Source organism: Nocardia sp. NPDC004123 (genome assembly GCF_053603795.1).
The window spans coordinates 283,716-334,683 of record NZ_JBSGGG010000006.1; the positions used below are offsets into that span (position 1 = coordinate 283,716).

At 68.0% G+C, this 50,968-nt stretch carries 43 protein-coding genes, 2 tRNA genes and 1 pseudogene (1 of these 46 running past the window's edge); 22 read left to right on the top strand and 24 right to left on the bottom strand.

Translation table 11 applies throughout. The annotated features are described in order from the left end of the window. A protein-coding gene (locus tag ACWEQQ_RS11230; protein WP_452348100.1) for a hypothetical protein crosses the window boundary here: on the top strand, positions 1–50 show its end. 175 nt of this gene lie to the left of the window's left edge; only the last 50 of its 225 coding nucleotides appear in the window; its start codon lies off the left edge, out of view; its stop codon occupies positions 48–50. A 171-nt stretch (positions 51–221) separates the two neighbouring features. Here ACWEQQ_RS11230 and ACWEQQ_RS11235 read toward each other — a convergent pair whose 3' ends face one another. Then, positions 222–644, bottom strand: a complete 423-nt coding sequence (locus tag ACWEQQ_RS11235) for a helix-turn-helix domain-containing protein (protein WP_452348101.1) — start codon at positions 642–644, stop codon at positions 222–224. A gap of 86 nt (positions 645–730) precedes the next feature. Between ACWEQQ_RS11235 and ACWEQQ_RS11240 the strand changes: the two genes are divergently transcribed. Beyond that, on the top strand, positions 731–1,564 hold the full coding sequence (locus ACWEQQ_RS11240; RefSeq protein WP_452348102.1) for a class I SAM-dependent methyltransferase: 834 nt from the start codon (positions 731–733) through the stop codon (positions 1,562–1,564). 51 nt (positions 1,565–1,615) lie between these two features. On the opposite strand, the gene ACWEQQ_RS11245 is transcribed toward ACWEQQ_RS11240, so the two are convergent. Further along, on the bottom strand, positions 1,616–2,320 hold the full coding sequence (locus ACWEQQ_RS11245) for a hypothetical protein (protein WP_452348103.1): 705 nt from the start codon (positions 2,318–2,320) through the stop codon (positions 1,616–1,618). Positions 2,321–2,431: 111 nt separating this feature from the next. On the opposite strand from ACWEQQ_RS11245, the gene ACWEQQ_RS11250 reads away from it, so the two are divergent. Together ACWEQQ_RS11250 and ACWEQQ_RS11255 are read left to right on the top strand one after the other, a co-directional pair. Continuing rightward, complete coding sequence (locus ACWEQQ_RS11250) at positions 2,432–3,079, top strand: cyclase family protein (RefSeq protein WP_452348104.1); 648 nt, start codon at positions 2,432–2,434, stop codon at positions 3,077–3,079. Positions 3,080–3,214: 135 nt separating this feature from the next. Next, positions 3,215–3,607 carry a hypothetical protein gene (locus tag ACWEQQ_RS11255; RefSeq protein ID WP_452348105.1) on the top strand — a complete coding sequence of 131 codons (393 nt, stop codon included), beginning with the start codon at positions 3,215–3,217 and terminating at the stop codon, positions 3,605–3,607. Positions 3,608–3,702: 95 nt separating this feature from the next. On the opposite strand, the gene ACWEQQ_RS11260 is transcribed toward ACWEQQ_RS11255, so the two are convergent. Further along, a complete protein-coding gene (locus ACWEQQ_RS11260; protein ID WP_452348106.1) occupies positions 3,703–4,905 on the bottom strand; it encodes a L,D-transpeptidase in 1,203 nt (400 codons plus the stop codon). Positions 4,906–5,227: 322 nt separating this feature from the next. Between ACWEQQ_RS11260 and ACWEQQ_RS11265 the strand changes: the two genes are divergently transcribed. Next, positions 5,228–5,303 (top strand) — tRNA-Lys (locus ACWEQQ_RS11265). A 167-nt stretch (positions 5,304–5,470) separates the two neighbouring features. On the opposite strand, the pseudogene ACWEQQ_RS11270 reads toward ACWEQQ_RS11265, so the two are convergent. After that, positions 5,471–6,514 (bottom strand): annotated as a pseudogene (locus ACWEQQ_RS11270) (RNA polymerase sigma factor); the annotation flags it as partial. Positions 6,515–6,903: 389 nt separating this feature from the next. Between ACWEQQ_RS11270 and ACWEQQ_RS11275 the strand changes: the two are divergent. Continuing rightward, positions 6,904–7,113, top strand: a complete 210-nt coding sequence (locus ACWEQQ_RS11275; protein ID WP_452344088.1) for a cold-shock protein — start codon at positions 6,904–6,906, stop codon at positions 7,111–7,113. Positions 7,114–7,456: 343 nt separating this feature from the next. Here the strand turns inward: ACWEQQ_RS11275 and ppgK are convergent, their stop codons facing one another. From ppgK to ACWEQQ_RS11295, 4 genes are all read right to left on the bottom strand, one after another. Next, entirely contained in the window at positions 7,457–8,305 is an 849-nt protein-coding gene (gene ppgK, locus ACWEQQ_RS11280) for a polyphosphate--glucose phosphotransferase (protein ID WP_452348107.1), read from the bottom strand. 330 nt (positions 8,306–8,635) lie between these two features. After that, positions 8,636–10,174, bottom strand: coding sequence for a flavin-containing monooxygenase (locus ACWEQQ_RS11285; protein ID WP_452348108.1), 1,539 nt, complete (start codon positions 10,172–10,174; stop codon positions 8,636–8,638). Between the two features lie 48 nt (positions 10,175–10,222). Then, on the bottom strand, positions 10,223–12,415 hold the full coding sequence (locus tag ACWEQQ_RS11290) for an MMPL family transporter (RefSeq protein ID WP_452348109.1): 2,193 nt from the start codon (positions 12,413–12,415) through the stop codon (positions 10,223–10,225). A 2-nt stretch (positions 12,416–12,417) separates the two neighbouring features. After that, positions 12,418–13,791: a cytochrome P450 gene (locus ACWEQQ_RS11295; RefSeq protein WP_452348110.1), complete on the bottom strand. Its 1,374-nt coding sequence runs from the start codon at positions 13,789–13,791 to the stop codon at positions 12,418–12,420. A gap of 392 nt (positions 13,792–14,183) precedes the next feature. Between ACWEQQ_RS11295 and ACWEQQ_RS11300 the strand changes: the two genes are divergently transcribed. From ACWEQQ_RS11300 to ACWEQQ_RS11315, 4 genes are read left to right on the top strand one after another with little or no spacing between them, the layout of a single operon-like run. Beyond that, complete coding sequence (locus tag ACWEQQ_RS11300) at positions 14,184–15,224, top strand: 3-oxoacyl-ACP synthase III family protein (RefSeq protein WP_452348111.1); 1,041 nt, start codon at positions 14,184–14,186, stop codon at positions 15,222–15,224. Next, the gene (locus tag ACWEQQ_RS11305) at positions 15,221–16,141 is read left to right on the top strand and encodes a hypothetical protein (RefSeq protein ID WP_452348112.1); all 921 of its coding nucleotides are present in this window, start codon (positions 15,221–15,223) and stop codon (positions 16,139–16,141) included. Before ACWEQQ_RS11300 ends, ACWEQQ_RS11305 begins: the two co-directional genes overlap by 4 nt. Next, complete coding sequence (locus tag ACWEQQ_RS11310; RefSeq protein WP_452348113.1) at positions 16,138–17,856, top strand: fatty acid CoA ligase family protein; 1,719 nt, start codon at positions 16,138–16,140, stop codon at positions 17,854–17,856. The genes ACWEQQ_RS11305 and ACWEQQ_RS11310 overlap by 4 nt, the downstream gene beginning before the upstream one ends. Further along, complete coding sequence (locus tag ACWEQQ_RS11315; protein ID WP_452348114.1) at positions 17,853–18,875, top strand: NAD-dependent epimerase/dehydratase family protein; 1,023 nt, start codon at positions 17,853–17,855, stop codon at positions 18,873–18,875. The genes ACWEQQ_RS11310 and ACWEQQ_RS11315 overlap by 4 nt, the downstream gene beginning before the upstream one ends. 84 nt (positions 18,876–18,959) lie before the next feature. On the opposite strand, the gene ACWEQQ_RS11320 is transcribed toward ACWEQQ_RS11315, so the two are convergent. Continuing rightward, positions 18,960–20,369: a wax ester/triacylglycerol synthase family O-acyltransferase gene (locus ACWEQQ_RS11320; protein ID WP_452348115.1), complete on the bottom strand. Its 1,410-nt coding sequence runs from the start codon at positions 20,367–20,369 to the stop codon at positions 18,960–18,962. Between the two features lie 24 nt (positions 20,370–20,393). After that, entirely contained in the window at positions 20,394–21,731 is a 1,338-nt protein-coding gene (locus tag ACWEQQ_RS11325) for a cytochrome P450 (protein WP_452348116.1), read from the bottom strand. Between the two features lie 263 nt (positions 21,732–21,994). Between ACWEQQ_RS11325 and ACWEQQ_RS11330 the strand changes: the two genes are divergently transcribed. Then, complete coding sequence (locus ACWEQQ_RS11330) at positions 21,995–23,260, top strand: PucR family transcriptional regulator (protein WP_452348117.1); 1,266 nt, start codon at positions 21,995–21,997, stop codon at positions 23,258–23,260. Between the two features lie 17 nt (positions 23,261–23,277). On the opposite strand, the gene ACWEQQ_RS11335 is transcribed toward ACWEQQ_RS11330, so the two are convergent. Both ACWEQQ_RS11335 and ACWEQQ_RS11340 read right to left on the bottom strand, forming a co-directional pair. After that, positions 23,278–24,111 carry an SAM-dependent methyltransferase gene (locus ACWEQQ_RS11335; protein WP_452348118.1) on the bottom strand — a complete coding sequence of 278 codons (834 nt, stop codon included), beginning with the start codon at positions 24,109–24,111 and terminating at the stop codon, positions 23,278–23,280. A gap of 171 nt (positions 24,112–24,282) precedes the next feature. After that, positions 24,283–25,155: an SGNH/GDSL hydrolase family protein gene (locus tag ACWEQQ_RS11340; RefSeq protein WP_452348119.1), complete on the bottom strand. Its 873-nt coding sequence runs from the start codon at positions 25,153–25,155 to the stop codon at positions 24,283–24,285. Between the two features lie 244 nt (positions 25,156–25,399). Here ACWEQQ_RS11340 and ACWEQQ_RS11345 point away from each other — a divergent pair, with 244 nt between their 5' ends. Both ACWEQQ_RS11345 and ACWEQQ_RS11350 read left to right on the top strand, forming a co-directional pair. Further along, on the top strand, positions 25,400–25,609 hold the full coding sequence (locus ACWEQQ_RS11345) for a cold-shock protein (RefSeq protein WP_452344102.1): 210 nt from the start codon (positions 25,400–25,402) through the stop codon (positions 25,607–25,609). A gap of 358 nt (positions 25,610–25,967) precedes the next feature. Then, positions 25,968–26,744, top strand: coding sequence for an EI24 domain-containing protein (locus tag ACWEQQ_RS11350; protein ID WP_452348120.1), 777 nt, complete (start codon positions 25,968–25,970; stop codon positions 26,742–26,744). A gap of 82 nt (positions 26,745–26,826) precedes the next feature. On the opposite strand, the gene ACWEQQ_RS11355 is transcribed toward ACWEQQ_RS11350, so the two are convergent. Next, positions 26,827–27,177 (bottom strand): DoxX family protein, encoded by a 351-nt coding sequence (locus ACWEQQ_RS11355; RefSeq protein WP_452344105.1) that lies wholly within the window; start codon positions 27,175–27,177, stop codon positions 26,827–26,829. A gap of 61 nt (positions 27,178–27,238) precedes the next feature. Between ACWEQQ_RS11355 and ACWEQQ_RS11360 the strand changes: the two genes are divergently transcribed. Beyond that, on the top strand, positions 27,239–28,150 hold the full coding sequence (locus ACWEQQ_RS11360) for a LysR family transcriptional regulator (protein ID WP_452344106.1): 912 nt from the start codon (positions 27,239–27,241) through the stop codon (positions 28,148–28,150). 274 nt (positions 28,151–28,424) lie between these two features. Here ACWEQQ_RS11360 and ACWEQQ_RS11365 read toward each other — a convergent pair whose 3' ends face one another. Together ACWEQQ_RS11365 and ACWEQQ_RS11370 are read right to left on the bottom strand one after the other, a co-directional pair. After that, a complete protein-coding gene (locus ACWEQQ_RS11365; protein ID WP_452344107.1) occupies positions 28,425–29,246 on the bottom strand; it encodes a thioesterase family protein in 822 nt (273 codons plus the stop codon). Positions 29,247–29,333: 87 nt separating this feature from the next. Beyond that, positions 29,334–29,708, bottom strand: coding sequence for a cupin domain-containing protein (locus ACWEQQ_RS11370; protein ID WP_452344108.1), 375 nt, complete (start codon positions 29,706–29,708; stop codon positions 29,334–29,336). A 78-nt stretch (positions 29,709–29,786) separates the two neighbouring features. Here ACWEQQ_RS11370 and ACWEQQ_RS11375 point away from each other — a divergent pair, with 78 nt between their 5' ends. Continuing rightward, positions 29,787–30,233, top strand: a complete 447-nt coding sequence (locus ACWEQQ_RS11375; RefSeq protein WP_452348121.1) for a MarR family winged helix-turn-helix transcriptional regulator — start codon at positions 29,787–29,789, stop codon at positions 30,231–30,233. Positions 30,234–30,249: 16 nt separating this feature from the next. Here the strand turns inward: ACWEQQ_RS11375 and ACWEQQ_RS11380 are convergent, their stop codons facing one another. Continuing rightward, complete coding sequence (locus tag ACWEQQ_RS11380) at positions 30,250–31,107, bottom strand: GNAT family N-acetyltransferase (protein ID WP_452348122.1); 858 nt, start codon at positions 31,105–31,107, stop codon at positions 30,250–30,252. Positions 31,108–31,230: 123 nt separating this feature from the next. On the opposite strand from ACWEQQ_RS11380, the gene ACWEQQ_RS11385 reads away from it, so the two are divergent. Both ACWEQQ_RS11385 and ACWEQQ_RS11390 read left to right on the top strand, forming a co-directional pair. Continuing rightward, positions 31,231–31,587, top strand: a complete 357-nt coding sequence (locus ACWEQQ_RS11385; RefSeq protein WP_452348123.1) for a hypothetical protein — start codon at positions 31,231–31,233, stop codon at positions 31,585–31,587. A gap of 52 nt (positions 31,588–31,639) precedes the next feature. Beyond that, positions 31,640–32,686: a crotonase/enoyl-CoA hydratase family protein gene (locus ACWEQQ_RS11390; RefSeq protein WP_452348124.1), complete on the top strand. Its 1,047-nt coding sequence runs from the start codon at positions 31,640–31,642 to the stop codon at positions 32,684–32,686. On the opposite strand, the gene ACWEQQ_RS11395 is transcribed toward ACWEQQ_RS11390, so the two are convergent. Next, positions 32,683–33,147, bottom strand: coding sequence for a MarR family winged helix-turn-helix transcriptional regulator (locus ACWEQQ_RS11395; protein ID WP_452344111.1), 465 nt, complete (start codon positions 33,145–33,147; stop codon positions 32,683–32,685). The two genes, ACWEQQ_RS11390 and ACWEQQ_RS11395, sit on opposite strands and share 4 nt — an antisense overlap. Positions 33,148–33,537: 390 nt before the next feature. Between ACWEQQ_RS11395 and ACWEQQ_RS11400 the strand changes: the two genes are divergently transcribed. Continuing rightward, complete coding sequence (locus tag ACWEQQ_RS11400) at positions 33,538–33,840, top strand: excalibur calcium-binding domain-containing protein (RefSeq protein WP_364621204.1); 303 nt, start codon at positions 33,538–33,540, stop codon at positions 33,838–33,840. A gap of 185 nt (positions 33,841–34,025) precedes the next feature. Here the strand turns inward: ACWEQQ_RS11400 and ACWEQQ_RS11405 are convergent, their stop codons facing one another. Next, positions 34,026–34,250: a DUF3618 domain-containing protein gene (locus ACWEQQ_RS11405; RefSeq protein ID WP_354834192.1), complete on the bottom strand. Its 225-nt coding sequence runs from the start codon at positions 34,248–34,250 to the stop codon at positions 34,026–34,028. A 140-nt stretch (positions 34,251–34,390) separates the two neighbouring features. Here ACWEQQ_RS11405 and bcp point away from each other — a divergent pair, with 140 nt between their 5' ends. Then, positions 34,391–34,864: a thioredoxin-dependent thiol peroxidase gene (gene bcp / locus ACWEQQ_RS11410; protein WP_452344112.1), complete on the top strand. Its 474-nt coding sequence runs from the start codon at positions 34,391–34,393 to the stop codon at positions 34,862–34,864. Between the two features lie 72 nt (positions 34,865–34,936). On the opposite strand, the gene ACWEQQ_RS11415 is transcribed toward bcp, so the two are convergent. Beyond that, positions 34,937–36,253, bottom strand: a complete 1,317-nt coding sequence (locus tag ACWEQQ_RS11415) for a hypothetical protein (RefSeq protein WP_452348125.1) — start codon at positions 36,251–36,253, stop codon at positions 34,937–34,939. 292 nt (positions 36,254–36,545) lie between these two features. Here ACWEQQ_RS11415 and ACWEQQ_RS11420 point away from each other — a divergent pair, with 292 nt between their 5' ends. Beyond that, on the top strand, positions 36,546–37,184 hold the full coding sequence (locus ACWEQQ_RS11420; protein ID WP_230329926.1) for a TetR/AcrR family transcriptional regulator: 639 nt from the start codon (positions 36,546–36,548) through the stop codon (positions 37,182–37,184). 21 nt (positions 37,185–37,205) lie between these two features. On the opposite strand, the gene acpS is transcribed toward ACWEQQ_RS11420, so the two are convergent. Beyond that, positions 37,206–37,628 carry a holo-ACP synthase AcpS gene (acpS, locus tag ACWEQQ_RS11425; RefSeq protein ID WP_354834180.1) on the bottom strand — a complete coding sequence of 141 codons (423 nt, stop codon included), beginning with the start codon at positions 37,626–37,628 and terminating at the stop codon, positions 37,206–37,208. A gap of 233 nt (positions 37,629–37,861) precedes the next feature. Continuing rightward, positions 37,862–47,191: a fatty acid synthase subunit beta domain-containing protein gene (locus ACWEQQ_RS11430; protein WP_452348126.1), complete on the bottom strand. Its 9,330-nt coding sequence runs from the start codon at positions 47,189–47,191 to the stop codon at positions 37,862–37,864. Between the two features lie 388 nt (positions 47,192–47,579). On the opposite strand from ACWEQQ_RS11430, the gene ACWEQQ_RS11435 reads away from it, so the two are divergent. Further along, a tRNA-Leu gene (locus ACWEQQ_RS11435) sits at positions 47,580–47,661 on the top strand. Positions 47,662–47,938: 277 nt separating this feature from the next. Here the strand turns inward: ACWEQQ_RS11435 and ACWEQQ_RS11440 are convergent. Continuing rightward, entirely contained in the window at positions 47,939–48,544 is a 606-nt protein-coding gene (locus ACWEQQ_RS11440) for a DUF6907 domain-containing protein (protein WP_452348127.1), read from the bottom strand. Between the two features lie 379 nt (positions 48,545–48,923). On the opposite strand from ACWEQQ_RS11440, the gene ACWEQQ_RS11445 reads away from it, so the two are divergent. Next, positions 48,924–49,763: an MmyB family transcriptional regulator gene (locus ACWEQQ_RS11445; RefSeq protein WP_452348128.1), complete on the top strand. Its 840-nt coding sequence runs from the start codon at positions 48,924–48,926 to the stop codon at positions 49,761–49,763. On the opposite strand, the gene ACWEQQ_RS11450 is transcribed toward ACWEQQ_RS11445, so the two are convergent. Then, positions 49,732–50,547: an alpha/beta fold hydrolase gene (locus ACWEQQ_RS11450; RefSeq protein WP_452348136.1), complete on the bottom strand. Its 816-nt coding sequence runs from the start codon at positions 50,545–50,547 to the stop codon at positions 49,732–49,734. The two genes, ACWEQQ_RS11445 and ACWEQQ_RS11450, sit on opposite strands and share 32 nt — an antisense overlap. A 109-nt stretch (positions 50,548–50,656) precedes the next feature. Next, positions 50,657–50,968: enoyl-CoA hydratase-related protein (locus ACWEQQ_RS11455; protein WP_452341946.1), on the bottom strand; the 312-nt coding region annotated here is incomplete at its 5' end.

Sequence of the window (50,968 nt, forward strand, 5' to 3'; positions counted from 1 at the left end):
GGCTGGATCAGCCCGGCGGCAATGGCCAGCGCGGCGGACAACACCAGTAGCAACGGGCCGACATCGATGAGCCCGGCATGCGCGGTGGTGTAGGCCTGTCCGGGCTGCTGGTTCGCCTGGCCGCCGACCATGGACTGGCCCCGGGCGTGCATCCGGGCTACCAGACGGAGTGACGCCCGCGTGCCGTGGGATCGCTCAGATGCGGTGCGGCACAGCGGTTGTCACGGAGTCAGCGCGTCGATGGCGGCGATCCGGCCCGCCATGACCTCGCGCAGCAGGTGCCGGAAGGTCGGGCATTCCGCGTGACTCGGGGCCGGGCAGGCGGCGGCGTGCCGCAGGCCGTCGCGCACGGCGGTCAATTGCGTGATGGTGCGGTCCAATTCGTCCGCCTTGCCGAGGAGCACGGCACGGTCCACGCGCAGGTCGCCCTGGGGACCGAAGGCGACGACAATGTCGTCGAGGGAGAAACCGGCGGTGCGGCCCAGCGCGATCAGGGCCAGCTGTTCCAGCACGGATTCGTCGAACTGACGGCGGAGCCCACGCCGGCCGCTCGAGGCGATCAGGCCCCGCTCTTCGTAGTAGCGCAGTGTCGAGGCCGGGACGCCCGATCGGCGAACGACCTCGGCGATATCCAGACTGCTCACGGGATCACCTCGGAGCTTGACCTCCAGCCGACTTGAATTGGGACAGTGTAGCTCTCCGGCCCGTCCACCGACGAAGGACAGCGACCATGACGACACCGCTCGACAATGACCAATCCGCACGCTGGAACGGCGCTTCCGGCAATGCCTGGGTCGACGCCCAGGACCTCATCGCCCAGGTGATGCAACCGCTCCAGGACATCCTGGTGACACTGGCGCGCGACACCGGAGCCCGGGACGTCCTCGACGTCGGCTGCGGCACCGGCGGCACCACCCTCGCCCTCGCGCGGGAAACCGGCGCGCACTGCACCGGCGTCGACATCGCCGAACCGATGATCGCAGCCGCCCGCGCCAACGCCGAGCGAGCAGGCCTGCCCGTCGACTTCATTCGCGCCGACGCCCAGACCCAGCCCTTCGAGGCCGCCGCCTACGACCTCATCACCTCCCGGTTCGGGGTGATGTTCTTCGCCGACCCGGTCGCCGCCTTCACCAACCTGCGCCGAGCCACCCGGCCCGGCGGCCGGCTCGGGTGCATCGTCTGGCGCGATCCGGAGGCGAATCCGTTCTTCACCGCGGCCGAACGCGCCGCGGCGCCGCTGCTGTCGAATCTCGAACCCCGAATCCCCGGTTCACCAGGCCAATTCGCCCTCGCCGACCACGATCACGTGGCCGGGATGCTGGCGGCGAGCGGCTGGGCCGATATCGACATCCGCCCGCTCGATGTCGACTGTGTCATGCCCGAACCTGCGCTCGTCGGTTACCTCTCGCGGCTGGGACCGGTCGGCCTGGCGCTGCTCGAGGTGGACGAAGCCACCCGGCAGCGGGTCATCGAGACCGTGCGGGCGGCCTTCGAACCCTTCGTGCACGGCGACGAGGCCCGCTTCACCGCCGCCTGCTGGCTGCTCGACGCCCGGGCTCGCTGACCGGCCGCGACAGCTCCCTGACGCGGCCGGACCTCCGGAAACTGCCGGATCTCATCGCACTTCGCTGAGCAGCCACTGGTCGCGGGGCGTGCGGCGGCGCTCGCGGCGGCTGCCGACCCGGGGCCGCTTGGTGTACTGCGCGGGCTTGCTCTCCGCGGTCAGCTGGTGCCAGCCACTGCCGCCATTGATGTCGAACACACCGATGTATCCGCCGGGCAGCAGCTGGAACGGCGCGGTGATGTGGTTGCCGTAGTCGAACCGGGTGCTGCCCGCCTTGCGGAAGTTCTCGAACCAGGCGGGAAACACGAAGTCCGACACCTGGATTCCATTGATCGCGTACCCGTACTGGTCCGCCTCACAGGCGTCGGCGACCTCGTAGGCGTAGATGCGTCCGGCAGTGGCGCTGGAGAACGCGTAGGCGGCCAGGTTGATATCGGGGTCACCGAGCATCTCCAGCAGCTCGTGGCTGGCCGTGACCGTCCACTGCAGGCCGGCATCGATGTCGCTGCGCGCGAACACCTTTCCCATCGGCAGACCCTCATTGGTGAGGTCGTGATAGCCGAGCGCCCCGGCCTGATCGGAGTCGTCGGAGACCACCAGCCACCAGGCGCCGGCCGGAGGCTGCGCGCCGGTCGCCACGAAACTCAGGTCGGCGTCACTCCCCCACGCCGGGGCCCAATCCCGGTGCACCTGCGTCTGCAATGCCGGGACCACGGCAGAAACCTGCGCGTCGGTCAGTACGGTACTGCGGTTCAACACGGCAATATGTATGGCAGACATAGCGATTCTCGAATTCCTCATCGGCGACTGTATTCGATCTTGCTGACTGTCATCATCGCGTGAAATCCACAGGGAGGCAGGCGGAAAGTGCGCATCATCGATCTTTCGGTACCGATTCGGTCCGGTATGCAGGTGTATCCCGGCGATCCGGAGGTCACCATCCGGCCCGCGCTCACCGTGACCGCCGACGGGGTGAACGTGCTGCACCTGGATCTCGGATCGCAGACGGGCACGCATGTGGACGCGCCGCGACATATCGACGACTCGCTGCCGACGCTGGACGAGCTGCCGCTGGACCGGTTCACCGGTCCGGGCCTGGTCATCGACGCGCGGGCGGCCGGGGCGGGCGGGGCGATCGGGCGCGAGTACTTCGTGGACCGGGTGGCGGCGGGGCAGATCGTGCTGATCGCCACCGGCTGGTCGCGACACTGGGGCACCCACGCGTATGTGAACCATCCGCATCTGACCGTAGCGGCGGCCGAGTATCTGATCGCGGCGGGCGTGCGGACGGTCGGGATCGACGCGCTCAGTGTCGACCCGACGCCCACCGAGGAGATCCCGGTGCACCGGATTCTGTGTGGGGCGAACGCGGTCATCGCCGAGAATCTGACCGGATTGAGCGAGGTGCTCGCGGCGCAGCAGTCCGGGCAGCGGGTCGAGGTGTCGATGTTCCCGCTCAATCTGCCCGGTGCGGACGGCGCTCCGGTGCGGGCTGTGGCGCTTCTGGGCGACTGACCCAGCGCGTCTCGGAGTGTGACAGAAACACCAGTGTGTCGCACTTTGCGGCGCGGGTCACGCGATCTCCGTACACTGCTCTGGACACCGGGGAGTCGAGGCCCCGATCCATGCTCGATCCGAAGGACTTCGCACGTGAACCGCTATGCCGTAACCACTCTGCTAGCCGTTGCGGCCATTCTGCCCGCCGCGCCCGCCGCGTCCGCGGAGATCGTTCTCACCGACGCCTCGCAGACCACGACCACGCCCGGCACCACGACGACCACCCCGGGCACCACCACGCCGGGCACCACCACCACTCCGGGCACGACGACCGACCCGACCGCGGACAGCAACCCGATGGAGTCGGATGTCAATTTCGGGTCCTCCGCCATCAAGCTCGGCGGTGCGAGCGGTTCGGCGACCACGGGTTCGTCGAAGAACGGCTGTACCGTCGCCGGCAGCGCCGCGGCGCTCGCGGGCTACGCGGGACTGGGCTGCGGCAACCTCAATGGTGGCGGCGGCATCGGGCCGGGGACCATCGGCTGACCCGCCACCCCCGAGATCGAGCGCGTCCGAAGGGGCATCGGCGAACACGCTGATGCCCCTTCGCCGTGTCCGGGATCAGCGGCGGGCGTCGGGGATCAGCGGTTGTCGTCGGCGTTGCCGGCCTTCCACTGCTCCCACGGAATGTTCCAATCACCCAACCCGTCGAGACCCGACAGCGTGCCGCCGACGGTGTTCTTGACGATGGTGATGTCGCCGCGCTTGACGTTGTCGTACACCCACTTGGCGTCGGCCGGGCTCAGATTCAGGCAGCCGTGGCTGGTGTTGACCGAGCCCTGTGCGCCCACCGACCACGGGGCCGAGTGGAAGAAGATGCCGGAGTAGGAGATCCGCGTCGCCCAGTCGATCGGGGTGCGATAGCCGGCCGGCGAGTTCACCGGGACGCCGTAGGTGGAGGAATCCATGATGATCTTGTCGAACTTGTCGCCGACGATGTAGACGCCGTTGTCGGTGGGTGTGGAGTTCTTGCCCATCGAGGTCGGCATGGTCTTGATCACCTCGCCGTTGCGCTCGACGGTCACCATCTTGGTGTCGTCGTCGGCGGTGAAGACGGTGGCGTCGCCGACGGTGAAGCTGGAATGGATGTCACTGTCGCCGACCAGGCCGTTGCCGAGCTCCCGGCCGTAGGCGTTCACCGCGATGTCGACCTTGGTGCCCGGGGCCCAGAAGTTCTGCGGCCGCCAGCGCACCTCGCGATTGTTGACCCAGTAGAAAGCGCCCTCCACCGCGGGCGTGGTAGTGATCTTGATCGCCGCCTGGGCGGCCCGGCGATCCGGAATGTTCTCGTCGAACTGCACGGCCACCGGCTGGCCGATACCGACCACGTCGTTCTCCGCCGGCAACAGGTACGGGTGGGTGCGGTTATTGGGCGAGATAGTGGTGAAACTCATCGTCGAATTGGTCGCGCCGCCAAGGCCGATCGCATCGACGCTCAACCTGTAGGTGCGCCCGAACCCCAACTGCTCGGTCAGCCGCCACGAACGGCCGTCCGCCGCCAGCTCACCCGGGACCGGCCGGCCGTCCGGATTGGTCAGCGCCACGGTCGTGAGCCGGCCATCCTCCACCTGCAACGTCAGCTCCCCGGGCGACACCCCTTTGTCGCCGTCCTTCACCGGTGAGATCAGCTTCGGCTTCATGAGCTCGCCGATGGGATTGGAATCGATTGCCACCGTCGAGGATTGACCCTTACCCCCCGACGAGCACCCGACCAGCGCCAACGCCAGCACGGACACCATCACCCCGGCACCCAGCAGCCGACGCCGCCCCCGACCTTCACTCATCGCAACCCCGCTTCACATCTCGGTGCACAACCGGCCACCGCACAACTCCCGGCCCCGACCACGCCTGTTCGATCACCACCCCTATCCGACCGAGACCCCCGCCCTGGCAGTCACAACCACCCCGGCTTCCAACCAAGCGTCCGGCCCACAGGGGCTTCGTCCGAAACATCCGTGATCACCCCCGCCGCGTTAACAACTCCCCAACCCTCCACAAACCCGCAGCTCAGACACCCGATTTCACTTTCCGCACTCCACCCTGTTAATGTTCTTCTCGCACCGCAGAGCGGCCCAAGCGAAAGCCCAAGCCCCCTGGGAGTAACACGCGCCATTAGCTCAATTGGCAGAGCAGCTGACTCTTAATCAGCGGGTTCGGGGTTCGAGTCCCTGATGGCGCACCACGAAAGGCCCCTTCCAACAGCGAAACCGCTGAACGGGAGGGGCCTTTCTCATTGACGCTACACACCAACCGCTCCGATCAGACGCTGTTGCGTCGAGAGCCGTTCGGGCCCCGGGAAGTTCGGTATGGCCAGGGCCGGACAGCTGGGGAACAACAGAGGCCGACCGGTCAGTCGAGGTAGTCCTGCAGGGCCTGTGAGCGTGACGGATGGCGCAGCTTCGACATGGTCTTCGATTCGATCTGGCGGATTCGTTCACGCGTGACGCCGTAGACCTTCCCGATGTCGTCGAGGGTCCGGGGCTGCCCATCATTCAGGCCGTAGCGCAGGCGCATCACGCCTGCTTCTCGCGGGTGGAGCGTGTCGAGCACCGACTGCAATTGGCGCTGCAGCAGGGTGAACGACACGGCGTCGATCGCGACGACCGCATCGGTGTCCTGGATGAAGTCGCCGAGCTGGCTGTCACCCTCGTCGCCGATCGTCTGATCCAGTGAGATCGGTTCACGCGCGTACTGCCGGATCTCCAGGACCTTCTGGGGTGTGATGTCCAGTTCCTCCGCGAGCTCTTCGGGCGTGGCCTCGCGGCCCAATTGCTGCAGCAGCTCACGCTGGACGCGTCCGAGCTTGTTGATGATCTCCACAATGTGCACCGGGACGCGAATGGTGCGAGACTGGTCGGCCATGGCGCGACTGATCGCCTGACGAATCCACCACGTGGCATAGGTCGAGAATTTGAATCCCTTGCGGTAATCGAACTTTTCGACCGCACGAACGAGGCCCAGATTGCCTTCCTGGATCAGGTCGAGAAAGGCCATACCGCGCCCGGTGTACCTCTTGGCGATCGATACCACCAGCCGCAGATTCGCCTCGAGCAAGTGGTTCCTGGCCTTGACGCCGTCCTGCACGACCCAGGTCAGGTCGCGGCGACGCGCGGCGGTGATACCGGACCCCGATTCGAGCTCCTCGTGCAGCTTCTCCGCCGCATACAGTCCAACCTCGATCCGGATCGCCAGATCCACCTCTTCTTCCGCAGACAGCAGGGGAACACGGCCGATCTGCTTCAGGTACGCGCGCGTCGAATCCCCACCGGCCATGAGCGCGGCTTCCTTGCGCGCCCGTCGCAGTGCCGGGGACTCGCCGTCATCCCATTCAGAATCATCCCCGGCGCCACCTCGCACCACTGGGTCGACTTCGACCTCGAAGGTTGAATCCTCTTGCGGCGCATCGGTTTCGATGTTTACCGGAGTCGTATCGACATCCGATGAAGGTTGGTCGGTCGTTTCGTCGGCGGAGGTTGCCACATTCACCCTTTCGCGGGATCAGGGCGGCACCGCGATATGAGATCCGCAGAAGCCTTGGACGCCCTCGGCAATCACCGAAGCCACTGGCCAGTGTACCGGCCACCGGCCGGTACAGCGTGGCTGCAGCGTAGCTCGGGCAGGCAGTCGCCGGCCCTGATGCCGGTGCCGAGCGGCTGCATGCCGATGGATTTCCGCCGCGTCGGTGAGGGCCTTTGTATTCCGCCGTGTCCAGGCAATTCGGAAACAAGTCGGCCGGTAGGCTCGAGCTCTCCACTCGACTGACATGAAAGGGACTTGCGCTCATGGCAACAGGCACAGTGAAGTGGTTCAACGCCGACAAGGGATTCGGGTTCATCAACCAGGATGACGGCGGACCGGACGTCTTCGTGCACTTCAGCGCAATCCAGTCCAGCGGTTACAAGTCGCTCGAGGAGAACAACCGAGTCGAGTACAACGTTGTCCAGGGGCCGAAGGGGCCGCAGGCAGAGAACGTCATCGTCATCGAGCGATAGGTTTTCCCAGCGCACAATCCTCATGATCCCTGACCACCTGCTCGCGGCGGTCGTCGACGTCATCGCCGAGGTCGCCGCCATACGCGGGGCTTCATGAAGGGAGTTCCCTCGGTACCTGAGCTGCGCACATGACGGATACGCACGCCAACCACATCAAAATGGCGGGGCACCCAATAGCGGAGCGCCGCGGTCACCCGAACTCTCGATCCGCCGTTTCCCGTCGCGTCTGCGCAACCATCACCGAACTCATCGATGAATCCCGGGCCGAGAACCGGGTCGCCGTGCTGAGCATCCTCACGACGCCGTACCTCACGAGCCGGCCACCACGGCCGGGCCCCGCTGATCAAACCCAGCGACGACGACAGCTGCCGCCGAGCGGGCTGGTTGCGTGCGTTGGATCGGCATGCGCAGCCACGGCTGCCCCGACGATCCCCGCAGTGTTCTGCAACGCGGCGGCCACCACCGGCGTGCGGTTCTTCAGCAACGGAATCCATTTGTCGCCCTTGCGGCTGACCCCGCCACCAGCGATGAACAGGTCGGGCGCGATCGCGTTTTCGATGGCGACCAGCACCTTCGTCACCTCTGAGGCCCACCGCTTGTAGCTCCAGGCGTGTCTTTCCTTGACCGACGTGGCGCCCCGATGCTCGGCCTCCATTCCGCCGACCTCGATGTGACCGAATTCAGTGTTGGGCAACAACACCCCGTCATGGATCACCGCCGAACCGATGCCGGTGCCGAATGTCAGCAGCACGATGACGCCGTCATTGTCCTTGGCGGCGCCGAACTGGACTTCGGCCAATCCCGCCGCGTCGGCGTCATTGAGCAAGGTCACCGGCTGTCCGCCGAGTTCGGCGCTGATCACCTCTTGGGCGTTCATTCCGATCCAAGACTTGTCGAGGTGCGCGGCGGTACGGGCTACTCCGCCACTGACCACACCCGGATAGGTGACACCAAGCGGCGCGTCCCACTGGAAGTGCTTCACCACCTCGCGGATCGTATCGGCGAGAGCCTCCGGAGTAGCCGGCCGCGGGGTCGGGAGTTTGAAGCGGTCGCCGATCAGCCGCCCGGTGCCGAGATCGACGACGCCGCCCTTCACGCCGCTACCGCCCACGTCGATGCCGAAGCCCCAGCGATGTGGCCCAGCCCGGCTCGGCGTTTCGGTGACCGAAGCAGTGGTATCGGTCGTGGACACTCCGGTACGTGGCGGCGGCCCGGGGTCGGCTCGCCCCACAGATTCCGGGCTGGTCGTTACCGTGGGTTTCATCGAGTCCCCTGGTCACGAATCGGATATCGAGGCAGCGATATCAGGAGGCTGCCCGTATTTCCAACAAAAGGGCGCAAAGAGTTCATTCACAACGGCACTGCCCGCTTCGGGCACCCCGCTGAACGGACACGGCGTATGTCAGGGACATACCCCCAATATTGATGGTGCACATAACATCGAGCTTCTATTCTCTCCCTCGGACCGATATTCCTGCTACCTGCAAAAGCGGCCGGTCCCATTGCAGTCCGGCAGCGTATGTCAACAGCTTCGCCGGAGGTCCCCTGCGCTACCCGTCCGGCCGCGGCCGGTCTCCGTTGGTCGGAACCCGCGCTGCCAGTCCGCGAGGCGGAGGTGGCGGCGGTCGCGGCGGAGGGTCCAGGTGCCGCCCGGGTAGGTGAGGGTGTTGGTGCCCTCGGGGTCTACGAAGTAGCTGGTGCAACCGCCGGTGGACCAGATTCGGGTGCCGAGGAGAGTGCGGGCTCGCGATACCCAGGCGCGTTCGGCGGATGGCGCAGGGGTGTAGCGGGGGACGGCGTGGGTGTGCATGTGGGCGATGGTGCGCGCTATGAGGCGGGCGGTGGGTTCGATGGCCAGGAATTGGGAGGTGTGGGGCAGGGCGGTGTTGGGGCCGGTGACGGCGAAGAGGTTGGGGAGGCCCGCGAAGGCTATGCCGCGATAGGCCGTGAAGCCGTCCTCGGCGAATTTCTTTCGAGTGGACGTGGTTTCGGTGCGGAAGTCGGGGAAGCGGGCGATGGAGTCCTGGACGTGGAAGCCGGTGGCCCACACGATGGCGTCGACGTCGTGGTGGGCGCCGTCGGCGGTGCGCAGGCCGGTGGGGGTGATCTCGATGATCTTTTCGGTGACGAGGTCGACGGTGGGCCGGGCGAAGGCGGCGTAGTACTCGTCGGACACCATCGGGCGCTTGCAGCCGAAGCGGTAGTCGGGGACCAGCTTTCGGCGAACTTCGGGATCGGGCACCTGATGCCGCAAGGCGGCCAGGCAGATTCGCTCGTAGAGTCGCACCAGGCGGGGGTGGAACTCGGCGAAGTGCAGCGCCTCCAGAACGGCGAAGACGAAGCCGCGGGCGGCGAGTCGCAGCGGTGGGATGTGGCGGAACAGGGTGCGGACCGCCGGCGGGATGGGGCGATCGCCGCGGGGCAGCACCCAGGCGGCGGTGCGCTGGAACGACACCACCCCTCCGGCCGTGCGCGCCAGGGCGGGCACGATCTGCACGGCGCTCGCGCCCGCACCGACCACGGCGATACGCTTGCCGGCCGGCTCGAAGTCCCGATCCCAGGCGCTCGAATGCATTTGCGGGCCGGTGAATTCGGTGCGGCCCGGGATGTCGGGAATGGCGGCGGTGTGCAGTGAGAAGTACCCCATGACGACAGCACGCGCCCGCACCGTCCGGCCGTCGCTCAGCCGGATCACCCATTCCGCGGCGGCTTCGTCGAAATCCGCATCGGCCACTTCGCTGTTCAGCTGCACGTGCCGTCGCAGGTCGAAGCGATCCACCACCGACTCGGTGTATGCGCGCAGCTCGGGCTGGGGCGCGTAGAGGCGCGTCCACTCCGTATTCGGTGCGAACGAATACGAATACAGCACCGAGGGCACATCGACCGCGCATCCGGGATAGACATTGTCCCGCCAGGCGCCGCCGATGGCATCGGCCCGCTCGAGCATGACGAAGTCGTCCATGCCGAGGCGGCGGAGATTGATCGCCACAGCCAGACCGCTGAATCCGGTGCCGATGATGGCAACGTCGTAACGGTCGGGGCCGGAGGAGGACTCGGACATGCGGGCACCTCGGTTCGTGAATGAAAAGTAGTGATGGGCGGCGAATCGTCAGGCGGAGACGGTCGCGACTTCGGCGGGCGCGGCGCCGCTCTCACGGAGTCCGAATCGGGTGTGCAAGCGGCGCAGTGGTCGCGGAGCCCACCAGGTCCAGCGTCCGCCCAGGCGCAGCGTCGCGGGGAGCAGGAATCCGCGCACCACGGTGGCGTCGGCCAGCACCGCCAGCGGCAGCCCGATGCCGAATGCCTTCATGAAGGTGATGTCGGAGGCGAGGAAGCCCAGGAACACGATGGAGATGAGGACCGCGGCCGCGGTGACGATGCGGCCGATCCGCTCCAGCCCGATCGCGACCGAAGCCGTTGCATCCCCGGTGTTCTCGTACTCCTCACGGATGCGGGCCAGCAGGAAGACCTGATAGTCCATGGCCAGCCCGAAGGCGACGGCGAACAGCATGACCGGCACCACCGCCGACAGGTCGCCCGTGGGGGTGAACCCGAGCAGCCCGGACAGCCTGCCCTCTTGGAAGATCCACACCAGTGCGCCGAAGGTGGCGGTCAGGCTCAGCACGCTCAGGATCAGGGCCAGCACCGGCACCAGCACGCTGCCCGTCAGCAGGAACAGCAGCAGCGCCATGGCGATGACCACAAAGCCGAGCGCGAAGGGCGCTCGCGCGGTCAGGGCGTGGATGGCGTCCATATTGGCCGCGTCCACCCCGCCGACCAGCGCCCGCGACGGTGCGGGGGTGGCGCGGACGGCGCGGATGACGGCGTCCACCGTCCGCGGGTCCGTGGTGGTGGGCACCACGGAAAGGTAAGCGGCATCTTCGGTTTCGAACCGGTGATGGGCGGTGGTGGCGGGTATCGCGAGCGCGCCCCTGACGTAGCTGCCCGTCGCGGTATCCACGTGTGCGACATCGTCGAGCGACGACAGCGCCACGGCGTACTCGGCGACCCCGGTCTTGCTGTCCGGCAGCACCACGAGCAGTCCGCTGAGTTCGGCCGCATCGAACTCGCGCTGTACCGTCTCGGCCACCTGCCGCGCGAACGACCCCGCCGGCATGGACCGATAGTCGGGAAAACCGGGGTGGAAGCGCAGGAACGGCAGCCCCAGGGCGAGCAGCAACGCCACCGTGACGGTGGCCACCGGAATCGGCCGCCGCATGACCATGGTCGCGAGCCGATGCCAGAAGCCCTGGTCCAGCGCGCGGGAGTCACTGCCGGACCTCCGTTTCCGGCCGATCCGGAACCTGTCGATGCGGTCGCCCGCCACCAGCAGAATCGCCGGCAAGACCGTCAGCGAGACCACGGCGGCGGTGAGCGCCACGGCGATCCCGGCATACCCGATCGACCGCACCGCCAGCAGCGGGAAGATCAGCATGGACGACAGCGCGACGGCCACGGTCAGCGCGGAGAAGGCCACGGTCCGCCCCGCGGACCCCATGGTCGCGACCAGCGCCGCGCGCGGATCGGCGGCCGTGGCGAGCTCCTCGCGATACCGGTTGACGATCAGCAGGCTGTAGTCGATCGCCAGGCCCAGCCCGAGCAGTGAGGCCACATTGGTTGCGGTGGAGGACAATTCGGTGAACTCGGCCAGCAGCCAGAGCACACCCATGGTGAGCATGGTGGTGACGGTTCCGGTGATCAGCGGTAGCGCCGCGCCCACCACGGTCCCGAAGACCACGAGCAGCGCGATCAGAGTCAGCGGAAACGCCACGGCCTCACCGGCGGCCACGTCCTTCTGCCCCTGCTGCACGGTTTCGTGCATCATCATGGCGTACCCGCCGACCCGGACCTCGATCCCGTCGTGCGTACCGCCGAATTCCGGTGCCAGATCGGCGATCCGGTGGTCGATCCGCATCTCATCGCCCATGATCGTCGCGACGACGAGGCCCTGACGGCCGGTCTTGTCGCGCAGCGCGGGCAGGTGCCCCGAGGTCCAGTACGACATCACCCCGGAGACATCGGACTCGGCCTGCAGATGCCGCACAAGCTCCGTTGCGGCACGCGTGGATTCGGCATCATCGATGGTCCGGCCGGCGTCCACGAGCAACACCAGGTTCGGCGCGCCCTGCCCGAAGCGGTCCCGCAGCGCATCGGCGGCCCTGCTGGATTCCGCACTCGGGTCGAAGTAACCGCCACCCTGCAGCTTGCCGAACAGCGTGGTGCTCGCCAGCCCGGCGAGCACCGCCAGCACCCCGGCGACGACCAGCACCGCACGATGCCTGCGCACTACGAATCGCACCACGGTCAGCGCGCCTCCGCCCGCATGAGCAGCTTCTCCGGATGCACCAGCGCGCCGATCACGGTCTCCCGCACCGGAATACCCGGCACCGGCCGCAGCCGCCAGCGGGCGCAGATGGTCGCGACCTGCAGGGCGATCTCGGTGAGCGCGAACACGTTTCCGGGGCACTGCCGAGCGCCCATGCCGAATGGGATGTGCGCGCCCTTGGACATGCCCGCCATCCGCTCGGGCAGCCACCGGTCCGGATCGAAACGCTGCGGATCAGGATGCACGACGGGATCTCGGTGCACTGCCACCGGACAGACGAAAAGCATACTGCCACCCGGGATTTCGATATCTCCGAGGGTGTACGGGGTGGGCACGTGCCGGACCGTCAGCCACGGCGAATACTTGCGCAGCGTCTCGAGCACAATGCGCTTGGTGATCTCGAGCTCGGCCAGGTCGCCGAACTCCGCGGCCCGCGGGTCCCCCTGCCTGCCCAATACGGCGTCCACCTCGGCGTGCAGCGCGGCCTCCACCTCGGGATTCTGCCCGAGCTCGTGGAACACCCAGGCCAGCGTCGCCCCGATGGCCTCGGTGCCGCCGACCAGGAAGTTGATCAGCTCGTCGTGCACCTGGGAGTCGGTGAGCGCACCCCCGGATTCGTCGCGGGCCTTGAGCAGCGTGTCGAGCAGATCACCGTGATCGAGGTCCGGATCCGCGGCGAGTTCGGCGCGGTACGCGGCGATGATGGTGCCGGTAGCGGCCTTCATCTCCACCACCAGGCGGTCGAACCGGCGATTGCCGGGCAGCGGCAGCCGGTCGATCCAGGCGGGCCGGGTGACGCGCCGGGAGAGCAGGGTCATGACCGGCGGCAGCAGGCGGTGGATGTGTTCGGCTGTCTCGGAACCGAGTTCGCCGGTGAACAGCGATCCGGCCACGGTGCGCAGCGCCAGGTCGTGCATCTGCTCGTTGACCGCGAGGAAATCACCGTTGCGCCAGGACGCGGCGCGCTCCGCCCCGAGCCGGGTCATGACCGCCGCGTAGCGCGCGATCCGGGACTTCGCGAAGGCGGGTGCGATCATGCGCCGTTCGCGCCGATGCCGCTGGCCCTGGAGCACGGTCACGCCCTCACCGAGCAGCGCCTCGGCGCGTTCGATCATCAGACCCTGGTCCGACAGCGCCACGAACGCCTCGCGGACCAGCTCGGGATCGGTGACGACGTAGGTGTCGTAGCCGGGAATCCGCACGCGCACAACCGGTCCCACCGACGAGAGCGTGGACAGGAATCGGTAGGGCCGGCGGCCGAACCGCGGCCAGTGGCCGAGCAGCGGGATCGCGCCGGGCGCGATGGGCGCCGCGCGATGCGCGATCGGCGTAACGGTGGCGGTGGATGTCATCGCGAAGGTGCTCCAAATCTGGCGGGCCGGATCGCGCGACGACGCGCGGACTCTTGGTAATTGCGGGCGATGGCCCGACTGTCGATTGCCGGAAGGGTGCCGGTCTCGGCCAGCGTAACCAGGAATTCCATGCCGTCGCAACCGGACCTTCGTCTTTGTCTCCGGAGCCAAAATCCATTGTCGCTATTGGTTTTCCGGGAGCAGTCGCATTCGATATGACAACGCCTCCGGGTGATGTCTGTCGCTCTCGGGACCGAGTTTCCTTGACACCGTATGGCGCCCGTCTCTAGCGTCCGTGGAATCCGAACCGAGCCACTGTTCGCCTCGTTCGATTCACATGGACGGCCCACTCGCCGGTTCCATCCATCCCATTACGATCGGGAGTCACGATTGTGAGTGCCGCGCGCCTCGGTGCGCTGGGAGCCGCTCTCCCCCAGCGCGAATACACCACCGACGAAGTACTGGCCCGAATGTCGAGCGGCGGGCAATTCGAAGTCGAGCGGATCACCGGAATCCGCACCCGGCGCATGGTCGACCGGTCCGCGGACGAGGACAGCCTCTCGCTCGGCGCACGCGCCGCGCAGGACTGCCTGGCGCGCTCGCGGTACGAGGCCACCGACCTCGATGTGATCATCAGCGCCGGCACCACGGTGCACGACGGGTTCCACATGGTGTTCGAGCCCGCCGCCGCCCACGAGATCGCCCGCCGGATCGGCGCGGACCATGCCATGGGCTACGACGTCGTCAATGCCTGCGGTGGCACGATGACCGCGATCTTCCTGCTGGAGAACATGATTCGCGCCGGTCTGGTGCGCACCGGCATGGTGGTGACGGCGGAGATCATCTCCCCGGTCACCGAGGGCGCACTCGCCGAGGCGAAGGACGCGCGCGATCTGCAGTTCCCGGCGCTCACCCTGGCCGACGCCGCCGTCGCGGTGATCGTGGACCGTGCCGAGGACGAACACGACCGCATCCACTACGTGGACATGATCACCTGCGCCGAGTTCTCGCCGCTGTGTATCGCCAAGCCCAGCGACGCCTCCGAGAACATGATCATGCTGACCGACAATATGACCATGCAGGCGGCCCCCCGCCGGGAAACCTGGGCGAAACTGCATCGCGATCGGCTCGTCAAACGCGGCACCACCTTCGCCGACGAGAAGTTCGATTTCATCGTCTTCCATCAACTCGGGGTGGCCTTCACCGAGAAGCTGGCCGAATCCGGCGCCAAGATCCACGAGGCGGAAATGCCCCAGCGGCTGGCGACGGTGCACAAATACGCGAATACCGGTGCCAGCACGCATTTCCTCGCGATATACGACTACATATCGCGGGGCGAAATACCGAAGGGTTCCAAGATCTGCGTGGTGCCGACCGCCTCCGGAATGATCTTCGGCGTCATGTCGGCCACTCTCGATTCTCTGGTGGGATGAGCATGTCTGTTGTCATCGAACAATCCGCGATCAGCGCCGCCCCGGCCACCGCGGGATCCATCGACCATGCCGTGGCCGCGGGCCGGGAATGCCTGGAGCGGGCCGGAATCGAGCCCGGCGATATCGACGTGCTGGTCAATGTCGGCGTCTATCGGGACGGCAATGTGGTCGAGCCCGCGAACTCCGCGCTCATCCAGCTCGGGCTGCGCATGCACCTGGACTACGAGGCGGGATCGGGCCGCTCCACCTTCTCGTTCGACCTGCGCAATGGCGCATGCGGGGTGCTGAACGCCGTACACGCCGCGACCGCGCTGCTGGCCAATGGCACCGCGCAACGGGTGCTAGTCGTCGGCAGTGATGCGCATCCGGGCGGAATCGCCCACCGGCCGAACGACTTCCGGTACGCGACCGTCGGCTCGGCCTGGCTGCTGAGCAAGGGGGTGGATCGGGAGACGGGTTTCGGCCCGCTACGTATTTCCCCGGTAAGCGGCCGGGCGGCGGGCTCGAATCCGGGCGTCGCCGGGTATCTGGACCTGAAGGCCATGGGAAGCGCTGGGCAGCAGACGATTACGGTTGAGATCGCGCCGGACTACGACACGGTGATCACCGCGACGGCGGCCGACACGCTGCGCGGCTACCTGGCCGATCAGCCCGAAATCGACACGGGCAATAGCATTCTGGTCACCAATAACCCGGTGCCCGGACTCGCGAGCGGCCTCGCGGAGGAATTCGGATTCGCCCGCGGCTACCAGGCGATGACCGGCGACCGCGACGCCGGCAGCTCGGGCCTGGCCATTGCCTACCATCAACTTCGGGAGCAGGGCGCGCTGACGCCGGGCGCCGAACTGGTATTCCTGGCGGCGGGTTCGGGTCCGATGGCCGGGTGCGTGAGCTACCGAGTGGAAGGGGCCGCGTGAATCCGGTACTCGACGATCCGGATCTGCTGCTGGCGCGCCAGATCGAGAAGTACGCCGGATTGCCCGCCGTCAGCTATCGGACCCGGCCGCTGGGCGGCGCGGGCGGCGTCGGCGTCAGCGCCGCCTTCGACGCGCTGACCTTCGCCGACCTCGGCGAGCGGATCGACGCCTACGCGCGGGCCTTCACCGAGATCGGAATCACCAAGGGCGTCAAGACGATTGTGATGGTCCGGCCGGACCCGGATCTGTTCGCGGTGATCTTCGCGCTGTTCCGGGTGGGCGCGGTACCGGTGGTCGTGGACCCGGGCATGGGCGTGAATCGCATGCTGCACTGCTTCCGCAGTGTCGGCGCACAGGCGTTCATCGGCATTCCGGAGGCCCACCTGATCCGCATCGCCGCGCGTCGCACCTTCCGCTCGGTGCGGGTGCACGTCACGGCGGGCGCTCGCTCCTATTGGGGCGGTTACACACTGGCGCAGCTGGCCGAGCGCGGCCGCGCGGGCGACCCGGTCGCGGTCGCCCACGCGCCCGGGGATCTGCTGATGATCGCGTTCACCACCGGCAGCACGGGCCCTGCCAAGGGGGTGGAGTTCACCCGCGCGGGCTTCGCCGCCTCGCTGCGGGTGGTCACCGATCTGCACGATCGCGCGGACGGTTTCGTCTCACTGGCGACAGTGCCGCTGTTCGGGCTGTTCGATCTGATGCAGGGCGCGCACGTGGTGCTCGGGCCGGTGGATCCGGTGAAGGTGTCCCAGGCCGATCCCGCGCTGCTGGTCGAGGTGGCCCGCGCCTTCCGGATCACCGATCTGACCGCCTCGCCCGCCCTGCTGGGCCCCCTCGGCGCCTATCTGGACCGAACCGGAATAGAGCTGCCCAGCCTCACCACGGTCATTTCGATGGGTGCGCCCGCGAACCTGGAGGCGCTGGTCGCGGTACGCAACGCGCTCGGACCGCGGGCCCGGGTCTTCACCACCTACGGTGCGACCGAGGCGCTTCCGCTGACCACCCTGGAGTGGTCGGAACTCGAAACGCTGCGGGAGCGGACCCGGGACGGGGCCGGAACCTGCGTGGGACGGGCACTGCCGGAGTCCGACAGTGATACCCGAGTGCGGATCATTCGCATCACCGATGACGAAATACCGTTCTGGACAGACGATTTGGAGGTCGCGCCGGGCGAGATCGGTGAGATCGCCGCCGCCGGACCCCAGGTCAGCCAGCGCTACCACGACAACCCGGCCGCCGATGCGCGCGCCAAGATCGACGAACGGCTACCCGACGGCACGCTGCGCCGCTGGCACCGCATCGGCGACCTCGCCTGGCGGGACACCGACGACCGACTGTGGTTCTGCGGCCGCATCTCCCAGCGGGTACGCACCAGCGCCGGGGACCTGTTCACCGTGCAGTGCGAACAGATCTTCAATACCCACCCGGATGTCCACCGCACTGCGCTGGTCGGCGTCGGCCGGGCCGGTGCGCAGGTGCCGGTGCTCTGCTACGAGCCGCGCGTGGGCGTCGATCGTGGCGCGGGCCCCCGCATCGAGCGGGAATTGCGGCGACTGGCCGAGTCCCACGAGATCACCACGCCGATCCGCACCTTCCTGCGGCACGACGGCTTCCCGGTCGACATCCGGCACAACGCCAAGATCGGCCGCGAGGTGCTGTCGGAGTGGGCCGGCGCCCGCCTCGGCTACGACAGTGAAGGAGAACAGCGATGAAAGTCCTCGTCACCGGCGGCACCGGATTCCTCGGCAGCCACATCGTCGACCAGGCCCTGGCCGCGGGCGACCAGGTGCGCGTACTCGCCCGCCCCACCGCCGATCTCGGCTATCTGCGCTCGCTGCCCGAGGTCGAGATCGTGCACGGCGACCTCGGCGACCCGGAGTCGCTCACCGCGGCCTGCAAGGGCGTGGAGGTGGTGCACCACAGCGCCGGCCGGGTGGCCGAGACCGGCCACCGCCACCAGTTCTGGGAGGCCAATGTCGAGGGCACCCGGCGGCTCATGGATGCCGCGCGGCGCGCCGGCTCGGGCCGTTTCGTCTTCGTCAGCAGCCCGAGTGTGGCCACCGAATACGATCGCGAGCGGTTCGGCATCGACGAGTCCGAACCCTATGTGCGCAACCCGAAGAGCTACTACGTCGAGACCAAGGCGATCGCCGAGCGTGAGGTGCTGGCGGCGAACGGGCCCGACTTCACCACCTGCGCGCTGCGTCCCCGGATGATCTGGGGGCCGCGCTCCGGCGGCTGGATGACGCTGCTGTTGAACAAGATTCGCTCCGGCCGCCTACCCGATCTGTCGGGCGGCAAGCCGGTGCTGGTGTCGATCACCTACTGCGAGCATGCCGCTCGCGCGTGCGTGCAGGCGTCGCGGTCCGACGCGGTGGCCGGGAAGCCCTATTTCCTGGCCGACGCCGAGGACGTCGACCTGTGGGACTTCGCCCGCGATCTGGCGAGGGCCTTCGACCTGACACCGCCGACCCGGACCATTCCGAAACCGGTGCTGGACGGCATCATCGCGGTCTTCGACACCGTCTGGAGGATCCCCGGGCTGCAGTCGCGCGTCGCGCCCCCGCTGTCCAGCTGGACGGTCGCGGCGCTCACGGTGTCGAGCACCTACGACACCGGCGCGGCCCGGCGCGATTTCGGCTATGCCCCCATGATTTCCCTGCGCGACGGGCTGGATCGCTATGTGGCGTGGGCGGAATCGATCGGCGGACTGTCCGCACTGCCGTCCTGATTTCCCCTGCTGTCCTGGTCTGCTCACACCAGGACAGCGCAACGCTCCCGGTCCGGAATGGACCGGGAGCGTCGTCGTTTCGTCTCACCCCGCAGACGGCAGGGCGCGTTCCTCCGCGGGCAGCAGCAGCGCTGCCAGCTCGTCGAGAGCGGCGTCCAAACCGTCGGTGAGGTACTCCATCGCCGGCAGCTTGTCGGCCGCCCCCAGCACACCGAAGTGCAGCGCGTCGAGGTAGCCCACACAGGTGACATTGAACGGGTTGCCGTGCATGAGCAGCGAGATCGGGTACAGCGACTCCAGCCGGGCGCCGTTCCAGTACAACGGATTTCGGGGTCCGGGAACATTGGAGATGCCCATCGGATGCGACGCCGGAGTGTTGGTGCGACCCCAGGTCAGTCCCATGATCCACGGCAGGGTGACGGCCAGGCCGTAGCCGATGACCGTATTGGCCGGGAGGCCCGCCATCTCCTGCTTCGCGGCGCGGATGGCCGCGCGGACCGCGGCCAGGCGCTCGGCAGGGTCGGCGATATCGGTACCCAGCGCGGTGAACATCATGCCCGCGCGGGTACCCACCCGGTCGTCGTCGCCTTCCCGCAGGTCCACGGGGACTCCGGCGGTGAGCGGGCGTGCGGGGAGCTCCGCATGGTCGGTCAGGTAGTCGCGCAGGGCCGTGCCGACCAGATACAGCACGATGTCGTTGATCGTGCAGTCGGCGGCCTTGGCCAGCCGCTTGAACCGGCCCAGGTCATAGCGGCGCAGGGACAGGTCCCGGCGGCCGGTGATCGGCCCGTCGAAGATGGACACCGGCTGTTGGTAGGCCCGCTGCGCCGGGGTCCGGCCGCGGGCGCGGCGCAGGGCGTCACGGCCCGCCGCGCCGATGCCGCGCACCAGTTCGAGCACGCCCCGCAGCGTCACCAGCAGGGTCCGCAACCGACTCCCCGACGGAACCCGCTGTGGCGCATCCGGATTCACGCGGCCGACGGTGAACAGGTTCGGCGTGTCCCGGTCGGCCGGATCCGTCGAGAAGGTGTCGGTGAACAGCCGCATCAGCGACGCGCCGTCGAACAGGCTGTGATGCACCTTGAGAATGAGGGCGAAGCGGTCCGGCGCCAGGCCCTCGACCAGGTGCATCTCCCACTGCGGCCGGGTCGCATCGAGTTGTTCGCGGTGGATGCGGGCGGCCAGCTCGACGAGCTCGCGGCGGTCACCGGGCCGGTTCAGTTGCCAGGTCCGGATGTGGTCGGCCGGATCGACCTCGGCGGCCTCGCGCATGAGGGCCACCAGACGGGTCAGCGGGCCACTGACCGGCACCAGATTCCACGGCTGCGGCACCGCGATCGGCGCGACGACCTGTGCGCGCCAGCGCCGGACGAAGCGGGCCGCATCCCCGTCCGGGACGGTGAACTCCAGCAGGAATGCGACATGCATGGGCATATCGGGTGATTCGAGGGACAGCCAGACGCCGTCGGTGGCCGACAGCCGCTTGATCGCCATGCGCGATCCTTTCGTGCTCGGGACTCAGTGGGCCGGCCGGGGTGTGATATCCAGCCGCATTCCGGTCGGGATGACGGCGAAATGGAAACGGTCCCTCGGTGGTTCGCTGTTCACCGGCAGCGCGATGTCGAAGTTGCGGCACACCATGCCGGTGACGCTCTTGACCTCCAGCATGGCCAGGCCACGGCCCGGGCAGAAACGGGGGCCGGAGCCGAACGGGGTGGAGGCGTCGGGCCGGTGATTGCCGGGGCCCTCGTTCAGCCAGCGATCGGGATCGAAAACGTGTGGCTCGCTGAAGTTCTCCGCCTGCAGGCCGGCGTGCTGGACATTGACGACGACCCAGGTTCCAGCCGGGATGTGCACCCCGGCGATGGTCCGGTCGACGATCGCTTCCATGCCGATGAGGGGCGTGGTGGGCTGCAGCCGCATGGATTCGGCCGCGACCGCCTCCAGGTAGGGCTGCCGGTCCAGTACCGACGGGATCTCGGCGATCTCCTCCCGAATCCGCTGCTGCACTTCGGGTTTCCCGGCCAGGTGGTAGAGCAGCCAGGCCATGGCGTTGCTGGTGGTGTCCTGGCCCGCGATGAGGATCGTCAGCGCTTCCGCGAACAGCTCGTCATCGGTGAACGAGCCGCGGCCGTCCTGCGCCAGCAGCAACGCCTCGATGAAATTCGTGGGCCGCTCGGGGAGATTCGCGCGGGCGCGGGCGATGACGGCGGTGAGATCCTGCCGCAGGGCCGCCAATGCGCGCTCGAGGGCCCGATCGTCGGGCAGCTTCACATAGCGCCAGTAGGGGAACGGCGTGGCGAGCCGGCGATTCAGAATGGGGAAGATCAGCTCCAAATGGCGCTGAATGACGTCGCCGGATTCTTCGATGGTGTTGATGTCGTAGTCGAAGGTCAGTTTGGCGGTGACATCGACCGTGTAGCGGGTCAATTCGGCGCGCACATCCTCCGGGGACCGGTGTTCCCAGCGCCGGCGCAGGCGTTCGGTAATGGTCTCCAGGGTGGGTTGGAAGCCACGCAGGTGAGTCGCGTTGAAGGCGGGCATGGCGAGCTTGCGCCGCCGCCGCCAGGCCTCGCCCTCCAGGGAGAACAGGCCGTTGGAGCCCATCTCGTCCATGACCGACTCGATGGCGGACTGCCGCCGGAAGCCGCCGGGGCGGTCCCGCAGGATCTCCCGATTGAGTTCGGGATCGCTCACCACCACGATCCGCCGACCGGGCATGCCGACCCGGTACACCGCCCCGTATTCGTCACTCCAGGAGTCGAATTGGCGATGCAGCAGGGAGGGTGTCAATTGCGGGAGATTGCCGACCAGTGGCCATCCTCTGGGCCCCGGTAGATCGTCCACTGACACCATTCGAGAAGTCGAGAGGGACACTACAGGAGCTTAACCGCGAATTGGCTCGATTGCGAAAGATGAAGAACCGCTTTGCATTCGGAGACAAGAAATACGGTGCAATTTGGTTTCGCGAAACCAATCGACCTGAAATCGAGCGAAAGTGACTGCACACCTTGCCAAGCAACCGTTTGGTGTCATGGCGACCAGGGATGATGCTGTGCCGATTGGTATTTCGCACACACTCCTTGGTGCTCGAGTCTGTTCTTGGTGACAATCGGCTGATGCTCGCCCTCGTTCCCCCACTGGGTGATGACTCGCCCGTCCTGGCCCGCCTGCTTCCGCGGCTCCCGGAGATTGCCGCCGGTATCTTCGAAGCCGCACTGGGCGCGGTGCCCGGCCTCGAGAATCTGCCCGAGGACCACTTCGCCGATGTCATGCCCAGCTTGCTGGCCGGGACGGTGGCGTTCATCCGGGCCATCGAGGAGCGGCGCGTGATCACCGCCGAAGAGGTCGCGGAGTACGTCGTCCCGGTGGTGGAGCGGCACGCCGAGGACCGAATCCCCGTGCGCCAGCTCATGACCGGACTTTTCGGCGGCGCCCGCTATCTCTGGGACGAGGTCGCCGCGACCGCGGAGCCGCACGAGTTGCCCGATATCGTGGCGATCGGCCAGCGGGTGCTCGAGGCGCTCATGCACATCACCATCACCATCTCCGAGGTGCACTCCGACGTCGAGCAGTCCATCTACACGGTCGAACGCGAGGCGCGCCGCGCCCTGTGCTCGGCCCTGCTGCGTGGCGCGCCGGTCGAGGAACTGGCGGCCCGCGCCGACATGGCGCTGGCGGACCGCTACGACGTCCTCACCTTCCACCTGCGCCCCGACCCGCTGGTCCTGGTGGCCGACACCATGGTCACCCGCCGCCGGATCCGGCAGTTCCAGCAGGCACTCGACGCACTGCTCGGGACGACGGTCCTCAATACCTTCGACGGATCGAACGGAATCGCCCTGCTGCCCAGCAGATCTCGTCCGGTCCCCGAGATCGGCACGGGTCCCTTCGAACGCCTGGCGGCGAGCCTCGCCGAACAGTTCGGCGTCGACGTCTTCCTCGCCGAATGTCGGGGAATCGACCGTGCCGACCTGCCCGGTGCGGCGCGGCAGACCACCGACCTGGCCGAACTCGCCCGCCTGCTCGGCCGCACCACCGGCGCCTATCGCCTCGACGATCTACTGCTCGAATACCAGCTCACCCGCCCCGGCCCCGCCCGGGACCGCCTGGCCGAACGCATCGCCCCGATTCTGAGCCACCCCCACCTCTTCGAAACCCTCGACGCCCACATCCGGCACGGCTCCGCCGACCGCAAGGCCGCCGCCGCGGTGGTACACGTCCACCCCAACACCTTCAGCTACCGCCTCCGCCGTGTCGCCGAACTGACCGGCCTGGATCCCAGCGACCCCAACGATTCCCGGCTGCTCGCCGCCGCCCTCACCATCCACCACCTCTACCCGGCTCCCGTCGTGCTGGATCCCGGTGACGGAGCGGCCATGTGACGAAATGCGCGAACCGGCTAGCGTTTGAAGCCGACGCCGCCGACGATGCAGTGCCGCACGGCGTTCAGGGGGGCCAGGCGGGGGCCGTCGGGCCACCAGTCGTCGCAGAGCACCAGGCCCGGGTCGATCATCTGCAGGTCACCGAACAGGGCCTGGATCTGGGCGCGGGTGCGGAAGCGGCCGGAGCCCATCGGGCTGTGAACGAACTTCTCCTCCATCTTGCGGGCCAGATCGCTGTACTCGTCGGCCTCCGGATCGTAGAAATGGGCGATCGCGACGTAGGAACCCGAGGGCAACGCGTCGATGTAGGTGCGCATGAGGGCCGCGGCATCGTCGGACGGATAGTGGTGCAGTGTCCCGATCTGGAACATCGCCAGCGGGCGGGTGAAGTCGAGCTCGTCGCGGACCTCGGGATGTTTCAACACCTCGAACGGCCGGAAGATGTCGGCAGTGACGATGGAGGTGTTCGGACTGCCGACCAGCAGGGCGTGGGCGTGGGCCAGCACCATGGGGTCGTTGTCCACATAGACGACCCTCGAATCCGGCTCGACGCGCTGCACCACCTGATGGGTGTTCTCGGTGGTGGGCAGGCCCGAGCCCAGATCCAGATACTGGTCGATGCCCGCCTCCTTGGCCAGGAAGCGGCACACACGGATCAGGAAATCCCGGTTGGCCCAGGCCAATTCGGCGACGCCGGGGGCCACCGTGCGGACCTGATCCAATACCAGGCGATCGACCTCGAAATTGTCCTTGCCGTTCAGCGCCGCATCGTAGACGCGGGCGATGCTGGCGCGCGTGGCGTCCACTCCGACCGGTATCGCGCTCGGGTAATCAGCTGCCGGCCAGGCCATCCCCGCTCCCCTCGATGCATCCAATCCTCGACCTCGCTCATGGTAAATCCGAGCTCACCGCCCCGACCTGGGTCTGCTCGAATTACTCGTTTGCCATCGACGATCAGGGCAGCCTGGGCACTGCGGCCCGGGCGGTGGGGATGGGGACGAGGGAGGCCGCGGCGCAGGCCATCAGAGCGTGGCTGCCATCTTCTGCGCGGTCGCCGCGTGCCCGTACTGATTCGGATGGAATTGCGCGCCTTCGCCATTGTCGACCGAGGTGCCGTTGACCCAGCGGTCCGGGATCGCCTCGCAGACGTCGTGACCGTTGTAGATCTCGTAGGTGCTGAAGTACTCGGTGCCGGCCTGGGAACGCAGCATGGTGTTCAATCCGCCGACGACGGTGTCACGCGCCCAGTCGACATCGGCGGGCAGCACCGGCTGCCGCCCGGCGCACAGGGCCGCGTTGTCGGGCAGGATGTGCGGGTAACCGACCAGGACGACCCGCGCCTGCGGGGCTCGGGTCTTGATGTCGGACACCAGTTTCGCGACCTTGGCCGAGACCTGAGACAGCCGGGCCGGCATCGAGGCGTCGTACTTGTTCTTGCACCCCAGCAGCGCCTCGGCACTACCGCTGGCGATTCCCGTTCCGAGATTTTGGAATACGGCGCTGCCCGTCCCGGATCCCGTGCCGAGGGTTCCCGCCGTCACACAGTCCTTCACGATGTCGGTGAAGCCGATGTCATTGCCGCCGACGCCCAGGGTGACCAGATTGGTGTCGGCGGTGACAGCGGAGAGCTGGGTGCTGGTCACCGAGTCGGTCGTCGCGCCGCCACACGTGACATCGGTGAGGCTGTAACCGCGTGCCGCCGCGAACAGGTGGGCGTAGTTACGATCGGAGCGTGAGCAGGTCTTGTCGAGGATGTTGGAGATCCCGACTCCCGCCGCGTACGAATCCCCCAGCGCCACATACTTCGTGCCGGCGTCGGCGGTAGCGGGGGCGATACTGACGAGGGTCCCGGCGGCGACGATCGCAACAGTGGACAGGCAGTACTTCAGATTCACGATATAGGTCCTCGCGGTCGAGCTCGGGCGAATAGCCACAGACCGTACGAGATGACCTGGCAACCGATAGGTCAAGCGACCGAATCGTTATCCCCGGTCGGGCGGCGGACCCCGGGCCCAAACCCTCGAGCGGCGGTCTGCGACGAACCGAAGGGTCCTCGTTCGCCGTGTCCGGCCAGTGCGGAGACACGTTGGCCGGTAGGCTCGAGCGGTCCACTCGTCCGATCTGAAGGGACCGGCACCAATGGCAACAGGCACTGTGAAGTTCTTCAACGCAGACAAAGGGTTCGGGTTCATCACGCAGGACGAGGGTGGACCGGACGTATTCGTCCATTTCAGCGCGATCCAGTCGACCGGCTATAAATCGCTGCAGGAAAACGACCGCGTCGAGTACGACGTGGTACAGGGAGCAAAGGGCCCACAGGCGGAAAACGTCGTCGTGCAGGGACAGTAAGTTCTCACCTGCGGACACGGTCGGCAACAGTCGTTCGAGGTTGCCCCGAGCTCATCGCTTGCGCCCGCACATGAACCAAGCCCCCGATCCATGTGATCGAAGGCTTACACAGTCAGGTTCCCGAAGACCCGAACCCGAAGATGACGGCAACTGATCGGCCGCCGAGCGCAGAAACGATGAATGCGCCCCGGCCGTAGTCGGGGCGCTTCGCGGGCGCGCTGTCGGCTGCCGTTCCAGCGCAGGTGATCCGGCCCTGCTGCGACTGCCTGCTCCGTTCCGGAGCTCGTCACCGGACCATCTCGCAATCCCGTAGCGCATCGGGCGGGTGGCGGTGAGTGGGCGCCAGTAGGGTTCGGGGATGCGTGATTTCGGGGTTGGGTTTACCTATCTTGTTCGGGGGCAGCGGTGGGTGGCTCAGCATCCTCGGGATTTCGGATTCGGGATCGTGCCGGCATTGGTGACGTTGGTGTTGTATGTGGGGGCGCTGGCTGCGCTGGTCACGTGGGGCGGGGATGTGACGGAGACGGTGACGCCGTTCGCCGATCACTGGCCGAGCCCTTGGGCGGGGTTGTTTCGCGGGGCGTTGGACATCGCTTTGATTGCGCTTGCGGTGCTTGCGGCGGTGCTCACGTTCACCGCTGTGACCTTGGTGATCGGGGCGCCGTTCTATGACGTGATTTCGCAGCGGGTCGATCGGTCGGTCTCGCCGGATGGGATTGCGCCGGAGTCTGGGCTTTCCTGGTGGCGGGAGTTGTGGGTGTCGGTTCGGGACAGTGTTCGGATTCTGGTGCGGGCCATGGTGTGGGCTGTGCTGTTGTTCGTGCTGGGGTTCGTCCCCGTCGTCGGTCAGACTGTGATTCCGGTTGTCGCGGTGTTCGTCACCGGGTTCTTCCTCACGCAGGAGCTCACCTCGGTCGCACTCCAGCGACGCACGGTTCACCTGCGCGAGCAGCTGGCTCTGCTGAGCGCCCGCAAAGGCTTGGCATGGGGCTTCGGCGTGCCCCTGGGGCTGGCTTTTCTGGTGCCGCTGGTCGCGGTATTCCTCATGCCGGGTGCCGTCGCGGGCGCCACTCTCCTGACCCGCGAACTACTGCACGAACCGAACCGCCTCGCGGAAAACCACGCTGACGCCTGAGCGAACCGACTCGCGGCGGCCGCGCAGGCGTTCGAACCCGCCTCGGAAGCCGGCTGCGCGCAACGCTGGAGTCGGGATGGCGTTATCGGGCGAGGGCGAACGTCAGGGATGCTGCGGCGAAGGCGAAGTACATTGCGGGGAAAGCGATGTTGTGGAGCACTCGGGCGCGGATGTGGACCACGATTGCGGCGATGAAGTAGACGACCAGGCCGAGGGCGGCGGCGATGCCGAGGGGGCGGGCGCCGAGGAGGCCGAGTAGGAGGCCGAGGGCGCCGGCGGCTTTCAGGGTGCCGGCTACGGGGATCCAGGACGAGGGGAAGTTCACCTCGGCCGAGTTGGCCAGCACGAACTTTGCCCGGGCGAAGTCGGCGATGGCCATTCCGCCGTTGATTGCGATCGTGACGAGGGTGATTACCAGGTAGGCGATGGACACCCAACGATGCTGGCCGACCGCGACTTTCCACGTCCAATACCTGCACCTATAACCTGATGGCATGGATGTGGACACGCGGTTGCTGAGGTATTTCGCGGCGGTGGCCCGGGAAGGGAATCTGACCCGCGCGGCAGCGGGGTTGTTCGTGTCGCAGCCGGCGCTGACCAAACAGATCAAGCAGTTGGAGAACCAGCTCGGGGTGCGGCTGTTCACGCGGTCGAAATCCGGTATGGCACTGACGGAACCGGGGCGGGCGCTCGCACAGTGGGTGCCGGAGGTACTGACCAGCTGGGATCGGGCGCTGACCGAGACGATGAGCGCCGCGAGCGCGGCCGCGCGCGTGCTGCGGGTCGGGTTCATCGCGGGCGGGGCCAATGAGGCCACCCAGCTCATCATCGCGGATTTCGTCCGCCGCCGGCCGGAATGGCGTATCGAGATGCGCCAGGCGGCCTGGTCGAACCCGACTGCGGGGCTCGCCGCCGGGGAGGTCGATGTCGCGTTGCTGCGGTTGCCTTTTCCCGGTCAGGAGCGGTTCCGGGTGGAGTTGCTGCTGACCGAACCGCGCTGGATCGCGCTACCCGCCTCGCACCCGCTCGCCACCCGCGAAGTGATCCCGTTCAGTGACCTGTGGGACGAGCCGTTCGTGGCGGCCCCGCCGGAAACCGGTGCGTGGCGCGACTATTGGCTGGCGGCCGACGAGCGCGACGGGCATCCGGTGCGGATCGGCGCGGTCACCGAACACCCCGACGATTGGCTGATCTGCATCGCCAACGGTGACGGGATCGCCCTGGCGCCCGAATCCGCGGCACGCTTCTACACCCGTCCCGGCATCGTCTACCGCCCGGTCAGCGGCGTGAGCCCGAGCCGGGCCGGCGTCGCCTGGCGGCCCGGGGCGGACACCGATCCGGTCGTGCGGGACTTCGTCCGCAGCTGCCTCGATCACCGGCAGACGCCGCCCGCGAGCACCGTGTGAAAACCGGCTCAGGCCCGGCGGATTGCCGGGCCCGAGCCGTATTCCCTTGGAGCCGAGTCGGATCAGACCAGGCGTGCTCCGACGGCGACGCCACCGACGCCCGCTCCCACCAGGCCGCCGACGCCTGCCGCGGGAATGCCCACGACGGCAGCACCGATACCCGCTCCAGCGACAAGGCCTGCGGCGATACCGATTCCAACGCTCGAGAAACCACCGTTGCCGGAGTCGGTCGGCTCATTTCGGGCGCTGATGTGCACCAACGCAGCCGGGACCGTCAGTTGGCGGAGGCGGGGAAGGCCTGAGCTTCGACGAAGGCGGCCATATCGACCTGACGGCGGGCATTGGACAGTGCGGTGATGGTGCAGACCCCGAGCTCGCCACCGCGGTCGTACAGCGTCGCCGTGGAGACGGCAATGCCGTTCGAGGAGACGTGGTCTCGGGCCTGGAGACCCAGTTCCACCCCCTCGGGAAGGCGGGACAGCGTCAAGGTGACATCGGTGTTGATGTAGCCGACGCCCTCGGTACCCCAGTTGCAGACGAGGTTGGTGGAGTCACTCACGAAGGCCGCGCGCTCGAACGGGGTGATGGGCACGCCCTCGATGAGGGACGGGACGTTGTTCCAGGCCGCCTTCCGGTGCGGATTGACGCCGGAGGCGAAATCGTGGGTCCAGTCGAAGGATCCGGACTTGAACAGCGGCGGGCTGCCCTCGGGGCCGTCGAGCCGGGTCGCGGGGGCGGGGAGGTCCCGGGCGGGCTGCCAGATCCGGCCCGGCGGCTCGGCGGTGGCGACCAGGAATTGCACGGTGGCGCGGGCACGCACGCGATCGTGCTGGACGATGGCGGCGTCGGCCACCCGGATCCGATTGCCGTCGCGGACGATCGAGCTGCGCAGCTCGATGGGCTCGTTCAGGACCGGACTGAACAGGTCGACGGTGAAGCGGGCGGGCACGAAATCGGGTCCGGGGCGGTGCGTTTCGAGTTCGTGGGCCAGCAGGCCGCAGACGGCGGTGCCCGCGAGTTGCCCCGAGGACCAGGCGCTGACCGCCATACGAGTCGCCGTAAAGCGACCGTTCTCGTGGGTGAAGAACGCGGCCATGGTGCCTCCCCTACCGGTTGATGAGCTCCCGAATTAGAACACGTTGCAGAAACGGGAGGGAAGACCCACGTCCCAATCAGCGGATGATCAGTTCACCCACGGCGGGTTGACGACAGTGCCGTCGAGCAGCTCGCCGGTGAAACCGACGGGCGCGTTGACGAGCACCTCGGCGGTCCGGTCATCCGGATTGTCCAGGCGGATGGTGGATCCGGCCGGCGCCACCGCCGCGTCACCGGGCGCCAGCCGCGCGGCCTCGCCGTCGATGGTCAGCGTGATCGATCCCGCGAGCAGGACGAATGCCTCCTCGCGGAGTACGCGGTGCGGGACACCCTGGGTGCCGGGCGCGACCTCCAGCCGCCACAGGCACAGTTCGCTACTGCCGGAGCTGGGACGGACCAGCGGGGTGAAGCGGGAGCCGTGCATTTCGTGGGACTCGGCGTCGGCGGCGTGGATTACGGGCATTGCCATCTCCTTTAGTCAAGTAGCTTGACTATATAGTCAAGCTTGTTGACTTCTTTGTCAAGTGCCAAGATTCCAGACATGCCCGGATACGCACAGGACCTGCCGCTGCTACTGCTCGCGGCAGCCGCGGAGGTCACCGACGCCATCAACGCCGGGTGCGTCGCGGCCGGATTCACCGACATCCGGCCCACCCACGGCTTCGCCTTCGTGCGCATGGCGCCGAACGGCGCGACGGTCGGCGAGATCGCCGACCATCTGGGGGTCACCAAGCAGGCCGCCAGCCAGCTGGTCGAGGAACTCGTCAAAAAGGGCTACGCGCAACGCAATCCGCATCCGCACGACGCGCGCGCCAAGCTCGTCACGCTCACCGAGCGCGGGTGGGCGTGCACCCGCGCCGCCGACGCCGCCGCGGCCCGCTTCACCGAGCGGTGGGCCGCCACGCTGGGACCGGCGGCCACGGTCGAACTGCGCAATGCCCTTGCGCGAGTCGTCACGCCCGGCCGAGTGCGCCCGTCGGCCTGGTAACGAATTCCACTACCGCTCAGCCGAGTTCGAGGGAGGTCGCCCCGTAGACCCGCTCCCGGTGATACGCCCGGACGGGCCCGGTGTACATGCGCGCGGTCTCGAAGCTCGGGGTCAACCCGGCCGCCTCCATCAACCGCACCGCGGGCTCGTTGTCGAGCGGAACATCCACCGCCAGCGGCATACCCGCCGCGTGGGCGGCGAGCGCGGCCAGCAACTGATGCGCGTCGCCGGGGGTATCGGCGAACAGTGGGCCCACCCGCAGCGAATCCCGGGCCGGACGCAGGGTGGCGTAGCCGGTGATCGTGCCGTCGACAATGCGAGCGAAGGTCCGATGCCCCGGCTCGGTGAGCCAGGCGCCGAGGAATACCGGCCGATCCGCGGGATAGCACGCGGAATCGTACGGTTGCAGCGCCGCGAAATCCGCCGGCGCGAGCGCGGTGACCGTGTCATCCGGCAGCGGCAGACGCGGCACGCCCACGAATCGCGCACTGCTGTAGGCGAGTTCGAACCCGCTGCGCCGATAGTTGTCCTGCTGCGCGGGAACTCCGTCGAGCCCGACGACCCGCTCCCCCGCGTGCTTCAGCCCGGCTTCCCAGGTGGCCAGGCCGAACCCGCGCCCGCGCAGGTCCGGGCGCACCAGATAGAAACCCAGGAACGCGTAGTCGTCGCCGTAGTTGACCACCGAGACCGCGGTGGCAGGCTCCCCGTTCACCCGCCCGAGCAGGAACCCGTCGGGATCCTGCGCGAAGAACGCGGTGAGATCACGCAGCCCCGGGTTCCACCCCTCGGCGGCGGCCCACTCCACCACGGTGGCCCATTCCGCCGGGGTGGCGCGGGCAATGACCAGACCATCGATACGCACGGCATCCGGCATGCGACCACGGTAGCCGCAAAAGCTCTGCGACTCGCGGAGATTCGAGGACACGGTGGGCATGCCCTCAGTCCCGGTGGAGCGCCCGGCGAGCCGGCCCCGGCGCTCCGGTAGGGTCGAGGAGACATGGCCCGCGACCTGCGGGGTTGCGCGGAGTTCGAGGAAGATATGGCCGACTACGCACACTCCGATCACGCCAGCCGGAGCCGGGAGGAGAAGGCCCGGCGGCTGGCGGCCTATCTCTGGGCGCGCGGCATCAGCGGACCCGAACTGCTGGAACTGCCCGCCACACAACGGCGCAAGCTGGCGCGCGCCGCCGACACCAATCCGCCCAGCACCGATGAGACCTGGCAGGTGGTGGCCGGGCTGCTCGGCGAGAAGGACGCCTGGGCCGAGCGCAATCCCGGGCATCCGCAGGCCCGCCGGGAGCGGCTGGACGAGAAGATCCTCTGGATGAAACCGCCGGTCAAACCCTGGGAGTAGGAACGTCCCGAAACCCTTGACAGCAAGAAATGAACCGGAGTTCACTGCTTGAGTGTCCCCCGACTACGAGAACCACTCCGGCACCCGCCCGGCTGCCTGGCGCGACGATCTGACCGGCGGTGACGACTCGCTGTTCGCGGGCCGCCCCGAACCGGTGAACGAATACACCGGCCGCACGCTGACCTACCAGGTGACCGGCCGCATCGCCCGCATCACCTTCAACCGGCCCGAACGCGGCAATGCCATCACCGCCGACACCCCGATCGAGCTGGCCGCCGCCGTCGAGCGGGCCGATCTGGATCCGCGTGTGCACGTCATCGTGGTGAGCGGGCGCGGCAAGGGCTTCTGCGGCGGCTACGACCTGGCGATCTTCGCCGAGAACAATCACGAGGCCGACACCGTCGTCCCGGCCGAGGGCGCCCAGCCGACCGAGGGCACCGTGCTCGACCCGGTCGTGCAGGCGCGCAATCACAATCCCTGGGGCACTTGGGATCCCATGGTCGACTACGCCATGATGTCGCGCTTCAACCGCGGCTTCGCCAGCCTGCTGCACGCCAACAAGCCGACGGTCGCCAAGGTGCACGGCTTCGCCATCGCGGGCGGCACCGATATCGCGCTGTTCGCCGACCAGATCATCTGCGCCGAGGACGCCCGCTTCGGCTACCCGCCCACCCGGACCTGGGGTATTCCGGCCGCGGGCATGTGGGCGCACCGGGTCGGCGACCAGCGCGCCAAGCGACTGCTGTTCACCGGCGACAGCCTCAGCGGCAAACAGGCGCTGGAGTGGGGCCTGGCCATCGAGGCCCCACCGGCCGCCGAGCTGGACGAACGCACCGAGGAACTGCTGGAACGCATTTCGCGGGTGCCGATCAATCAGCTGGTGATGGCGAAGCTGGCGCTCAACAGCGCGCTGCTCAATCAGGGCGTGGCCAACTCCGGCATGGTCAGCACCGTGTTCGACGGCATCTCGCGGCACACCCGCGAGGGTTATGCCTTCCAATTACGTTCGGCCACCGCCGGTTTCCGCGAGGCCGTCCGCGAGCGCGACGAGCCGTTCGGCGATTGGAAGCGCGCCCGGTTCGAGCGGCCCGAGGACTAGGCGATGCCCTCCACGTCGGTGCGCTCGACCTCGGCAACGACCCGTTCGGCCAGCGAGCGCAGCGCGGCCGCCTCCCCAGCGGTCATCTCGTCGATGAACAGCCGCCGCACCAGCTCCACGTGATTGGGGGCGGCGGCCTCGAGCGCCCGGCGCCCGGCGTCGGTCAGCCGCACCTCCCGGCCGCGGGCGTCGTCGACGGCCTGGCAGCGATCGACCAGGCCGCGGGTCGCCATTCGCGACAGGTGCTTGGACAGGCGGCTCTTGTCCCAGCAGATCTCCGCGCCGAGTTCCTTGGCGCGCAGCTGGCCACCGGCCGCGGACAGCGCGACCAGCACCTCGTAGTCGGAGGTCGACAGTCCATCCTGGGCCAGCCCGGCGGCGAGGGCGGCATCCAGGCGTTGCCGCATGCGAATGTAGGACTGCCAGGTCGTCTGTTCCGCATCGGTCAGCCAGCGCGTCATGGCATCCATAGTATCGGCGAATAGTTGACACGGACACCAAGAAGATACTCAGGAACCTCACGGCGAATCCGCGCGGCCATCGAGCACCATCCTGCCGTACAGTACTGACCGTCCAATTTGCGTAGTTCTGGCGGAAATCGTCAATGCGCGAGCGCATTTCCGACCGGAGTGAATGAGACACCCACCGGCAGAAGAGGTTCCGGCATTCGGGGCAAATCCCCTAATTCACCTGGATGAATAGCCCATCCGGTTGACAATGCAACGTTGCGCCAGAAAACTCGACGCCGAGCCCGGACCGGTCACCGCGCCGCATGCGCTTGCGGCGGCGGTGGCACATCCGCGCCGAACCGGGCCAGTTGCCACCCCTATTGCGCCGACATTGAGGAATACATGAACGTTCGCCGGCTTCTCGTCACCGCCAGCGTCGCAGGACTGACGACCATCGCAGCCCAGACCGTCGCCCTCGCCGACGTCCCCACCGGTTCCTCCGGCACCGGTTCCTCCGCCATCGACACCGGCTCCGCCGCCACCGGCTCGGCGGGCCTGTCCCAGACCGGTTCGGCCGGCGGACCCGTCTACGAGAACTGCGACCAGGCCCGCGCGGCCGGCGTGGCGCCGCTGTTCCGCGGCCAGCCCGGCTACAGCCCGCACCTGGACCCGGACGGCACCGGAATGGCTTGCCCCACCGTCTGACAACTCTCGGGCTCTCAGGGATACGCCCCTGAAACCCCGAAAGCCAATGCGGCCCGGTCCTTTCGGACCGGGCCGCATGGCGTTGGGGACCCAGCGATACGACTATGGCCCGGTCCTGTTGGACCGGGCCATAGTCGGGTTCGGGACTCAGGGGTAACCCCCGAGTGTCCGAAAGTCGGCGCTGCTCAGCGGCGGAAGATCTTGACCACGACGAGGGTCGCGACCAGGGCGCCGGCGCCGATGAGGCTGTACTTGATCTTGGGCTCGTTCAGCTTCGCCAGGACCGACCGCTTGGCATTGTCGGCCAGCCGCTGGGGGTCGGCGCGGACCGCGAGTTCATCGAGGGTGCTCGCGAGCCGGTTGCGTGCTGCCTCGATCTCCCGCTCGATCGCCTCGGTATCTCTCGCCACGTCACACTCCTGTCTGGAAACCGCGCTGGAAGGCGGCATTGTCGTCTCGGGGCCGCTCGCGCGACGCAGGCGCATGCGAGCCGACCTGTTCAGGAGTGTATCGCCAACACCGGCTCGAGCCCGTCGACTAGCGTGGCGGCATGACCGAGAATCACCGACTCAGTCCCGGCGACACCGCGCCCACCTTCACCCTGCCCGACGCCGACGGCAAGGACGTCTCGCTGTCGGACTACCGCGGACGCAAGGTGATCGTCTACTTCTACCCGGCCGCCAGCACGCCCGGCTGCACCAAGCAGGCCTGCGATTTCCGCGACAACCTGGCCGATCTCGAAGGCGCCGGCCTCGAGGTCGTCGGCATCTCCCCCGACAAGCCGGCCAAGCTCGCCAAGTTCCGCGACACCGAGCAGCTCACCTTCCCGCTGTTGTCCGACCCGGACAAGGAGGTGCTGTCCGCCTACGGCGCGTTCGGCGAGAAGATGATGTACGGCAAGAAGGTCACCGGCGTTATTCGATCTACCTTTCTGGTCGACGAGAACGGGAAGATCGAGGTCGCGCAGTACAACGTGAAGGCCACCGGGCACGTCGCCAAGTTGCGCCGCGACCTGTCCGTCTGACCGCGAAAGCCCCGAATCCCGGCCCTGATTCGGGCCGGGATTCCTAGCGAGAGTCTCAGGAGAAGGAAGCCGCTACACCTTCGGCAGCGCCTGTGCGGCCCACTGGAGCATCATCCGCCAGTGGTTGTCCCACCAGGAGGAGAACTCGGTCGTGTCCAATGGCGGGGGCGCGAGTTCGCCCGGGAACAGCCCGGATTCGGTGGGTGCGCCGACCGTGTGGGTCGGGGCCGGGATGATCGACTCCGGATTCGAGGCGACCTCCGGCTCCGGGCGGGCCTTGATCAGCGGCCTGGGTTTCCCGCCGGTCCGCGGGTTGTCGGCGCGCGGACCCCAGTTCAGCGTGGCCGGATCGATGGTCACCATATCGCTGGGCTGCAGTTCGGGCGTGGGCTGACCATGGGCGGGCTGATCGTAGTTCGGTGTCACCCCGTCCGTTGGATCGACCGGGCCGACCGGCAGCCCGTCGACGAAGGGACCGCCGGTTCCGACCTCGGTTGTGGCGGGCGCCGGTGCCTCGCCGGCCGGATGCTCGGCAGCGTTGCGCGGGTCGGCGGAGACCCGGGAATCGATGAGCATCGGGGCCGGAACCTTCTTGGAATCACTGCCCGAGGTATAGATCCCGGCCGCCACCAGACCGCCGGCCAGCACGCTGGCCGCCGCGAACAGGGCCGCGGTGCCGCGGACGCGGCGGATCCGGTCGGCGGCCTCGCCCGCGAACTCGGCCTCGGGCAGGGCGGCCAGGGCCGCGCCGATGGCCGGTGCGGCCGCCGCCACCGAGCACGGGATGACCGGTGCGCCGAAGCCCGACTCCAGGGCGGCCACCACCGCGGGTTCGGTTGCGGCCGAACCGATCAGCACCACCGCGTCCGGCTTCACACCCGCCGCGTCGAACTGGTCCCAGGCGGCGGTGACGGCTGTGCGCATGGCCTCCTCGGTGGCCGCGCCACCGGTGAGCGTCACCGCGGCGAGCACTCGGCTGCGCTCGGGCGAGATCAGCGAGAAGGCCTGGAAGCCGGGCACCACCTCGCAGATGGCGAGATCCTCGAATTCATCTACCCAGGTCATGGCGCGCGCCATCGCGAGATGCGCGGCCTTGGCCGACACCAGGGAGGCGTCGCGCCAGGAGCCGGCGGCCAGCTTGGTGACGATCGCGCGGCGCTCGGCGGCATCCCGGTAGGCGACCGCCGCGCCGAGAATCTCACGGCCCGTACCGATCCGGTCGGCGATGTCCTCCAGCGCCGACTCCACCGCGACCGCCAGGTCGGCCTTCGTATCTCCGGTGATCGGTTCGACACGCTCGAGCACCACGCGCTCGGACACCTTGTCGCCGTCTTCGGTGAGGGCCACTGCACGCACCGTGCCGCGCTCGGTCGCGACGCCGATGGTCACCGCGGAACGAACAGGGGTAGAAGCAACCACAATCAGCCTTCCAACGTCGACGTACTGGCGGACGGACAGTCGATATGCGCCGGCAGAGATCCGCAGCTAGGAGGCAGCTGCGATGGGTGTTCGGAGCCGAACGCGGCGTGGATGGGTGGGATGCGATGACACACGAAGTACCGCAGCGTGTCATGCGCGTGTCGCTACCCGTAGGCTGTTCATCGTGGAAGCACGCACGGGAACCGGGTCGACGCGACGACCGGACCCTGCGTTGGAGCTGCAGGACGATCCACAGGAGCTGATGCCCCGTCGCCGCCCGACGCAGGAACGATCAAAACGCAAGTTCGACGCCCTGCTGCAGGCATCCCGGGAATTACTCGTCGAGGTCGGCTTCGAATCGTTCACCTGCGAAGAGGTCGCGGCCCGCGCGGAAGTGCCGATCGGCACCCTCTACCAGTTCTTCGCCAACAAGTACGTCATCGTCTGCGAGCTGAATCGCCAAGACCTGGTGGCGGTTTCGCAGGAACTGGCCGATTTCCACGGCGAGATCCCGTCCATGGACTGGCTGCGGCACATGACGCAGCTGGTCGATCACCTGGCCGATCTGTGGATGACCGACCCGTCACGGCGCGAGGTGTGGCTGGCCATGCAGTCCACCCCGTCCACGCGTGCGACCGGCGCGATCCACGAAAAGGAGTTCGCCGAAGCGGTTTCGCAGATGCTGCGCCCGCTCATGCCGCGCACCCCGCGCGGCCGCCGCTCCATGATGGCGCAGGTGCTGGTGCACGTCGTGTACTCGATGCTGAACTTCTCGGTGCAGGACGGGCTCAGCCATGAGGACGCCGTCGCCGAGCTCAAGCGCCTCATGGTGGCGTATCTGCTGATCGCGGAAAAGGAATCGCGCTCCGGCGGGCAGCGCACCACCTTCGATCCGGAGTAACCGCGACCCTCCCTCTGGGGATCAGTCGCGCATCAGATCGGCCAGTTCGCCCGGATCCTCGAGCACCACCATGGCGGCGGCGGTGTCGCCATCGTGGGTGAGTGACAGGTGAACTCGCACCCGGGGCAGGAATTCCGCTGCCAGCCCGTGCAATTTGATGCTGGGCCGTCCCCAGGCATCGTTCACGACCTCGATCAACGGGTACGGGTTGTCCCCGATCTGCGGGCTGCGGGCGAAGCGAGAGGTCGCCCACGCCTTGATGACCGCTTCCTTGGCGGCCCACCGGATGGCGTAGCTCCGGGCCGGGTCGGTGCCCTTGCTTTGGCAGTAGCGCCGTTCCCCAGCGGTGAAACTTTCCCGGAGCATGGTGGTTCCGGTGCGTTCCAGTTGTTCGGCGAACTCGGAGATGGTGACCAAGTCCAGGCCGATACCCAGGATCGTCACAGTGCGGGACTCCTAGATTCCTTGTGCGTGCAGTCGAATTGGCTGCGAACATACCAGCGGACCTACGGCACCGTAGGCTCCCTCGAACACATGTCCCAGTCGTCGCAGTGCCATGTGGTCCGCTCGCGGGCATGGAAACAGCGGGCTCGCGCCGGGCACTCCAGGAGCGCCGACGCGAGCCCGCCGTGTCAGACCTGCCGGGGGCTACTTACCGACAGGCCGGTCTCTGTGGCCTACTGGCAGGCCGGTCCCTTCGGCACCGCCACGTAGACGGCGTCGGCGCCGAGCCGGGCCTGCTGCGACAGCAGCATGTCGGCTTCCAGCTGCCGGGACTGCTTGGCCGGGGTGCCGTCGCCGCCGAGGCGGCGGTCGGCGGGCCGCTCGTACATCGGGGCGCCGCCGCACATGGCCTCGGCGAAGCGCTGACGGCCGGCCAGCTGCCGCTCCTCGGCCTTGCGCTGGTACGCCTCCCGCTGCTCGGCGTCGGCGATGGCCTCGACGAACGCCTGCGGGTGCACGATGGCCAGCAGGCCGGACACGTGCCCGAAGCCGAGCGAGGTGACCAGACCGGCCTTGAGCGGGAAGCGATCTCCCACCGCGAGCGGCTCGCGCAGCCACACCAGGTGCGGGTACTGGGCCATCTTCTCGTCCACGCAGTCGAGGCTGCGGTTGGGCGGGATGACGCCCTGCTCGAGCACCTGGCACAGGCCGATCATCTGGAACGCCGCCGCGCCGCCCTTCGCGTGACCGGTGAGGGTCTTCTGCGAAATCACGAACAGCGGAGCGCCTTCCGAGCGGCCGATGGCGGTGGCCAGACGCTCGTGCAGCTCGGACTCGTTGGGATCGTTTGCCGCGGTGGAGGTGTCGTGCTTGGAGATCACCGCGATCTCGTCCGGGGTAACGCCGAGCTTGGCGAGTTCCTTGGCCAGCTTGGACTCCGGGCCACCGCGACCCGCGCCCAGGGCGCCCAGGCCCGGAGCCGGAATCGAGGTGTGCACGCCGTCGGCGAAGGACTGCGCGTAGGCGACGACGCCCAGCACCGGCAGGCCCATCTCCAGCGCCACCGAGCCGCGGGCCAGCAATACCGTTCCGCCACCCTGCGATTCGACGAAGCCGCCGCGGCGGCGGTCGTTGGCGCGGGAGAAGTAACGGTCGCTGATGCCCTTGGCGGACATGACGGCCGAGTCGGCGGTGGCGGACATGTCGCCGAAGCCCACGATGCCCTCGATGCCGAGGTCGTCGTAGCCGCCCGCGACCACCAGGTCGGCCTTGCCGAGCCGGATCTTGTCCACGCCCTCCTCGACGGAGACCGCCGCGGTCGCGCAGGCCGCGACCGGGTGGATCATGCCGCCGTAGGAGCCGACGTAGCTCTGAACCACGTGCGCCAGAGCGACGTTGGGCAGCGCCTCCTGCAGGATGTCGTTGGCCCGCGGCTCACCGAGCAGGTTGTCGATGTAGAGCGAGCGCATGGACGACATGCCGCCCATACCGGTGCCCTGGGTGTTGGCGACCATGGCCGGGTGCACCCAGCTCATGAGTTCCGCCGGGCTGAAGCCCGAGCCCAGGAAGGCGTCCACGGTGCAGACGATGTTCCACAGCGCCACCCGGTCGATGGAGCCGGCCATATCGGCGGAGATGCCCCACCTGGTGGGATCCCAGCCGGTCGGGATCTGACCGCCGACGGTGCGTGACAGCTTGGCCTTGCGCGGCACGCGAATCTCGGTGCCCGCCTTGCGGGTCACCTCCCAGTCGTCCGTGCCCGCGATCGGGGTGACGACCGTCTGCTCCGGGTTGGCGGCGAAGAAGGCCCGCGCCTCGGCCTCGCTGTTGACCACGAAGGTGAGGTCCTTGTCCAGGAACACCGAGGTGAGCAGCGGGGCCGCATTGTCGACCATGGCGCCGTCGTCACCGTAGCGGCGCACGCCGCAACGCTCCACCACGGCGTCGTGGTAGCGGTCGGCCAGCTCGGATTCCTCGACGTACTCACCGGATTCGGTGTCGTACCAGCCGGGCTTGGGGTCGTTCTCCCAGGTGACCAGGCCGGTGGTCCAGGCCAGCTCCAGCACGCCCGCGGCGGAGAGCTGGTCGGAGACCTCGATCTCGAAGCGGGTGCGCGCCGAACCGTAGGGGCCGAGCTCGCCGGCGCCGACGATGACGACCATGTCGTCGAGATCGGCTGTGACCGAACCCCATTCGGGGGTGGGCAGCTTGGAGCTCAGGGTCGGCGGGGCGGGCAGGGCCGAGATGGTCGCGCCGTCACTGTCTTCCGACTCGTCGGCGGTGGCCTCGGCCTGCTCGCGGGCTTCACGGGCCAGCTCCGGCAGATCCAGCTTGGCTCCGGCGAGACCGCCGGTCAGGTCGATCTGCTGCGGTCCGGCCGCGGTCACGATGCGGGCCCGCGAGGTGCACCACTTGAGCAGCTCGTCGGCCATCTGCAGGGTGGACCAGGTGTGCACGCCCGCCTTCTCGACGGCCGTGACCAGCGGGTCGTTGCCGCCCATGAGGCCGGTGCCGCGCACCCAGCCGATCAGCGCGTGCACCAGGGTGACCCGCTCCGACCAGGACTTCTCCGCGCGCCACTTGGCGACGATGGCGTCCAGGGCGGCCTTGGACTCACCGTAGGCGCCGTCCCCGCCGAACATGCCGCGGTTGGGCGAACCCGGCAGCACCACATGCAGTTTCGCGTCCACGTCGTGGTCGGCGCCCAGCTTGGACAGGCCGCCGATGAGACGCTCCACCGACCACAGCAGCACCCGCATCTCCATTTCGGCGCGGGCGCCGGCGTCGGAGAGGTCACCGGCCACGCGCGGCGCGGCGAAGGGCAGCAGCAGGGTGGGGGTCATCGCCTCCTTGACGAGAACCTTGGCGCCACCGGCATTGTCGACCTGCTCGTTGCCGACCCAGTCGATGAGCGCGTCGATATCGGTGTAGGAGGCCATGTTCGCCGGGACCACCCACAGGGCGGCACCCTTGCGGGCGTTCTCGCGGTAGAGCTGCTTGTAGAAGCCCAGGCGCTCGTCGTCCAGCTTGGAGGTGGTGACCACGACCGTGGCGCCACCCGCGAGCAGCCGGCCGGTGGCCGCCGCCGCGATGGAACCCTTACTGGCACCGGTGATCACGGCGATGTCGGAGGACCAGACACCGGGATCCGCGCTGCTGAGGGCGGCTTCGGCGATCGCGCCGTAGACGCCGGCCAGCACCGAGCGGGCCTCCTTCATGGCGCGGTTGCGCCACCAGGTGGCCTGCGCGGCAACGGCTTCACCGGCGCCGACGTAGCCGTCCACCACCGGTTCGGCCGGCAGCGAGCCGTCGTTGCCGAACCACAGGCGGGCGAGATCCTCGCGGGCGCTGGCCCACCGGTCGTCGATGAGCACGGCCTTGCGGGCGTCGAAGGCGGGCGCGACCAGTCGCGGCCAGTCCGAACCCAGTTCGGCCGAGACCAGATCCACCAGGGTGTCCTCGGTGGCCTCCGGCGCGGACGCCTGCTCGGCGTGGCCCAGGGACTCCAGGATCACGCGGGCGGCCTGCGCCAGCACGCCGTCGCGGCCGGTGATCTGCTCGGTGAACTCGCCCAGCGCGGCCGCGTCGACGGTCGCGCCGCCACCGCCGCCGGCGGACGGCATGGAGACCGCGACTCCGCGGCGCAGCGCCACGGCCTGCACGGCGGCGTCGATGGCGGAGTCCACGGACGCGCCATCGGAGAGGCCGCCGGAGACCAGGCCGCCCAGATCGCCACCGCGGACCGACTGGCCCTCACGGGTGCCGAGCGAAACCTCGGCGGTGACGTGGCTGGCCCAGCCGTCGCCCAGACCCCAGACCTTCTTGACGCGGTCGCCGATGGCGGCGGGCCGCTTGCCGGAGGGGCCGAAGACCTTGCGCAGATGGTCGCCGATGGCGTCGGAGAGCACCGAGCCGAACGGCTTGTAGGTGCGGGCCAGGCGGTCGACCGTGCCGGACAGCGCGCCCATGTCGGCGTCGGCGGCACCGTCGATGGCACCGAGCGAGAGCTCCGCGCCGAGGTCGACGAGCAGCTGGTTGCGGCGCGAGGACACGCCGTCGCACAGGCCCTCGATGGTGTCCACCGGGCCGATCTGGTCCATACGCAGCTTGGTCCACAGCGCGATGAGCACGCGGGTGGCGTCGGCGGCGGAGAACGCGATGTCGTCCGGGGTGGGGCCACCGGTCGGCACGGCCACCGGGGCCGGGGCGGCAGCGGCGGCGGGAGCCGGTGCGGCGGAAGCGGTCTCGGCGGGAGTCTCCTCCGGCTCCTCCACCGGCGCGGGATCGGTGTCGGTCGAGTAGACGACGCCGCGCTCGCGTTCGATGTTCAGCACCTCGACCACGGCGCTGCCGAACTGCGGCAGCTTCAGCGTGTTGGACGCCAGGTTCGCGACGGTCGGCGTTGCGGCCAAACCGATTTCGACGAACCGCTCGACGCCGACGCCACCGTGCTCGACATCGGTGAACAGCAGGTCCTGGGTCTCGATCCAGCGAACCGGGCTGGCGAATTGCCAGGCCAGCAGCTCGACCAGAACCACGCGGCACAGCTCGACCTGCTTGGCGGACCACTCGTCCCAGTTCGCCAGCACCTCCGCGAGAGGCTCGGACGGCACCAGATCGGCGATCTCCTGGACGTATTCGCGCTCCAGGTTGAACACGCGCGGCACCAGGTTCGGGATGTAACGGCCGATGAGCAGGCTCGGGTCCAGGTCCTGCGGCAGCAGCTCCAGCAGCTTGACGCGGAATTCCGGCACACCGGCGCGCAACACGGTGGAGTGGAACGGCACGTCGATACCCGGGATGAGCACGAACGCCCGCTTGCCGCCGGTCTCGGCGCGCAGCCGCTCGATCTCGGTCTCGAGCGCCTCCATGCCCTTCACGGTGCCCGCGATGGCGTACTGCGCGCCGCGCAGGTTCAGGTTGACGACCTCGAGGAATTCCCCGGCCTGCTCGCCGAGGCCCTTCACCCAGCCGATGACCTGGTCGTCGGCAATACCGATCTGCGAGGGCCGGATGGCCGCCATGCGGTAGTTGCTGCGGCCCTGGGCATCCCGGGGCACCAGCTCGTGCATGGCCGAGCCGCGCTGGAACACCACCTCGAGCACCGCGTTCAAGGGCAGCACGCCCGCGGCGGCCGACAGCGCGTTGTACTCACCGACCGAGTGGCCCGCGAGCATCGCGCCCTCGATGAAGGCGCCGGCCTCACGCAGCTCCGCGACCTGGGCCACACCGAGGGTGGCCATGGCCACCTGGGTGAACTGGGTCAGGTGCAGCACGCCCTGCGGGTGGCGGTATTCCACGCCTCGCGCCTTGAGGTAGGTCGGGTTGTCGCGCACCACAGCGAGAATCGAGAAGCCGAGGGCCTCACGGGTGTGCTTGTCGGCGCGATCCCAGATGTCCTTGGCGGCCTTGGACCGCGTCCGGGCTTCCAGACCCATCCCCTTGGCCTGAATGCCCTGTCCCGGGAAGGCGTAGACCGTCTTCGGCGGCGCGATGCGGCCGGTGGCGGTCATCACCAGGTTGCCGTCGATGCGGCAGGAGACCTCGACGATCTCCGAACCCCGGTCCACCGCAACGCGTTCCACGCGGACATCGATCTTGGCGCCGAGCCGGACCATGCCCAGGAAACGAGTGGTCCAGGCGGTGATGGTGCGCGGCGGCACCTTGTCGCTCAGATCGATGGCCGAGACGGCGTGCTGCGCGGCGGCCGACAGCCACATGCCGTGCACGATCGGGTTGCCCAGACCGGCCAGCTTCGCGGCGTTGTCGGAGGTGTGGATCGGGTTGAAGTCACCCGAGACCTGTGCGAAGGCGCCCATGGCGCGCGGCGCGACCAGGGCCACGTCGCGCCGGCGGCGACGCGGGGTGTCGGAGGCGCCCTCGGACAGCGAGCCCGCGGCGCGCGGCGGGTCGGCCAGCTCGGCCCGGCCGGTGCGGCCGCGAATGGCGAAGCGCTCCACCAGTTTCGCGACGGCCGGGGTCTCCAGGCCGTGGTCGCGCATGACACCGACGGTGACCTCGACCTCGACCACGCGGCCCAGGTCGGTGTCGAGCACCTCGGCGGATTCGGCGCGGACGGCGAGCACCGCGTGCTCGGCGGGCAGCTCGCCCAGCAGCTCGATCTGGTGGTCCAGGTGGACCAGGTCCAGCATGCCCTCGATGACGCTCTGCGCGTCGGCGGTGCGGGTGGCGCCCAGGACCGCGAAAACAGCGGGCCAGCAGGCGCCGACGAGCACGTCGGGGGCGGTGCGGCCGATGGTGCTCAGGTTGTCGGGCAGGCCCGCGCCGGTGACACCGGCGTGGTCGGCGATCAGGTCCGGGCTCCAGGCCAGGTTGACGTGCGCCACCTGGGCGCCGTCGACGGCCTTGACCTCGGGCAGCGACTGGCCGGCGGCGACGGCCAGCAGCGCCGACATGGCGGCCTCGGCGTCGGTGTCCGTGATGACCGGCGCGCCACCGCTGTACACGGAGGCCGGGACGGTGATGCGAATGCGGACGGCATCCTTGCCCAGCAGCGGGACGGTCAATTCCACGTAGGCGGAATCGGATTCGGGGCCTTCGGTGGCGGACAGGGTGGAGCCGGTGCGCGGGTGCTTGGCGCCCTTACCGTTCATCTCCCACTCGTCCAGGTCGCCCAGGCGGTGAATGGGGTTGACGGTGGTGCGGCCGGCCCACTGCACGTCGGGGGCGGCGAGCACGATGTCGAGCAGGCCGTTGGCGACCTCGGCGCGGCGGCGGCCGTCCACGGCGGCCGGGACGACGCCCTCGCGCACCAGGGAGTAGGCGGTGTTCTGCTCGAAGCGGTCCAGCAGCTCACCGACCGGCTCGTCGACGCGGGTGATGCCCGCGACGGCGACGGTGCCGGGGATGATGCAGACCTGGTCGGCGGTGTAGCGCGGATCGTGGGCCTGCCACAGCGAATCCGAGCGCCACCAGCGGCGCACGTCCTGGTCGACGACCGGGACGAAGTTGACCGGCTTGCCGGGGGTCTTGCACAGCGCGACGAAGAACGGGACGTCGGCGGGGTGCAGCACGGTGCCGGCGGCGGCCGGGTACTGCTCCTTCAGGGTGCAGATGGCCTGGACCGGGGTCTCGAAGGCGGAGTCGTCGGCGAAAAGGGTTGCGATTTCACCACGGTCGGCCGGGTTGAGGCGGGATTCGGTGCGGCGCACCATCTCCGCGAACCGGTCGCGCCAGGTGATGTCCAGCCACACCGAGCGGGTGGCGTCGACGATGGCGTCGGAGAAGTCGGCGCCGCAGTCGAAGTCCTTGCGGCGGTCCAGGCCGACGGCCAGCTCGACGTAGCGCTCCAGCCACTCCAGGTAGGTCATGGTGGCGACGTCGCCGAAGTACGGCTTGGCGGTGGCGTCGAGGGCCGCGATGATCTCGGCGCGGCGGGCGGCCACGGCCTCGGCGTCACCGGCGACCTCGTCCAGCAGGCGGCCGGTGCGGGAGGCGGCATTGTCGATCTCGTGGATGTCCGCGCCCAATTGGCTACGGCCGGAAGCCATGCCGCCGACCGCGGTGCCCGCGCCGACCCAGTCGGGGGTGCCGGGGGTGTCGACCAGCAGCTGCTTCACCTCGGGGGCGGTGGTGGCCTCGAGGGTGGCCATGGCGGCGGTGCCGACCAGGACGCCGTCCAGCGGCATGGCCGGGTAGCCGTGCTGCTGCGACCATTCGCCGGTGAGGTATTCGGTGGCGCGCTCGGGAGTGCCGATACCGCCGCCGACGCAGACGATCACGTTCTCGCGGCCACGCAGTTCGGCGTAGGTCGCGAGCAGCAGGTCGTCGAGGTCTTCCCAGGAGTGGTGGCCACCGGCGCGGCCGCCCTCGATGTGCATGATCACCGGGTACGACGGCACGGCGTCGGCGATGCGCAGCACGGCGCGGATCTGGGCCACGGTGCCGGGCTTGAAGGCCACGTGGGTGATGCCGACCTCGGACAGCTCCTCGATGAGGGCGACGGCCTCTTCGAGTTCCGGGATGCCGGCGGTGACGATGACGCCGTCCAGCGGGGCGCCGGCGCTGCGGGCGCGCTGCACCAGGCGCTTGCCGCCCAGCTGCAGCTTCCACAGGTACGGGTCCAGGAACAGCGAGTTGAACTGCACCGCGCGGCCGGGCTGCAGCAGCTGCTTCAGCTCCTCGACCCGGTCGGCGAAGATCTGCTCGGTGACCTGACCGCCACCGGCCAGCTCGGCCCAGTGGCCCGCATTGGCCGCGGCCGCAACGATTTTCGCATCGACGGTGGTGGGGGTCATGCCCGCCAGCAGGATGGGCGAGCGGCCGGTGAGGCGGGTGAACGCGGTCTCGACCACGATGCGGCCGTTGGGCAGGCGGATCGGCTTGGGCGCGAATTCGCTCCAGGCCGCGGCGACCTCGGGGGCCGCGCCGGGGGTGAACAGGCTGCGCTGGCCCGGGCGGGTGGAGGCGGCGAGCACGCCGACGCCGGTGCCCTTGAGCGAGCCGGCGGTGAGGCGGGTCAGCAGGTCGCCGGGACCGAGGTCCAGGATCCACTGCGCGCCCCGGGAAACGGTGTCGTCGACGGTGCCGACCCAGTCGATCGGGTCGACGAGCACTTCCCGGGCGAGGCGCGCGGCCAGCTCGGTGTCCAGACCGCACTGCTGGGCCCAGCCCTCGACCAGGTCGACGGTCTCGGCCAGCGCCGGGTGGTGGAAGGCCACCTCGACCGGGACGTCCTCGAAGACGGGGGCGAAGACCGCTCCGCCGCGCTTCTTGGCGTCGCGCTCGCCGGCCTGCTCGGCATTGATCTCGGCGGCACGCTGGCGGACGCGGTCGAGCTGGCCGACCGGACCGCTCAGCACGGCGCGGCGGCGGCCGTTGCGAATGGACAGCACGGCGGCCTTCTCCGGCGCGACACCGGCCATGACCTCGGCGACAACGGCTTCCAGGACCTCGGGGTCGACATTGGAGACGGCGACCATGGGGGACTTCTCCCCCACCGGCAGCAGACCGCGGCGGCGGGCGACCAAGCCGGCTGCGGCGCCGATCATCTGGGCGATGGCCAGCAGTTCGGCGTCACGCTGCCCGTGCGCCTCGGCGGCGGCTGCTGCGATGCGGCCCTGCGAGTGGCCGATGACGGCGGCGGGCGCGTGCGCGACGATGTCGAGGCCCTGCAGGCGCAGCGCGCGCAGCGCGGCGACCTGGGTCAGGAACACACCCGGCATCGAGACGGCGGCGGAGCGCAACACCTGCGCTGACGGCGCTCCCGACACCTCCCCCTGCTCCGGGTCGGCGATCTCTTCTTCCAGCATCCATGCGATGGGGTCGAAACCGACCGGCCGGACCACGAGCAGCTGCGCCGCGATCGGTTCCAACGTGACGGCGGCCTCGTTGACCAGCGCCGTCAGCTCGGGCTCCAGGGCGGAATCCCGCCCGATCTCCTCGAGCTCGGTGAGCCACTGCGCGCCCTGCCCGCCGAATGCGAGAGCGTACGGCGCGCCCCCCAGCAACCGGTCCAGCAGTGACGACCTGACACCACTCTCCCGTGACTTCCCCGCCGCCCTGGCCTTCGATCCGGTTCCGGTGCTCTCGTTGATCGTCAAGACGTTCGACTTCCTTCTCCTGGCGGCCAGCCTCCAAGGACTGGGCCGCGCTCACGGTGCGCAGGTATCCCTCCGGCCCGCAGGCCCTGGTAGAAGCCGAGGATGGCACAAAATCATGAGGATCTCCTCATGTTTGGTCACCAACCGGGTACTTACTGGGCAGTTTTTCCGTACGTTCGTACCAGAATGGCGCGAAACATGACCCTCCCTCATGTTTGAAGCCGCTGGTTGACTCGGTTACGTTCGTGTAGGAAATGTGAGGCTTCCTCACATTGAGGTTTATCAAATCGTTATAATCCCTGGTGAGGTTACCGACCAGTACGCCACACCCGCCCGGTGCTTCGCGATCCCCGTTAGACCCGGTAAAGTTTGGACGGTCGTACCGTTAGCGCGAGTGGCGAAATTGGCATACGCGCCAGATTTAGGTTCTGGTGTCCTAGGACGTGCGGGTTCAAGTCCCGCCTCGCGCACAGCAGCGTGGCATTCGTGCCACGTATGACCAACCCGGTGTTGGAGTGCCCTCGCACACCGGAAGGCTAACCAGTGGCTATCACTGAACCCCGCCGAAGACCTTTGGCGCGCTTGCCATATTCCACCTACCACGTCGCCTGCCCGGACCAGGGCCGTAGATGACGATGTTTCTACGGGATGGTCAGGGCTTCTTCTGGATGCCCTATCGACTGCGGCGCCGGCCTTTTCATCGTCACCCGACCAGGGGCCGGCACATCGGACCGATGAAGATCCGGGCTAAAGGGTGCTGTCGAGGTCATCGGCGGCATCCAGAAGCGCTGCCGCGATGCGGCGGGCCTCAGGGCCGGTGAGCTCCGTTGTTTCGCCCTCGCGCACCGTCAGGGCCACAGCCAGTCGGCGATCGAAACGGGTGTCTTTGGCGCACAACCGTACTCGGACTCTGCTACCGGACAGTTGCGGTCCTATCACCGGCACCGTCCACGGCCGACTGCTGTGCCACTGTTCGGCCTTCGGATCCATCGCCTCGTCGTGCTGTCGACACCACGGAGGGCAGGGATGGGCCTGCAGCAGGCCGTCGGCCAGAATTCGGGAGTCCCATAAATCCCCGCCGGCCACGAGAGCTCCGGCAAGCTGCCGTGCCTGTGCGGCGGTCATTTCGGAATGGACGCGGCTCGGCGCAACCAATTCGATCCAGCTGTATCGCAGCCCATGACAGTCGTGAGCGTTCAACTGCACGAACAACACTGGAAGCCCGGACCGCGCTGGTATCTCGAGAAGCACCGGCCGCTCCCGGCCGCAATGGTGACAGCCATCGCCCGGTGCGAACGGATCCGGGTCGTCGTGCTCTACGCACCACGCCGGACACGGCAAAACCGCGGACATCCCTTACCAATCCCTGTGCACGCCCTGCTGCGGGGGCTGCGCCCCCTTCGCGCAGCCCCCGCAGCGGGGTCCCCGGCCTCCTCCTGCGAGGCGGGGAAACCGTCGGGCTCCGCACTATTCAGGGTGCTTCCGATATACGCCGGAGCCGAATGCAACTACTCACCGATTCTGAGGTTGGTGTCCGAGGAGCCGGTGCGAGGGAAATCAGAACACGGCTGGATTGCGCCGGTAAAGACGCCGGGCGCACGCTGGCCAGAGGTACCTCTGGCCAGTGGTCGATGCGACATGGGCGGGACCCGCGCTCCCACTTGGGTTTCCGGTGTGCATGGGTTCAAACTCATTCGGGCCGTATCGCTTCCCGGAGAGTATCCTGCTCGCCGTGAACGCTGGCTACACCGCACCGGGGGGAACCGAGGTTGACCAGTTGCTGGCCCCCAACCTCGGCGACTTTGTCCGGACCCACCGCACGACTCCGAGGCACCCGGACCATCCCCGCGGCTTCAGCCGTCCGGCACTGGCCAGTCTCTGTGACGTCAGCGCCAGTTATATAGCTCAGATCGAGCAGCGCGAGAAGACCTCGCCAAGTCCCGAAGTGGTGGACGCGATTGCCCGCGCACTGCGGCTGACGCCCGCCGAACGGCAGCATATGCACAATCTCGCGGCACCCAAGACTCCGGGCCCGCGTACTCACACTCCGATGCCGGTCGCCGAGATGCGTGAACTGATCTCCGACGATCTACGCGCTGCCGCCGACGGCCTGATCCCGCATCTGTCGGGGTATGTCGACGAGCGATGGAATGTGTTGTGGACCAACGAAGCCTACGACCGCGCGTATCCACGGCTGTCGGAAGTGGAGAATATTCTGGTCTGGTTCTTCCTGGTCCCGGAGTCGCATCAGGTAATGATCGAATGGGAGGACGAAGCCCGGCTGACCGTGAACTGGTTCAGATGGCACATGGGCAGGTACCAGAATCCACAGTGGGCTCTGGATCTGCTCGACAGGCTCAGCTCATGCGCGGCCTTCCGGGCAATGTATCTGGCCGAGCACGTCGACTTCGAACGCCACCAGCCCCTGATGCACCTGCGTGACCCGGCTACCAGAGAGCCCTACAGTGTGCGGGTCCGGATTACCGATGTGCCCAGCGTAGATGCACCGTTTCAGTGGTTCATCGGCATGCGCCAGCCGTTCAGCGGGCCGTCGAGTTTGCTAACCGACTGAGAAATCCGCCGATCGCATCGTTGACCAGATCCGGGGCCGTCCAATTGGCTGCGTGGCCGGCGCCGGGAACCGTCGTCACGGGACCGGACCCGGCCAGTCCGGCAGCCAATGCATCGGACTTGCCGGCGGTGCTGGAGGCGTCGAATTCGCCACGCAAAACCATTGCGGGACAAGTGATCTCGCTCAACCGGTCAACGACGGACTCCCGTTCGGTCAAGCAGGCGGCCGCCTGAATGATCGCTGAACGGTCACTGGCCGCCCATTTGGCGCGCCACGGCGCCTGATCGGCAGCCGTGCCGCCGATCAGCTGTGGCGCCAATCCGTCCGCCAGCATTGCCAGTGGCACTTCAGGATTCGTCCAGGCGTCGAACAGCTCGCGATACTCGGCCTTCTGCTCGTCGGGCGAGTCACCGGCCTCCGTGTCGAGCAGGATCAGTGCCTCCACACGCTCCGGTGCGAGCAGCGCGGCTCGTAGCGCCGTGTATCCGCCCTGGGACATTCCCCCCAGGACCGCGCGGTCCACGCCGGCCGCGTCCATCACGGCCAGCAGGTCGCGCGCCGAATCCCAATAGTTGAAAGACCGATGCGGCTCTGTAGCAGTGCCACCGTGCCCCCGGGCATCCCAGCACAGCACCCGAAAACCCTTCGCTTCCAGATACTCCACCTGCGGTGCGAACATCGACAGGTCCATGAAGAACCCATGACTCAACACAACGACCGAGCTGCTGTGATCACCGGAGTCGGTGTAGAAGATGCGAGCCCCATCGGTACTGACGTACGGCATTGGCGTAGCGTAACCGCGCTTTCTGCCTACTGTCGCGGCCCGAGCACACTCTGTCCAGAGGTGGATCCGGCCGGACAGCATGGCGAAATCCGCAATAGCGCAGGTCAACTCAGAAGTACCAGGGGTAGGGCTTCCAGTCGGGTTCGCGCTTTTCGAGGAAGGCGTCGCGGCCCTCGACCGCTTCGTCGGTCATGTAGGCCAGGCGGGTCGCTTCACCGGCGAAGAGTTGCTGGCCGACCAGTCCGTCGTCGGTGAGATTGAAGGCGTACTTCAGCATTCGAATGGCCTGGGGCGACTTGCCCAGGATGTCGGCGGTCCATTCCAGCGCGACGTCCTCGAGCTGCTCGTGGTCCACGACCGCGTTGACCGCACCCATCTGATGCATCTCCTGCGCGGTGTAGGGCCGCCCCAGGAAGAAGAT

What these genes read in the sequence shown, in the direction of transcription:
- ACWEQQ_RS11365 (WP_452344107.1), bottom strand. Translation starts at nt 29,246, where the DNA reads ATGGCCGCGTTCTTCACCCACGAGAACGGTCGCTTTACGGCGACTCGT.
- ACWEQQ_RS11285 (WP_452348108.1), bottom strand. Translation starts at nt 10,174, where the DNA reads ATGTCCGAGTCCTCCTCCGGCCCCGACCGTTACGACGTTGCCATCATC.
- bcp (WP_452344112.1), top strand. Translation starts at nt 34,391, where the DNA reads ATGACCGAGAATCACCGACTCAGTCCCGGCGACACCGCGCCCACCTTC.
- ACWEQQ_RS11320 (WP_452348115.1), bottom strand. Translation starts at nt 20,369, where the DNA reads ATGGCGATCAAGCGGCTGTCGGCCACCGACGGCGTCTGGCTGTCCCTC.
- ACWEQQ_RS11260 (WP_452348106.1), bottom strand. Translation starts at nt 4,905, where the DNA reads ATGAGTGAAGGTCGGGGGCGGCGTCGGCTGCTGGGTGCCGGGGTGATG.
- ACWEQQ_RS11375 (WP_452348121.1), top strand. Translation starts at nt 29,787, where the DNA reads ATGCCCGGATACGCACAGGACCTGCCGCTGCTACTGCTCGCGGCAGCC.
- ACWEQQ_RS11275 (WP_452344088.1), top strand. Translation starts at nt 6,904, where the DNA reads ATGGCAACAGGCACAGTGAAGTGGTTCAACGCCGACAAGGGATTCGGG.
- ACWEQQ_RS11330 (WP_452348117.1), top strand. Translation starts at nt 21,995, where the DNA reads ATGCTCGCCCTCGTTCCCCCACTGGGTGATGACTCGCCCGTCCTGGCC.
- ACWEQQ_RS11240 (WP_452348102.1), top strand. Translation starts at nt 731, where the DNA reads ATGACGACACCGCTCGACAATGACCAATCCGCACGCTGGAACGGCGCT.
- ACWEQQ_RS11450 (WP_452348136.1), bottom strand. Translation starts at nt 50,547, where the DNA reads ATGCCGTACGTCAGTACCGATGGGGCTCGCATCTTCTACACCGACTCC.
- ACWEQQ_RS11325 (WP_452348116.1), bottom strand. Translation starts at nt 21,731, where the DNA reads ATGGTGTCAGTGGACGATCTACCGGGGCCCAGAGGATGGCCACTGGTC.
- ACWEQQ_RS11370 (WP_452344108.1), bottom strand. Translation starts at nt 29,708, where the DNA reads ATGCCCGTAATCCACGCCGCCGACGCCGAGTCCCACGAAATGCACGGC.
- ACWEQQ_RS11350 (WP_452348120.1), top strand. Translation starts at nt 25,968, where the DNA reads ATGCGTGATTTCGGGGTTGGGTTTACCTATCTTGTTCGGGGGCAGCGG.
- ACWEQQ_RS11440 (WP_452348127.1), bottom strand. Translation starts at nt 48,544, where the DNA reads ATGTCCGCGGTTTTGCCGTGTCCGGCGTGGTGCGTAGAGCACGACGAC.
- ACWEQQ_RS11315 (WP_452348114.1), top strand. Translation starts at nt 17,853, where the DNA reads ATGAAAGTCCTCGTCACCGGCGGCACCGGATTCCTCGGCAGCCACATC.
- ACWEQQ_RS11385 (WP_452348123.1), top strand. Translation starts at nt 31,231, where the DNA reads ATGGCCCGCGACCTGCGGGGTTGCGCGGAGTTCGAGGAAGATATGGCC.
- ACWEQQ_RS11305 (WP_452348112.1), top strand. Translation starts at nt 15,221, where the DNA reads ATGAGCATGTCTGTTGTCATCGAACAATCCGCGATCAGCGCCGCCCCG.
- ACWEQQ_RS11380 (WP_452348122.1), bottom strand. Translation starts at nt 31,107, where the DNA reads ATGCCGGATGCCGTGCGTATCGATGGTCTGGTCATTGCCCGCGCCACC.
- ACWEQQ_RS11395 (WP_452344111.1), bottom strand. Translation starts at nt 33,147, where the DNA reads ATGACGCGCTGGCTGACCGATGCGGAACAGACGACCTGGCAGTCCTAC.
- ACWEQQ_RS11345 (WP_452344102.1), top strand. Translation starts at nt 25,400, where the DNA reads ATGGCAACAGGCACTGTGAAGTTCTTCAACGCAGACAAAGGGTTCGGG.
- ACWEQQ_RS11335 (WP_452348118.1), bottom strand. Translation starts at nt 24,111, where the DNA reads ATGGCCTGGCCGGCAGCTGATTACCCGAGCGCGATACCGGTCGGAGTG.
- ACWEQQ_RS11295 (WP_452348110.1), bottom strand. Translation starts at nt 13,791, where the DNA reads ATGACATCCACCGCCACCGTTACGCCGATCGCGCATCGCGCGGCGCCC.
- ACWEQQ_RS11400 (WP_364621204.1), top strand. Translation starts at nt 33,538, where the DNA reads ATGAACGTTCGCCGGCTTCTCGTCACCGCCAGCGTCGCAGGACTGACG.
- ACWEQQ_RS11360 (WP_452344106.1), top strand. Translation starts at nt 27,239, where the DNA reads ATGGATGTGGACACGCGGTTGCTGAGGTATTTCGCGGCGGTGGCCCGG.
- ACWEQQ_RS11420 (WP_230329926.1), top strand. Translation starts at nt 36,546, where the DNA reads ATGCCCCGTCGCCGCCCGACGCAGGAACGATCAAAACGCAAGTTCGAC.